A 57671-nucleotide genomic window follows, 5' to 3' on the forward strand; every position below is an offset into this window, starting at 1 on the left:
TAATCGAATTTGGTTAAATTTTTAGAAAACGGTTTAGCGAAGGCTATCGCTGAAAATGAGAAGACAATAAAAGAATAACCAAGAGAAAAAATAGCGCGTTTCATAAGTGTACTCACTATATAAACTAGATTTTTACCCTATCAAACTCACACATGAATTACTCTATGATCTAGCAGACGAATTCGATTACCCATCGCAATTTATCGCATTAAGTGACACTTTTGGCTTTTTGATGTTTTTTTTAAATTAGTATACACATCCTAACACTCGACCTGAGCAACGGATTTCGACTACCACCAGAAACACACATCTCGAATAACCTTTAAAAATAGGATAAAAACTCTATTTTAAAAAAACCATTATTTATAACCAAAATTTATACGCATTATTCGAATCAAAGGTTGACCTTACAGGCGTGGATGGGTACATTGTCGCTATCAACTGGTCGGCAAAGAAAATACGCAAATGATGCGCAATCGCTTTCTTCTAACTCTACTCCTTATGGCAGCAAGACTGCACGGGTAGATTGCGACCAGCGATTAATTACACAGAAACCCGTGCTTAGCACGGGTTTTTTTTTAACTTTTATAAACGAGAGAGCGTTATGACAAATCAAGTGAAAATCTTTGATACCACATTGCGAGACGGTGAGCAGGCCTTACCTGCAAGCCTAAGTGCCAAAGAAAAGCTGCAGATCGCTCTCGCTCTCGAACGTTTAGGCGTCGACATCATTGAAGCGGGCTTTCCTGTGTCATCTCCTGGTGATTTCCGCTCGGTTCAAATGATCGCAAAAGAAGTTAAGAATTCTGTAGTATGTGGTTTATCTCGTGCTTTGGCAGGCGATATTGATGCCTGCGGACAGGCACTTAGTGTGGCTGAGCAATTTAGAATTCACACCTTCATTGCTACTTCAGAAATTCACGTTGGCGCCAAGCTACGTAAATCTCACGATGAAGTAGTAGATATGGCAGTTGCGGCAGTTAAACATGCCCGCAAATACACTGACGACGTTGAATTCTCGTGTGAAGATGCCGGCCGTACTCACATAGACTATTTATGCCGCATGGTAGAAGCCGCCATCAATGCTGGCGCTACCACGGTTAATATTCCAGACACGGTTGGGTACACCACGCCGACAGAATTCGGCGGCATTATTCAGCAGTTGTTTAACCGCGTACCAAATATCGATAAAGCCATTATCTCTGTGCATTGCCACAACGACTTGGGTTTAGCAGTAGCTAACTCGTTAGCAGCGGTAGAACAAGGTGCTCGTCAAGTTGAATGTACCATTAACGGTATTGGTGAACGTGCAGGTAATGCGTCCCTTGAAGAAATTGCAATGATTTTGCAAACCCGTCAAGCCATGTTGGGTATTAACACCAACATCAATTCGCAAGAAATTTCGCGTACGTCTAAGTTGGTTAGCCAATTATGTAACATGCCTGTTCAAGCGAATAAGGCCATTGTGGGTGCGAATGCATTTAGTCACTCATCAGGCATTCACCAAGACGGTGTATTAAAAGCGCAAAACACCTATGAGATCATGACACCGGAAAGTGTAGGTATTAATAAAAACAACCTAAACTTAACCTCTCGTTCAGGGCGTCATGTGATTAAGCATCGCTTAACTGAATTGGGTTACAAGGTAGAAGATTACGACTTAGAAGCGGTTTACGACGCCTTCTTGAAGTTGGCTGATAAGAAAGGCCAAGTTTACGACTACGACTTAGAAGCTTTGTTGTTCTTCGATAAGCAAAAGCACGATCATGCTCACTATCAATTGATGAACCTTCAAGCGACTTCAGGAAGAGAAATTATTCCAAGCGCTACCGTAAAACTAAAAGTAGGCGAAGAAGAAATTATCCAATCTAGTATTGGTAATGGCCCTGTTGATGCTGCATACAATGCAATTAGAGCTATCTTGGGCCATGAAGATGTTGAAGTTGTAGACTTCAAATTAGATTCAAAAGGCGAAGGGGCCGATGCCCTAGCACAAGTGAGTGTAATCGCCACTTATAAAGGGCGTCGTTTCCACGGCATTGGTCTTGCCACCGATATTGTTGAAGCTGGTGTAAAAGCCCTTATTTTCGTACTAAACAACACTTATTTAGCTGATCAAATTGACCAGCAGAAAAATCAACAAGAACGCGTTGCAGGAGTTTAAATGAGCCAGTTCTCAATTGCCGTATTAGCCGGAGACGGTATAGGCCCAGAAGTAATGCAAGAGGCCAACAAGGTCTTAGATGCGGTAGAAAAGAAATTTAACGTAGCATTTAACCGTACTGCTTACCCTGTAGGCGGTTATGCTATTGATACTGAAGGTGAGGCCCTCCCCTCAAAAACCTTGTTAGGTTGTGAGCAAGCTGATGCCATTTTATTTGGCAGCATTGGCGGCCCCAAATGGGACACCTTACCGTTAGAACAGCGCCCAGAACGCGCTGCGTTACTAACATTGCGTAGCCATTTTGATTTATTCAGTAACTTACGCCCTGCTCGCATTTATCCTGGGTTAGAAGCCTTGTCTCCACTGCGTGAAGATATTGCAAAATCTGGCGTAGATGTGTTGGTGGTTCGTGAACTTACCAGCGGCATTTACTTTGGCCAGCCCAAAGGGCGCGAGGGTGAAGGCGAAGAAGAGTTTGCTTATGACACTATGCGTTACAGCAAACGTGAAATTCGTCGTATTGCGGTTGCCGCTTTTGAAGCTGCGCAGAAACGCCGCGGTAAAGTGACTTCAGTCGATAAAGCCAATGTATTACTGACCAGTCGCTTATGGCGTGAAGTCACTGAAGAAGTGGCAAAAGACTACCCAGACGTAGAACTTGACCATATCTATATTGATAACGCGACGATGCAAATCATGAAGAACCCGGCGCAGTTTGATGTAATGCTGTGTTCTAATTTATTCGGCGACATCGTTTCTGACGAATGTGCCATGATGACAGGCTCTATGGGCTTATTAGCTTCTGCTAGCATGAATGAAGACGGTTTTGGTTTGTACGAGCCAGCGGGTGGTTCTGCTCCAGATATCGCCGGGTTAGGTATTGCTAACCCTATTGCACAGGTACTTTCTGCTGCCATGATGCTACGTTTCAGCATGAACCTAACTGATGCTGCCGATGCTATTGAAAAAGCGGTTATTGCCACATTGGAAGCGGGGGTTCTTACAGGCGAACTCCTTCCTGATGATAAGCGAGATAACGCGTCTACCACCTCACAAGTAGGTGATGAAATAGTAAAACAATTAATGGCGCAGGAGTAATTAACACCATGGCCAAGACCTTATACGACAAAGTGTGGCAAGCACATATTATCGACCAATTAGGCGAAGACAGCTTAATTTACATCGACCGCCACCTTATTCACGAAGTAACCTCGCCGCAGGCTTTTGCTGGCTTAAATGAAAAAAGCCGTAAAGTACGTTGCCCTGAGCGCACTGTTGGTACCATGGATCACAGTATTTCTACTCGCTCGTTAGCGATTGATGCGTGCGGTCCACAAAACGCACTTCAACTTCACACCCTTGCGAATAACTGTGAGCAACACGGCATTCAACTTTTCCCTGTTGGCCACCAAAAGCAAGGTATCGTGCATGTTATGGGCCCTGAACTAGGCCTGATTCAACCGGGCATGACAGTAGTATGTGGCGATTCACACACTGCCACTCATGGCGCATTCGGTGCCCTAGCATTTGGTATTGGTACGTCTCAAGTTGAGCACGTATTAGCAACTCAAACCCTTAAGCAAAGCCGAGCGAAAAGCATGCTCATTAAGGTAAATGGTACGCTTCCTGTTGGTATTACTGCGAAAGACATCATTCTAGCCATCATTGGCAGAATTGGTCACGCAGGCGCAACGGGGCACGTTATTGAATATGCAGGTGAAGCTATTTCTGGTTTAACCATGGAAGAGCGCATGACCGTGTGCAACATGAGTATAGAAGCTGGCGCTAAAGCAGGCTTAATTGCTCCTGATGACACTACTTTTGAATACCTTAAAGGCCGTGAATACGCGCCAAAGGGCCAAGACTGGGAAGACGCTGTAGCCTATTGGAAAACCCTTTACACTGAAGAAGGCGCAAGCTTCGATACAGTAGTAGAACTTGAAGCGGCTGACATTGCACCTCAGGTTACTTGGGGCACAAACCCAGGCCAAGTTATTGGTGTTGATGCACCCGTGCCGGGCCCAGATGATTTCTCTGATCCTATCGAAAAAGAAAGCGCCAAAAAAGCCTTGGGCTATATGGGATTATCAGCAGGCGATAAGCTTGCAGATGTTGCCGTAAACCATGTGTTTATTGGTTCTTGTACTAATGGTCGTATTGAAGATTTACGTGCAGCTGCGCATATTGCTAAGAATGGCAAAGTAGTCGATTCAGTTACCGCCATTGTGGTTCCTGGTTCAGGTCATGTGAAAAAACAAGCTGAGGCTGAAGGGTTAGATAAAATCTTTACCGACGCTGGCTTTGAATGGCGTTTACCAGGTTGCTCTATGTGCTTGGGTATGAACGACGACAAACTTGTGGCTGGCGATCGTTGTGCATCAACCAGTAACCGAAACTTTGAAGGCCGTCAGGGTCGTGGTGCACGCACCCATTTGGTTAGCCCAGCGATGGCAGCTGCCGCCGCTATTACTGGCCGTTTCGCCGATGTTAGAGAATTTCAGGAGTAACCATGTCTAATTCAATACAAGGTTTTACCGCGCACACAGGTTCAGCAGTACCGCTAGACCAAGCCAACGTAGATACCGACCAAATTATTCCCAAGCAGTTTCTAACTGGTGTGACTCGCGCTGGCTATGGAAAGCACTTGTTTCACGATTGGCGTTATTTGGATTTAGAAGAAAAAGTACCTAACCCAGAGTTCTCATTGAACAAACCTGAGTTTGCCGGTGCAAGTATATTACTTACTCGAGAAAATTTTGGTTGTGGATCTAGCCGTGAACATGCGCCATGGTCGCTGAACGATTTTGGTTTTAAAACCATTATTGCCACCAGCTATGCTGATATTTTTTATGGCAACTGTATTAATAACCAATTGTTACCGGTTGCGCTTGCCAGCAGCGAAATGGACGCATTGTTTGCAGCAGTTGAAGCTAATCCAGCGCTAGAAATTACGGTTAACTTACCAGAGCAAACTGTATCTTTTGGTGAGACTAGCTTCAGCTTCGACATTGCGGATCACCATAAAACTAACTTGCTAAAAGGGTTAGATGCGATTGGCCAAACGCTTGAGCTTACTGACAAAATTTCGGCTTACGAAGCGAAGCAACCTGTTTGGGTTTAATTACTGGCTGTAAAATACTAGCTGTAAAATACAAGCTCTTAAACGCTAGGTTTAAACTTTAGTATCGTTCAGTGGAATTTTGCTCCGTAGTGATGGCGAAGTACTCGTACTTCGCCTAACTTTAGTAAGTAATTAACATCGCAGAAAAAATTGAATGGAGTCTTTATGCTGAAAGCAGTACCTATTGATGATCTCAAACCAGGGATGTACATCAACCAAGTACTTAAACAAACCGGCAGTTTACGGATGCGTTCAAAGGGCCTTGTAAAACATCAAACGGTCATCAACACCTTAAAATCTCGCGGGATATTGACTGTTCAAGTAGACTTCGAGAAGTCTGTTATTCACGAACCAGCAACCGACTCAGCTCCCCTTCCCACATCAGAAACAATCACTCAAGCGCCTACTGATGTAAAAGAAGAGCAGTCGCCAGCGCCTAATAGCCTTACAAGAAACGCAATGAAAGAAGCTAATGGGCTTTACTTTGATGCGATAAATATACAAAACGGTTTTTTATCTGCACTTAACCGTGGTGCGGTAAACGACTTAAAATTAGTGAAAGACCTAGCGCAGAGCCTTATCGATAGTGTATTTGATAACAAAGACGCCCTGTCCTGCTTAACTCTGATAAAAAACAACAACGCTTACCTGCTAGAACACTCTATCAACTGCAGTATTTTAATGGGCATGTTTACCCAGTTTCTAGGGTATGACAGAGATACCATAGATCAAGCGAGTTTAGGTGCTTTGTTGATGGACGTTGGCATGTCGTCGTTACCTATGGATGTTCACAACAATGTTGACGATTTGTCAGCGGCAGATTGGGAAATGATGAAAACCCATGTTGATATTGGTGTTGAGCTTGTGGAGCAGTGTGGTGATATTTCGGATTTAGTGTTATCGATTATTGCGCAACATCACGAACGCATAGACGGCAGTGGCTACCCTAAAGCACTCAAAGACATGGCAATTTCAGAATTTGCGCGCATTGCAGGTATTATTGATACCTACGATGCCATGGTGTCCAATCGTCCCCACAAAGAAAGTATTAGCCCCACCCAGGCCCTCAAACGACTAACGGAAGATAAGAGCCTCGATCAAGCCTTGGTTAGCCAATTTGTCACATGCATGGGAGTGCACCCTGTAGGCTCAATTGTTAGGCTAAAAAGTGGGAAACTTGCCATTGTCAGCCAACAAAACCCACTTAGTACGATGAGCCCCATTGTGATGACATTTTATAGCGTTCCATCGCAGCAATATGACGATATTACTCGGCTAGATTTAAGTGCAAATGATGACGAAATTGTCTCAGGTGTACGGCCCGATGATTTTAACGTTAACTTGTCGACTTTCTTTCAAGACGTATTTGTCAGTCAAGCGCCAGACTAATGAGCAATGGGCATTAAAATGCACTTCAATACCTCATTGCTTAGCGCTTTTATTACCAATCCGTAAGCGCCGCCATGGTGAAGAGTTCTTCTTCAAAACCTAACACCACTTGCTGCGCTTCAATATTGACAATTTGCACCTTATCGTCAATCCAATCGCCCTCACTCATTTGTTTGCCGTTCACTCGCACCCAGCGATCATCGGGTCGTGATGCGTACATATGCGCACTGAAGTTCATAGAGGGCAATCTCGTTAATAGCCGCACAGGTAACTGATCAACACGCTGAATGTTGTCTCGAACCGTTACTTTCGTTTCCGGCTCAAAATCATTATTCTCAGCTTGGGTATCGAGTGCGGCCACCGCTTGATTAAAACGCGCTAACAGTTCTGGCGATACTTCAATCTTGTTGTCATCTTGGTTGCCTTGAGAATTAAGCACGCGCCCTTCTTCCTCAGCCACGGCTAAGTCGAACGTATCATCAGCATCACTTCGATTCTCCGTCAGAGCTTGATTTCCCGTAGAGTTTTGGCTTGGCAGAGATTGTGAATTTGGGCTGTTATTAGCGCGAGAGGCTTGCGATATATCATCTGAACCAACTTCTTGCGAAGCGATGCCTTCAGAAGGTGGATTACCGCTAGTGGTTGATACTTGTTCAGATGCATTGGGCACCATTAACGGCGTATCTATTGGCGCAGCTGTTTGTTCTGCCCCTTGCACACTGCCTTGGCCGCTAACTTGTGCAGTTAGCTGTGAAGATGTCTGTGCAAGCTCTTGTGTCGGCGCTTGTTTAAGCGCTTCAGAACCCAATTCCGAGGTAGCGGCCGTGGTTGAGGTTTCAGGTTGAATAGTTTCCACAACCGATGCTGTAACCGCAGGCCACCATTCACCTCGCGTGGCAACCAAAAAACCTAAGCAAAAACCACCTGCAACAATGGTCGAATAAGTCGCAAGTTCTTTGCCATATACCTTCCACATGGAAGGTAGTCCTTGCACGGTAGGCAAAAACAAACTGCGATTAAATTGATCAGATAGCGTTTTGTCGAACTTAGCGCTGGTATCATGCTGGCCACGCAGTAGTGCTTGGGTCTGTGTGCGATGGCCACTTCCCGCTGTAGTAGCAGGCGCAATTTCTACTGTTTGATCAGGATCTATTTCTATTTCCTGAACACCCATTTCGGCTAAGCCTTCCACCATAGCATCGCTAGACACCAAGCCCGATTTTCGAATTTTAACCGGCCCATTCTGTTGCGTAATTCTAACAATCACCATGCCGGGCTTCAGGTCACTAATACTAAGAATATTAGACATATAAACTCCCTAGGCCATAACCACAGAACACAGCTACAACAAATGCGGTTGCAAGCCACCACTTTCGATTACCTTGTATACGTTGGCTTACCACATCTTCACCAAGAATTTGCTGTGCTGCAGCAAGGAAAATAGGTTTTTGCACTACAGCATGTTGTTTGGTAAAAGAAAGGGTTAACGCCCTATCGCAAAGCAAGTTTATCACTCTTGGAATACCACCGGTTATTTGATGCACTGCCCGCAAGGTAGATTTGCTAAAAATACTCACATCACCATGCGCGACACTAAGCCTATGCGCTATGTAAGCACTAACTTCTGGGGCGGTAAGTGGCAGCAAATGATACCGTGCAGTAATACGCTGAGCGAGTTGTCTTAGCTCGTTGCGCTTCAATAGTTGCTGTAATTCAGGCTGGCCGATTAATACCACTTTTAATAGCTTTTCGCGGTTGGTTTCAAGGTTCGTTAATAACCGCAATTGTTCCAACACTTCTGGCAATAAGTGCTGCGCTTCATCAACCATCAACACCGTGTTCATACCCTGTTGGTGATTTTCTGCCAACTTAGATAAAATCAAATCGGTAAAGTATTTTAAGCTGGCTTTCTCTTCTTGGTAGTGTAAACCAAGTTCATCGCATACCGTGGCGAGTAACTCCAGCGCAGAAAGCGTTGGGTTTAGTATCATCGCGACTTGGGTGTTATCGGGCAGTTGCTGCAATAACTTACGAGAAACCGTGGTTTTCCCTGTCCCTACCTCGCCGGTAAGCATAACAAAACCGCCACTTTCACTTAGCCCAAAAGTAAGGTGAGCTAACGCCTCTTTGTGCCGCGGGCTCATATAGAGGTAATCGGGGTTTGGCGCGATTGAAAACGGATTATCACTTAACCCAAAGTAATTCAAATACATGGTATTCGCTGTTGAAGTTGAAAACGCGATTTAAACTACCAGAGCGTGAACAGAAGTCAAAGTGTGCTTATACAAACTGCTTCTGTAATAATACGCATTGGCTTAGTTAAATTTTAATATAGAGGTTACATGCAAGTTTATTTAGTTGGCGGCGCGGTACGCGACACCCTTTTGGGAAGAACCGTTACCGAACGTGATTATGTTGTGGTAGGAGCAACACCTGCGCAAATGCTAGCTAAAGGCTTCACTCAAGTCGGTAAAGACTTCCCTGTATTCTTACACCCCAAAACCTCAGAAGAATACGCACTTGCCCGTACCGAACGAAAAACAAGCAACGGCTATACAGGCTTTGAGTGCGACGCGTCTACGTCGGTCACGTTGGAAGAGGATTTAAAACGCCGAGATTTAACTGTAAATGCCATTGCCCGAGATCAAGACGGCGAACTTATCGACCCCTATCATGGCCAGCAAGATTTAGCGCAAAAAGTTCTTCGTCATGTTTCTGAAGCCTTTAGTGAAGACCCTCTACGGGTATTTCGCGTAGCCCGTTTTGCCACCCGCTATGCCTATTTAGGATTTACCATTGCAGAAGAAACCTTAAGCTTAATGACCGACATGGCCAAGTCTGGTGAGTTAACCAGCCTAAGTGCAGAAAGAGTATGGCAAGAAACCAAGCGAAGTTTGCTGGAAGCTACTCCCGAGGTATTTTTCAAAACCTTAAAAGCGTGCCATGGCTTAGACGACTGGTTTGCAGAACTTAGTCAGTCTGAAAGCGCTTTTATTACTGGTATTCAGACACTCAAACAAATTCAAAAGCAATCACACACTCAACCACAGGAACAAAACGCCAGTCAGACTGCGCCAATAGAAATTCGTTTCGCAGCGCTTTGTTCAGGCTTATCACTCAATGAAGTTCAGCAACTGTGTAAACGATTAAAAGTGCAAAATACAGTGAGCGAAATTGCCGAAATGGTGAGTGCGCATAAAACATCACTTCTTAATAGCGACAAACTAGATGCCGAGACTCTGTTATCTGTGTTTAATAAAACCGATGCATGGCGACGACCTGAACGCTTTAGTCTTTTTCTCAATGCCTTGCAGCCTATTGCAAGGCAACTCGCTGATTCAGAACGACCGGAAACTGTAGATGCATTAAATTGGGCGAGACGCGAAGCGTTGATAACTAAAGCTTTAGCAACAGCCAATGCAGTGGATGTTCAGCACATTATTGCCCAAGGATTTAAAGGCCCAGAAATTCGTGAAGCACTAAACAATGCTAAATTGGAAAAAATAAGCGCACTACTTTGATAAGGCGCCCTGATAAACCAAGTTAATCAGGCGCTTTCATCACTTAATTTCGTAAGGTGCTATCAAAGGGGTTGTGATGTGCTTGCACAAAACGATTCGGTAAATTATCTATTACGTGTTTTTTTTCTACGTTTTGTACCATAAATGCTACAATACGCCCCATTCAATATGAGCGTTTTTATACTATGACTTTCGAAGATCTCGAATTAGACGAAGAACTCTGCCACGCGGTGGCAGATATGGGCTACGAGAGCCCCACCAGCGTACAATCTTTGGTTATCCCTCATGCAATGGACGGGCGCGACATTTTGGCTTCTGCGCCTACAGGCACGGGAAAAACCGCTGCGTTCTTGTTGCCAGTTTGTCAGTTTTTACTCGACTACCCGCGTAAGCAACCAGGTTCGACTCGCATTCTTATTCTTACCCCTACCCGCGAACTCGCGCTTCAGGTGTATGAACAAGCCGTTGAGTTAACCAGACACACTGATATTGTTAGCGGTGTGATCACCGGTGGCATTAACTACGGTACCGACAGAGAAACCCTTAGCCAAAGTATCGATATTTTGGTGGCTACTCCAGGGCGTTTGTTCGAACACATTCAAAATGAAATGGCCGATTGTCGTGACATCGAGTGCCTGATACTTGATGAAGCCGATCGCATGCTAGACATGGGTTTCCGCACTATTGTGAACCAGATTGCTAGTGAAGCACGCTGGCGCAAACAGAACATGCTATTTTCTGCCACATTGGAAGGCGGCGGTGTCAGTCAGTTTGCCAAAGACATTCTGCAAAACCCTGAAGTGATTGAAGCGTTTCCATCACGCAAAGAAAAGAACAAAATTCACCAGTGGTATCACTTAGCTGATGACTTAAACCATAAAAAGGCATTGCTCGTTCATATATTAAAAGAACAAGCGACTACCACGGTTGTATTCGTTAAAACCCGCGAACGCCTGCAAATGCTTAAAGACTATTTAGCATCGCAAGATATTATGGTGTGCTGGTTACAAGGCGAAATGCCACAAGATAAACGTATGGCTGCCTTAACCCGCTTTAAAAGTGGCGAAGTGCCGGTACTCCTAGCCACCGACGTAGCCGCGCGAGGCATTGATGTACCTGAAGTTAGCCATGTCATTAACTTCGATATGCCACGTAAAGCCGACGTTTATGTTCACCGAATTGGCCGTACCGGGCGCGCTGGCGCCAAAGGCACTGCGATTTCATTGATAGAAGCCCACGACTTTGAATTTATTTCCAAAGCGGCACGCTACACCGAAGAGCCAATTAAAGCCCGCGTTATTGCAGAACTTCGTCCGCAAAACAAAACACCTAAAATTGGCCCAAGAAAGAAAAAGCTAACGGCGAAAGACAAAGCGAAAGCCAAGGCGAAAGCGAAGCCAAAAATTAAGAATCGCACGAAGAAGCGCTAACGCGATGAGCTGATCTGGGGATAAGTGATGCGGCCCTTTGCGTGCTAGTTGATGACGAGGTTGGCGATGGCACGGTTAGCGCGGCCAATCAGGTGTGTTGGCTGCGCAAGCTTTCTCCCAATTCAGGGCAATCTGCGAAACCGGCAGGTATAAACCACCTTTAGCCATTCAAAGTTTTTTAAAAACGGTGTCTTATTAAGTTGCTCTTAATCTGCTACACAAGCTATTAAATAAACCGCGATTAAAACTGCAATATTTGCGACACAGGCTAGCAAGTAGGAGAACTAACTGCACAGTAACCCCTCTGCCGCATGGATGCGGCAGCGGAGCGTACAGGGATGTATTCACCGCGTGGTTACGGGGTAGTTAGGTCTCCTGCTTAGCTTAGCCAGCGCCAGCTAAAACTGAATTAAATTTGTTAAGGTATTTTTATGACTTTTCCTCAAAAGATAGTGCTTGCGTCTGGTAATCAGGGCAAGGTGCGTGAATTCACCAGCTTGTTTGCTGAGTACGGTGTAGATGTTATTGCGCAAAAAGACTTGGGCGTAGAAGACGTACCTGAAACAGGCACTACCTTTGTTGAGAATGCCATTATTAAAGCGCGACATGCTGCCAAGGTAACCGGTTTACCGGCTATTGCTGACGATTCCGGCTTAGTGGTTGATGCCCTTGGCGGCGCACCTGGTATTTATTCAGCACGCTTTGCTGGCGAGGATGCTACCGACAGCGACAATATCGACAAGCTTTTAAGTGAGCTATCAGGCACTGATAACCGCAAAGCGCATTTCTTTTGCACATTGGTTTTTATGCGCCACGCAGGTGACCCTGTGCCACTCGTTAGTCAAGGTAAGTGGGAAGGTGAAATTCTTAAATCTCGTGAAGGTGACGGCGGCTTTGGATACGACCCAGTATTCAACGTGCCATCGCACAACTGCACCGCAGCGCAGTTAGATAAAGCTGAAAAGAACCGTATTAGTCACCGCGGAAACGCACTGGCTATATTATTAGCATCAATGAGAAACACCTTTGCGTAATCCTCCACTAAGTTTGTATGTGCATATTCCATGGTGCGTACAAAAATGCCCATATTGCGATTTTAATTCACACGGCTTAAAGTCAGCATTGCCCGAAAAAGAGTATGTAGCTCACTTGCTCGATGACTTAGCCATAGATGCTAAGCGCATTGGCGATAGAACCGTTGAAACTATTTTCATAGGCGGGGGCACTCCAAGTTTATTTTCAGCCGAGGCGATTAGCGACTTAATTAAGGGTATTCGCATACGGGTAAACTTAGCGGATGATGCTGAGATCACCATGGAAGCTAACCCTGGTACGGTGGAAAGTGGTCGTTTCGCTGGCTTTTATCAAGCCGGTATAAACCGTATATCAGTAGGTATACAAAGCTTTCAGCCTGCCCACCTAAAAGTGCTTGGCCGCATTCATAATGATACCCAAGCCATAGAAGCGATTAATCAGGCACATAGTGCTGGGCTACCTACATTTAACTTAGATTTAATGCATGGTCTACCCGAACAAAGTGTAGAAAACGCCATGTCTGATGTGAATAAAGCCTTGGCGTTGTCGCCCTATCATTTGTCGTGGTATCAGTTAACGATTGAACCTAATACGCCCTTTTATTCACGTCCGCCTGAATTACCCGATGATGATATTTTGTGGGACATTCAAGAACAAGGCCATGCACGATTAAAGGCCGCTGGTTACGAGCAATATGAGATTTCTGCTTATGCAAAAGCGGGGCATCAGTGCCAGCATAACCTTAACTATTGGCGTTTTGGTGATTACTTGGGAATAGGCTGCGGCGCGCACGGCAAGGTTACGGATATCGCCACGGGAACGATTACGCGTACAGTTAAAATTAAGCACCCTCGTGGCTACATGGAAATAAGCCGCCCTTATTTAGACACAGAAACACGGGTACCTGCTGAAGACTTACCGTTTGAATTCTTCATGAACCGCTTTAGATTGGTAGAGCCCTGCCCTATTGAGGACTACACCGCACTAACCGGTGTTGAATTAACGAAAGAATATCAAGACGCTTTAGACGATGCTCAGGCACAAGGGCTGCTCGATATTACCGATACCCACTGGCAGGTAACCGCAAAAGGCAGACGTTACCTGAACACTTTACTGTCTTGTTTTGTATAGATTGGAAGTAGGCAGGATTGGCCTCGCTAAGTGCGAGGCTATCTGCTATTCCGTTTCCTCTGGGGAATGGGAAATAATGAGATTATACGGTTGCAGTGCGGGTATTGAAGCGCGAAGCTTTTCTTCAGCAACATCTAATCGTTTTAGTTTGTTACAAATCCACTCTGCTTTATTTCGTAGGCTGGTTGCTTTGCTGTTCATATCTCTTTCAAGCTGCTCGCCTACCGTGCCTAATTGACGGGTAATTTCAGCGACTTTGTCACTGTTCACTTCATCACTATTGGTATTGATTCCGCTAATAGCCGACAAAATACCGCCTACCGAGGTAGAAATAGCCTCTTCCAATTGGGCTTCAATTTCACTATCAACAAAATCATCGACACTTTCTAACGATCCTGGGCCGATGAAGTAATGATTACTCGCATGTCTGAACTTGTCTTTAACCCTTACTTTTACCCGCTTCATAGCGCTATTTAAGCGCTCGTAGCTATCGTGGTCGCTTCCTACTAAACCTAGGTACACACTCTCAATAGTATCTACTGCTAAATCAACGCCCTCGGTAGCCAACACTATCATTTTGGGCACCACATAATGTAGGCCATGCGCATACTCACCTAACCACTCGCTTTGTTCAGCGGTAAGGGTTTGCCAACGCCCATCAATAAAAAGTTGAGTTTGATCGTTAATTTGCACCCGCGTGCGAGACTTTTCCATAACGCGAAGTTGAGTTTCATTTACCGCTAAGCCATAAGCAAAATCAATGTTGCACGAAATTTCTGCCGAGGCTGGTTTAATCCATCCAGCAAATAGCACTGTGCTTACCATGCCTAGTAAAAGGCGTTCAAAATATTTCATGAGAGTATTGTGGCTAGCTTACACGCAAATAGGAAGGTGACATGAGTCTAAACTGCGAAAAATCAGGGTGAAGTATCAAGGTAAACATGGATGCCTGCTAACAATAAGAAATACGCGCATTATAAGTGCGCGCCTTCATATTTCCTACCGCACAACCTTCTCATTGGTCTAAAGTATAAATCAAAGGTTTGTGCATCTTCACTAATCGTTTGTGTACGTTCGCACCAATCTTACGTAAATAAAGCGATCTTTCTCTTTGATTGAATGGCTAGCATTAAAGAAAGCCACTACCCATGCCCTATCGGGATCATCAACCGAAGGGGTAGAAGTCCAAAAGTCATCTGGCGGCGTTTCTGGGAACATGGTGCTATTTACCGCTGGTCGTACACAGTCACGCTCAACAATAGTGGCAAGTTCTTTAACATTGGGAAGTCGCCACCCCAGCAAATCTTCATCACTGGCCGCATGCGCTAACTTTAATGCTTGCTGCCATGTGTACTTCACGGCTTCGCCATCACAGGTAGACCCATCCCAGGTTTGGCCTTCTGCACAGCGCTCCCACACCAAGTCGGTAGGCGCGTGTAACACCGTACTACTAGTAATGGTAGTAAAGTCTTCATCAGGTGTGGTTTCAAGCCCGTCTGACAAACACGTTTGTGCCGATAAGCCAGTTGAAACTAGCATAAGCGATGCTGCTAGTGGTGCTAATACAGATGATAATTTAGGTGTTAAAAAAGGCACTACGTTTTTCATAATTATCTCCCCGCTCTTACTAAGCGTACTTTTGCCGCCGAGGATTTATTTAAAAAATTATCTACCCCAGAATCGAAATCCAGCGCCCATGCATTTTGGGCATCGTCGCTGTTTACACCGTCTGCGCTAGGTACAGAAGTCCAGTACCACACTGGGTTTGCTGAAAGCACACCTGTATAAGGAAAGTAATCCTCATCAATGGTCATGCTATCAGAGATACCTAAATGCATAAGCGAAAAAAGTTCTTGGTGCGTGGGCATACGCCAGTCGTAAAAACCACATAACCCTTGAGCGTTTAATGCTGTCACATAAGCTTGCGTGTTGCAGTTAGTCAGTGAACAAACCGTATCGTTGCCGCTTAAATCACCTTCATAACCACCATTAACATCGTCGCTATACCATGAATAAGTGTAGTCTTTATCTTGCAGTGTACCGTCGTCGGTTTTTACTTCCCACACTAAGCCCGTTACGTTGTCGCGTACGCATGACCACGCATCTGCACTGGCATCTTGTTCATCGCCATTGGCATTTAAGCGGGTATAATCGAAGCCCGCTTTGCCTCTTCCTGCTTTCTCAATTAATCCATTATTCTCAACAACATCAGCGCCTCGTTGACCATCTTGACCTGGCCACTCGTTTTGTTGCGCTTCAGTAAGTGCATTATCAGTTGCTTGCTGCAACACGCCAGTATCATTCATTAAGGGAGTCGGCATAGGGCGTACGCCCACATTAATTGTATCTTCTACTTGATTACCGTTGGCATCGGTCACGGTTAATGTGTAAGCCACTACGGTATATTCAGTTACCGCAGGCGCGATAGCAAAAGTAGATAAGCCATCTTCATCATCTATTGCTTGTATGTCTACGTTTTGGCTTAAGATAGATGCATCAGCTGCATTAGCAGGTAACGCTGTTGAAGATACATTATTACTGCGCTCCCAATCATAAGTAAGCGGTAACGCACTTGGAATACTGGTACTGGCATCGCCATCTAGCAAAATAGTTTCACCACTAAAAACACCCTGAGAAGAACCAGCGTCAACCTCAGGCAACGTATCTGACTCTGACTGCACAAAAATAGCCACTGATTCAGTGTCGGTAGTGCCTTCGCTGTCGGTTACTGTCAATTCGAAACTTAGGGTTTGTGCATCATTTGCGATAGGCGTCACTATGGTAAGCGTTGATAAATTGGTTTCTTCACCCGTAATCACGTTAGTGCCGTCGGTTTGCGTCCAGCTGTAATCAGAGATGGATGCGCTCTCGTCTGCAGCATCGGCATCGGTGCTGCTACTACCATCAAAAATAACTTCTACACCACCGGGGAAATTATTTGCATCTAAACCATCCCACTCGGGCACATCAATAATCGCTTCTGGAGCAATATTAATTGGCACCACGGTTATAATGGTTAAATCACTGGCTTCGTTGCCCCCCGTGTCGTTAACCGTTACGGTAATAGTGTATTCTGTGGCACTTGATACGCTTGGCGCTTCAAAGCTAGCAGCAGAATCGCTAGTGTCTTCATGGGTGATAGTCAGTGAAGGCGATGCCGACCAACGGTAGGTATATTCTTCATTCCCACCACTCACTACCGCACTCAATGAATAACTTGCGCCCTCGGTAACCGTTGCATCGTCACCGGCGTTAATCACTAAGTCACTGTTGCTAGAGCCACTGCCGCCATCTGAATCACCGCCGCCACCGCCACACGCAGCTAACACAAACACCATTGCAACAAGAATAAAACATTTAGTCGAAAGGGTAGTTTTTGCCTTCGCCTCTAATAGCAAAAACAAGGGTGAGAATAGAAACTGGAAAAACGTTCGCATAGTGACTCCGGCAACACGTAGAACTGCGGCCTCGTGTCGATTAACTCGAATAAAAAATGGGGGGTGGTTCGCAAGTTACTTGTGGCGATAAAAGTGAATACTAGCGGGCGAGCTGATTACGCTCTTGTGCTTCCGTCATATGCACCTGTATGGCTTCAAGTTGCTTTTTACCAACCGCAACATCTGTCATGTCGTAAATCATCATACTGATGTATTCAACATTTCCTGTAGCCGATATTAATGGCGACAGTGTGATGTTTTGATACATAAATGACTCACTACCTGTAATCGGCCGGTAGTTAGGAAACTTAAATAAATAAGGGCGCTGTTCCCAGGTCATAAATGCTCTGGTTTTTAGCTCGAATACGGGTTTAGATTTTTGCTTAAACCAGTCTTCTTTAATGGAGGGGAATAATTCAAAAAGCGACTTATCACGAACGTCACTGGGTAACATACCACTATGGCTTTCCATGAAGCCGTTCCAGACTTGAATTTTAAACTGTCGATTTAGCACAACAATGCCAACGTCAACCGTTTGAAGCATATCCATCATCCAATGGAATTCGAGTATATCATCCAATTGCTGGCTCATTAGAAGTCCTCCAACAGGTGGGCAAGTTTCGAATTCATCATTTTCATCGACTCTTCGGTAAATAACAAAATCAAATCACATTGAACATTGTAACCTTCTAAGCCATAGCTTAGCTCGATGGCGAGGGTTCGTTTCCATCTAATCTGATTCATACTGATAATTTCAGTAATGGCTCGGTGCTGCCCTAAAACAATAGGATGACCTTGGCTGAAGTTAACATCCATTTGCACTGCTAGGCCAGTAAGGCAAGTGCCGATAAGAATACTGGCAGCATCCATTAATAGCTCGAGCTGAAGCTGGTCATCTACTTCGCCTTCCACATTGAGAATTTTTGCCACATCTTCAAAGCTCGAATCACTTAAAATACAAATGGCCTCGCCACTGATGCCCGGCCCTATAAAGCCCTGGCAAACGGCGGTAACTTGTTCATGACTTTCGATATCTGAAAGCATCATGTGTAATTCAGAAACTTCAATGAGGTTTACATTGGGGATAGGAAGTCGAACGAAAACGTTCATGATGCGAGCTAAATGATCACCGGCTTGACCCATGGCGATATTCGTTATTTCTTGGTAGCAATCACGGATATCAGGGTCTAAAGGCGCAGCTTCCACAACAGGCTCTGGCTCGCTGCGCAATATGTCAAATTTATCGAGCACTTCAGCAAGGGTTTGAGGCGATACGGGCTTACGAATGAAATCCAATGCCCCCAAAGCCGTTACTCTATCGTAAGCTTCAGGTTGAATATCTCCTGAAATAACAATGACCTTAGTCGACAAGCCTTCTGCTTTAATTGCTTCTAACGTGCCATAGCCATCGAGTATGGGCATGTTCAAATCAAGCAGCAGTAAATCTCCTTTACCTTCTTTAAGCGCGACGAGTGCTTCCTGGCCATTCTTTGCAAAATGTACAGAAACATCCCAGTCCTGAGGTAAACATTTGGCAACTTGTTTTCGAGCGACTAACGAGTCGTCACAGACGAGTACAGAAAACATTGAATAATCTTACCACCTAGCTTTTTGATAACAGTGAAAATTACAATGCGTTGTAATCAACACTGTATCGGCGTTAATACTTCGAACTGAAGCGATAAATTTTGACGGTTCATATATTGACGTGACACGTCGAAACTCACAATAGCACTTTCGAATGAATTGCTTTAATCCATTGTAGTCAAAATTAAAGCGATGGTGAGAGAAAACTAAATATTAATGGCAAAATAATAGCGGTAAATATGCCATTTACGCATAAACCTAGTGTTGCCATGGCTGCCACATCATCACCCATATGTAACGATTTTGCGGTTCCGACTGCGTGTGCAACCGTACCTAGTGCAACGCCTTGAGATTGAGTATCGGTTACCTTAAAAACACGAAAAATACTCGTAGCGGCAATGGCGCCTACAACACCGGTAGTAATAACAAACACGGCTGCAAGAGCAGGAATTCCCCCTATTTGAGCCGATGCTTCCATGGCGAGGGGCGTGGTAATAGATTTGGCTAACATAGTGAGTTGAATGCTAATTGGCGAGTTGAAAACCCAAAGTGCTGCCCATGCCAAAATTGGCGCAACAATTCCTCCTGCCATTATGCTCACCACCAAAGGTAAACCATAGTGACGCAAACGTTGCCATTGTCGGTAAATTGGCAGTGCCAACGCAACCGTTACAGGGCCTAACAACCAATGTAACAAGCCAGCAGATTGCTGGTAATGGGCCATAGCAGTATTGGAAAAATACACAACCAATCCCACACTTAGCGCCGTAAAAATAAGGGGGTGAGAAATCGGGTAACGGTAGTATTTGCGATTTATAGCTAACCCAACCCAATAAAAAAGTAGCGTGATGGCAAGCCAAACCACACCCGAAAGCGTAGCGGCATTTTTAATAGCCTCAATCATTGTCACTTCCCTTTTTTACTTCCCGTTGCTCGGTGACTTGTTCGGCTGCATCTTTCTTAGCAGGTACTTGCGAAAGGTGTGCATGGCGTGAGGACAGTAGTTTTTCTGCTATTTTAGCGCTAATCCCCAAGCTTATGCAGGTAGTGATAATTATCGCGATACCAATGGCCCACCCGTTTTGTGCTATTTCACTCCAATATGCACTAACGCCAAGAACCGCAGGTACAAATAGTACCGACATATGACGTAGTAAGGGGGAAGCGGCACGTGCCACAAGAGGTTCGGCCGTCGGAACGATAAAAAGTACGGCCAGAAGAATGAGCAAGCCAGTAAGTGCACCTGGCAGTGGTAAACCTGTTGAGGAAGACAGCCACGTACCGAGGTAATAACACCCAAGTACTAATGTCGCGCCAGTTATCCAATTTCGCGTTCCAGCCATCACACTTCTTGTTCTCCCGAAAACACAGTAAGTTAGTAGAAAAAGCACTTACTTCTTAGCGAAAACAGTCTATCGGCTGAACGAATATGACGCTAGTAAGACATTGGTCTTTATCGAAGTTTTTCTTTCCAAGCAGAATTAGGCAGAAGAAGACAGAAACAGGCAGACTCATGCGTAAGCGGTTCATGCTAGGAGGTTGGTGCGTAAAGGAATAAGCGTGTATTTGATGATTTGTGCTCCCCCTTTAAATAAAAAAAGAGCTGCTGAAAAGCAGCAGCTCCAAATCCAGGGATATAAAATTCGGTCAAACAGTCTAATTTTCTTGCCGTTAACGTTTTGCCGTTAAGACAGATTTATCAGCGTTCACTCTGCGAGCAAGATAGTCGCCTGTTGACGTCGCGTTATGCGACTGAGCGAAAGAAAGCATATCTTCGCCATTACACACTAATCCTTTGTGCAAATTTCTATAACTAATACGACTGCGTTTAACTGCTTTATGCAATGCTAAGCGATTATCTTCTTTTATCGCTTCACAAACTGCTACAAGGTCTTGTTCAGTACTTTCAGGATACCCATTTGCATTGGCTAGGCTTGCAGATAATGCAAGTGTAATTCCAAGACCAAACAAAGCAGGTAATCTAACGTGGCGTGACATATCCATATCAAGTTCCTCAAATGAGATTAGTTAAATGATGCGTCGACAACTACTTTTGTCTTCGCGAGCATAAACTAGTGAAAAAATATGACATTCGCGCTATAAAAAGGTTAAAGCTCTGTTACGTGAGACCAAGCGATAAACCGACGATAAAAGCCGATAACTAACCACGCTAAAACGCTTACTGGTCGCGGGTTATACACACTTTGATACAAGTTATTCAGTCATTTGACACGGAGGTAATCATGTTAGAACAGCAAAAGTACCATCATATTAGAGAACAAATGCGCCCAGGCGATATTATCGCTTTTGGCGGAAACAGCCTTTTTTCTCGCTGGACAAAGTTAACCACCCGCTCAGCGGTTACTCACATTGCTATTGTTATGCAAACCAAAATGCGTGACGAAGCGTCGGGCCGATACTTTAATCAAGTTATGGAAGCCACCGTTTATGGCGGTAAAAAAGGCGTCATGACTAACCGCTTAAGTGAACGGGTGCATACCTACGACGGCGACATGTGGTGGCTGCCGTTAGGTGAATCCGCTCGCAGTATGTTCGAGCAAAACAAACGGGACTTTTTTAATTTTATGTTTGCTCAAGAAGGGAAGGCCTATGACGTACTACAACTTTTTGGTTCAGCTGTAGACGCGCTAGATAGTCACCCTATTTTAGGAAGCATTAGCTACAACCAAGAAGACTTCAGTAGTTGGTTTTGTTCCGAGTTAATTGCCGAAGGGCTGGAAACCGCAGGTGTTATCAATAGCGTTAACGCATCAGAAGTCACGCCAGTAGATATTTGTCGATTTTCAATATTTGAACAGCGGTATGTGCAACTTAAAGGAGAAGCACGGCCAATAGCGGGGTTTAATACACAGCTAGCAGATAACTGGGGTCAGGTTTGCTGACCCCACGTTATTTCTTATAACTAGAAAATGCTATCTTGATGGATTTTGATGAACATACTGGTACCGATTTTTGTGTAATCGATTTTATATTCTTTTCCATTTAGGGTTTGAATAAACACTAAGGTTTTTTCATCGCCGAACACGTCGCTTGTCGTAATATCAACAAGTTCCATATCCATCATTTTAGCATCACGCTTATTTTCAGGGATTTTCCCTTCATATTGCTTGATGCCTTTATAAGTAACGATAATGGGCGGATGTTCGTCGCCGTTCGTTACTAACAAATCTAACTTTCGAATTTTATGGATAATGGTATTTCTACCGCTTATCAGGAAGGCCTTCTCTGTCATTCTTATCTCCGCGCCAGTTCGCCTTGTTCAGGAATCATTTATTTTTCTTAAGATAGCAAATTTTGACACTATGTGCACAGCATAACCTATTGGCGATAGGTTATTATCTCTGCTTAAAGTATAAGCATAAATTCACGTTCACGCGTATAAAAGCATCTATCATTGATTAAAAATATACTATTTAGCATGGCTGATACTTACGTCATCCATACGCTGGCATCATTATGACCCGCGAACCTCTGCCTCTCTAGTATCCGAAAGTCTATAATAAACCGTTAGTGCGCGTTTAATCCCACTTTATCCATGGTCTATTCAGCAAGTTACGTAACAATTGCTTGCATGGTTGTGTTTCAGGGTTCCCGAATTCACAGCTATCTGCCTCTAAAAGGTCGACCTGAGCCAAAATGTTGGATACTGAGATCTCAAGTGTCAGTTCGCTGTCGAGCTGTGTCATCGGTAAAATGAATTCTACCCTGTTAGTATAAGCACAAGATGCTTCAGGCGCTGCATCGACAGATTCAGACACACAATTAGCACTGCCCAAATGATATTGCCACTGTTTATCATTTGCCCCCGCGTGAGATAAATCTAAGCGCAAGAAACGATGCCCCGACTGTTTGTTTAAAAACATGCTGGTATCACTTAACGGTGATGCTTGAGCTAGAGGGTCGGTATGGTTTACATCAAAGGGAAGCCCCATTGTGAACCTAAGGTTAGTCGCCAGTTTTAATAGACCTTCCGATACATCTAGAACGATTTTATTATTTGCATTTTGTGGCGCGCTACACAACGTATGAAACTTTAATAAGGCAGTAGATTGGGTTTGCCACTGCGTTTGCTTAAATGATACTCGCTGCCATTTACCGTCAATACGCACTTCAGGTTTGGTTAAGTAGAAGCCAAAGTAATCTAGTTGCCATTTTGTAGGCCCTACTTTTACCATTAATGGGCATGCGCCATTTTCGATGCCCGTGAGCGTAAATGGGATTTCGCCCACTTCTCGTTCACTCAATCCCAGCTTGTCGCAGCCCGACAACCCTAAAATAATCGCTAATATGACACCTAAACGCCCGTGCATTTTCATTTCTATCTGTACTTCCTGTTTGAATTTAATCTGCGAGGGCCTTCGCCCAGTGGCGTTAATAAATAAACGACCCATTGCTAAGGATCCCCGTTGCTAAGGATCATAGTGCGGCTAATAAGGCTGGCTCGTCAAGGATTGAGGTTGCCGTGCAAGGTAAAGAAGGCGATAAGAATGCAAATTAGTCACAAATGTAGGTAAAGCTGAACAAAAATAAAGCAAACTGTTCACAAAGCCTAACCCTAGGCGTGACAAGGCAAATAAAACTGCTTATACTTGCGCTCGCTTTTCATTGATACGTTTCACGTTTTCAACCAAGCGATTTCAAATATGGCCCCATAGCTCAGTTGGTTAGAGCATCCGACTCATAATCGGCAGGTCCCCTGTTCAAGTCAGGGTGGGGCCACCATTTTTCTATATACACCTTCACCACCGTGTGCATAACCAAACACGATGTAAATCTGATTATCATTTACTAATAACGAACAACCTCACGTTTATTTCAAAGCGCTGGTGCTATCTCTAATGATGATTTCATAGGGAAGAATATATTCGGAAAAGCTGGGCTGTCTCCCTTCAATTATGCGAAACAAAAGTTCGGCGGCTTTTTCTCCCATCTCAACTGCGGGTTGCCTTATTGTAGTCAACGACGGATCGCAATAACTCGACACATCAAGATCGTCAAATCCTGTTATTGATATATCCTCAGGTATTCTAAGACCTTGCTCTTTAATCCCCTTCATTGCGCCTATCGCCATTTGATCATTTGCGCAAAAAATAGCTGTTGGCCTATCTTCCATTTTAAGAATATGGCGCACCGCATTTAACCCAGACCAATACTTAAAATCGCCTTCTACTACTAAGTTTTCTTCGTAGCTTAGGCCTGCTTTTTCTAGCGCTTGGCGATATCCTTGAACCCTTTCCTTCGAATGAGCGTTATCTCGAAGCCCCGAAATCACGCCTATTCGTTTATGGCCTAGATTAATGAGGTATTGCACCATTTTTTGCGCCGCATCAATATTATCGATACGAACAGATAAATAGGGCGTGCCCTCGCAGCCAGCAGCATTTATCGCTTTAACGTCTTTCATAGGCAGCAACGCATTTTTAGAATGTGGCGTAAGTTGAATAAGCCCATCAGCTTGTCGGGTTTCCACTAACCGAATAAACTCTTCTTCTCGGTTCATGTTGTCTCGAGTATCCCCCAACAGCACATTATAGCCATGCTTGGCAGCAGTATCTTCAACACCGCTTATAAGCGTCGCAAAAAATAGATTGGCGATATCAGGCACCAACACCACTATGGTATTGGTTCGCTGCAAGCGGAACTTCTGTGCCGATAAATTAGGTCGATATTGAAGTTTCTCTATAGCCTTATTGACTCGTAAAAGGCTTTGTTTTGAAACCATCTCAGGGTTACTTATTGCGCGCGAAACTGTCGCTATTGATAAACCAGATTCCCTAGAAACGTCTCGGATGGTCGCCATAGTATTTTGATACTTATTGTTATTAACATGGAGGTGATTAAAAGAGTGCTACGGTGTGAAATATCAGATACCTGAAAATCATACTAACTTTCCCTTTCTGCCAAGTGTAATTCATGGGGAGTACAAAACGTACCCCCCAACAATGATTAGCTAAATTAGAACTTGGCGCGAACGCCTACTATGTATCTTGTTTCATAGTAATTTTGAAAGGCATACTGATCTTCCCATTGCAGGTAATAATCTTCGTATTCCCCAGTAATATTAGAGCCCTGCGCATAGACAGACATGTTCTCTGTAATGTCGTAGCTGGCAGAAATATCTACGTATGAGGTCGGCGCTTGAAATAGGTTAAGTGCTCCCCACCCGCCTTGGCCAGCTAGTCTTTCACTACGATAATTATAAGCAATACGCGCTTCGAACCTGTCTCCCTGATACCAACCAATAACGTTGAACTGACGTTCTGAGTTATCGGTGAACATGTTCTCTTCACCATAAATATCGGTACCTGCACCTTCGCTAGGCGAGTAAGTGAAGTTCGTGTCTATACCAAAACTAGCGAGTAATGAATCAGGTTCAACTATATCGCTAAATGCTACTTTAGCGCCAAGTTCGAAGCCTTCAAGTGTTCCACCATCTCCCTGCACCAAGGTAGTTATAGGCACGCTTCTTCTTACAATGCCATCAGCATCTGGCATTTCCATATCTACCGTTTCATTCACAGTAAAACTGTCTATATCAACACGGAAAACAGCGGCACTCACCATACTCGCCTGACCGACGTACCATTCTAGTGACAAATCGTAGTTGGTAGAGCGCCATGGATCGAGTTGAGGATTACCCGCAAGACTTCCACCGGTAACAATGAACTGACCTTGCGTAGGGCTGCCTTCAACTGAATCAAGTGCATTGCTAAGTGCTAAACCTTCACCGTACTGGTTTAGATTTAATGGCGTCATATTTTCAGAGTAAGCAAATCGGGCAATTACGTTGTCAGTAATGCGGTAGGCCAAATTCAATGAGGGTAAAACATCGGTATATTCATTGTCTGAAAGCACATCGCCTACATCAATGGCTGTGGCGCTATACGGTAAATTATCACCGGCAATATTTTGCTTAACAGACAAGTCTGTTTCGATAACTCGTACGCCTACATTACCTGTTAATAAACCATCTAAGCCTTCAAAGTTAGCTTGTAGAAAATAACTCAGCTCTGCCACATCTGCATTGAAGCTGGAACCTGGCACAATTTCTCGGGTTGATTGGCCAAATACGCGATTGTGAAAAGCTTCTGGATCATCATAGTCAGCGGGGTCTACTGCCCATACGGTAGGTATGCCCGACACTGGCCCAAAGTCTGAGACTTGAATAACGTTGTTGTTCTGATCTAACGGAATATTTTCTAACGCGGCATAAGGCATAAATTGACCATCAACAACTTCACCGTCTGAACACGATGGAGCATTTGCACCAAGCAATACATCGGTCGCTTTCCACTGGGCTAAGCAACCTGCAGTTTGCACCGGTGAAAATAGATGATAGCGCTCATAATCGGCACTTCGCTTCCCATAACGGATCCCCGCTTCAATACTAGTAACGAAACCACTTTCAAAGAGATACTTACCTTTCATACTGAAGGCATTAATGTCGCCGTTTGCGTTTTCATTATTCTCAGAGCTATACGCGCCCACATTGTAGCTTCCCAGATTCCCCATATAATCGGCTATTGTCGCGCCATCGCCTAACCCACCAGCAAGAGAACGGTCGAAGCCACTCCATACAGGATGTTCACCGGTTGTATCGTAGGTAAGGTGCGGGTTTTCACTGTAACCTAACGCATTAATCGCTTGTAGGCAGCCGCCTTGATCGCCGACTACCTCATCCTCTGGTCTGCACTTATCCGCTGGCACTAGATTCGTCGTACGACCAAGCGTAGTTTGGCCGTTAGTCATATCACCTTCGTTATAACCGTGACGATGCTCCTGTGACGCTCTGCCTACGATTGCTCTAAACTGACCAGTAAATGCGCCACCATTATCGTAATCTAGCTGCAAATTTATATTCGTCGAGCTATTGTTATAAACGTCATTTTGCGTGAAAGACTTCATTCGCGAGGGGTAAAGCTCTGCTTGCTGCCAAGCGTACATTTCGCCACCATCAATCATTGCGCCCGTAGCTCGCTCTTCGGTTGGTTCAAACCAACCTCTAGGGCCCCACTTGTTGGTCGCGCTTAATCCTACTTTTCGGTTGTATTCTTCTTGCTCTGTGTAAAATACATCAGCGGTAAATATGAAACCTTCTCCTAAATCGACCTGGGTAGAGGAGTTTATCCCTATCCGTTCTCGTTCAGTACCTTGATTCCATGCAGAAAAGCCTTGTGCCCCAAGGATCACTCTTCCTTCTCGGCCTGCTACTCCGATATCATCGGCACTAGTTCGGTCAGTCCAACCAGCGTCGCCAGGGTTTGCTGTGTTTAAACCATTATAAGAATTCGCTAAATTCACATTGGCATAGGTACCGGAAAGCATGAAGCCAACTTTCCCGTTTTGCCAGTTATAAAGTGCTGATAAGTTCGGATCATTTGAGGTTGTTTCATCGCCTCGCTGAACCTCTGCTGCACCACTGAATGTTGAACCTTCCTCGAAATCAAATGGACGATAAGTTTTAAGATTCACCGTGCCGGTGATACCCGCATTTCCAAGGTTCGCAGTTGCATTTTTAAATACATCGGCACCACGAAATAAGGGAGAAGGAATATCACTGAAGTTAGGTTGAGTAGATACTACTGAGTTTGCGCCAAGGTACTGCTCACCATTTAGCTGAGTGACAACTTGAGGTAAACCGCGAATGTTAAGCGAACCTCCCTCACCAGCTGTGCGTCGAATTTGAACGCCTGAAATACGTTGCAGTGAATCAGTAATGGTGACATCCGGTAATTTACCGATATCTGTCGCGGCGATAGAGTCGACCACCGTTGCAGCATGCCGTTTGGCAAAAATGGAAGCCTCTTGAGAACCTCTAATACCGCTAACATTAATGACTTCTATATCGTCAAGTTCATCAGATGTCTCAGTTTCCTGGGCTGATGCCGTATAACTTTGTGTTGCAGCTAGAACGCACAATGCTAGTGCGGTTCGTTTGAATCCGTGATGGTGTTTTAAACTGTCTCTCATCTTTCATCCCTTTTAGCGTGATGGCAATATTTCATGAGTCAATGACGTCTAGCGCCACCACAAATGAAACCGTTTTCAGTGATGAAAATGTAAATCAGTAAAAGACACTTTTCAACAACAATTCATTTACATGGATTTGTTTAATTATTTTCTTAAAACCCTCAAAAATATTACAATAATTGTTAATATTCAGATAGATAAAATTAAAACACCTAAAAAATTACAATTATAAAAAGTTCATCTATTACGATAAAACGCACATAAACAACGACAAGCAACTTTACATTTATGTTACACAAATATCATCAAAGCAATTCACCCAGAATAAAAATAACACATAAATATCAATAGCTTAAAATATAATTACAATGTAACAACCTTAAAATCTTGAAACCGGTTACATCAGGATGTAAATTAACAAATAAATCCAAATGAATTTACAGCATTTGAAAGTATCCAATACCTCTCAATTAAATATGTGAGACTAAGATGAACCGTAGAGACTTGATCAAAAACCTTGCAACGATATGCGGTGTAGCGGCTGCCAACTCAATGGTCAGTATGCCTGCACTTGCATCTGCCAAAGCATTTGGTGAAAAGCAAAGTGGAAAATCGCCAACGCTTTTCAGCGGAGATAACCTCGCGATACTTCGCCAAATTTGTGCGCTAACCATTCCTGCAACGGACACCCCAGGAGCAGCAGAAGTAAATTGTCACCTCTTTATCGACCATCAGCTAAGCACTGTGTACTCGTCTGAACAACAGCAATCTGCAATTAACGTCATGTCAGCGATTGATTTGGCAAGCGAAGAAATAAACAAACAATCGTTCGTTAACGCAGATAAAACGTCACAGTTGGCGTTGCTTTCTATGTTGGAAGCCAGCAAGGCACCATTTAGTGAAACGCTAAGGTCTGATTTCAAAACCATCAAGGGCTTAATCGTTTTTGGGTACTACACATCTCAAATAGGCGCAACTAAAGAGCTGACCTATCTCGCCGTTCCCGGCGGGTTCAAAGGCTCAGTGCCCTTAACTGCTGTGGGCAGTGCGTTCAGTTCGAAAGCCTACTATTAAGATACGGAAGTCTCAATTATGAATAAAGAAACCTATATTGAAGAATCATCAGAAACCTACGATGCCATTGTTATTGGCTCTGGAATTACCGGTGGGTGGGCAGCTAAAGAGCTCACTGAGAAAGGATTTAAGACGCTTATTATCGAGCGAGGTCGTATTGTAGAGCATCGTAAAGATTACATTAGCGAAGGTAAGCCGCCGTGGGAATATGCTAACCGAACAAAAGTGGATAAGGAACTTGTTGACGAGCAGTTCGCTATTCAAAAGCAATGTTACGCTTTTCACGATGGTACAAAGCAATTTTTTGGCAATGATAAAGACTATCCCTACACCACCAAAACAGGCACTGAATTTAGCTGGATAAGAGCCAATCAGCTAGGCGGAAAGTCACTGCTTTGGCATCGCCAATCTTATCGTATGAGCCCTTTCGACTTTGAGGCGAATAAACTGGACGGACATGGTAACGATTGGCCAATCAGATATAATGATCTGGCGCCTTGGTATGAGTACGTTGAAAAGTTTGTAGGCATCAGCGGAACATCAGAAAATCTTCCACAGCTGCCAGATAGTGTGTTTCAGCCGCCGTTTGAAATGACTAAGCCAGAGAAAGATTTCGCCGCAAAAATGGCAGACGCTGAACCTGACAAGCCGGTTATCATCAGTCGATGCGCACACTTAACCAAGCCTGAGAAAGTTCATGTCGACTTGGGAAGAATGCAATGCATGGCAAGAAACGAATGCCAAAAAGGCTGTTCGTTTGGCGCCTATTTTTCTACTCAAAGCGCGACGCTACCCGCCGCCGCTAAAACAGGTAACCTATTTATTGCCCCGAACAGCGTTGTAGAAAGCCTTATCTACGACGACACCACAAATCGGGTAAAGGGTGTTCGTGTAATAGATAACGACACACTCAAACAACGAGAGTATTTCGGCAAGATTGTCTTCCTATGTGCATCAACACTAGGTTCTACTCAAATCATGTTGAACAGTACCTCAAAAACATTTCCAAAAGGCATTGCCAATAGCTCTGGTGTATTGGGGCAGTATTTGATGGATCATAATTACAATGCCCTTGTTACAGCCAGTATTGATGGGTACGAACAAGAGTATTACACCGGAAGGCGGCCAGCCTCTTTATACGTTCCCAACTTTCACTATGAACCCAGCCGCTACCATGAAAAGTTCAAACGGGGCTTTGCATTGGCGGGATCAGCATCTCGTGAAGACTGGCAATCTATGGGAACCAGAGACGGCTTTGGCGCAAGTTTCAAAAATATGCTTCACAACCCAGGTAAATGGGGAATTGGCCTGCAAGCCCAAGGTGAAATGCTTCCGCGCCAAGATAACCAAGTTACCCTCCACTCGTCGAAGAAGGACAAGTGGGGTATTCCTCAACTGCATATTAACTGTCAGTGGTCGGAAAACGAAAACCTTATGATGCAAAGTGCATTAGAAGTAGCGTCTTCCATGATGGAAAAAGCAGGGTTTCACAATATTCAAAAACGTATCTTGGGGCAACCGCCAGGGCTAGCGATTCACGAAGTGGGAACGGCTAGAATGGGGCGCGACCCAAAAGATTCGGTTTTAAACGGGTTCAATCAATCTCACGATGTACCCAACCTATTTGTAACCGATGGGGCCAGCTTCTGCTCAACTGGCGTAGGAAATCCATCACTTACCTTTATGGCCATGACAGCACGAGCAGTCGACTATGCTGTTAAAGAAGTTAAATCAGGACGACTCTAATGATATTAAGAAAAAAATACATTTCTTCCATCATGATGCCCTTCGTACTTTGTGCTACTGCCATGATGGCTGGGTGCAACAACGACAGCACTATGAATACTAAAACCGAGAATACTGGACAGCAGATGGAGAGCAAACAGCTAAACGCCACCCTCAATGCGCCCCAAATTAGTGTACAGCTTTGGTCTGTGAAAGATGCGCTGAAACAAGACTTTAAAGGTACACTCGAACAAGTGGCAGATTTAGGGTTTGATGGAGTGGAATTTGCGGGCGATTTTGGCCCCTATGACAACGATCCAGCCGCTTTAAAAAACTACCTTTCATCCATTGGGCTAGCGCCAAGTGGTGCGCATGTGTCTGCCGAACTACTTAATAATAATTTTGATGAAATCGTTCAATTTTATACAGCGCTGGGCGTTACCGATCTCATTATTCCTTGGGATGATCGTGCATTTAATGACGATGATGTAACAGAATTCGTTAGTGAGTTGTCGCGCTTGTCAGAAAAATTAGCCCCTAAAGGAATGAGAGTTGGGTTTCATAATCACGCCGAAGAATGGGCCTCGTATGAAGACACCACGTTTTTTGATTTTATTGCGAATAACACACCTAAGTCGGTGATTCTTCAGCAAGATGTAGGTTGGACAATTCACGCAGACAAAGACCCTATCGCTTTTGTAAAGAGGTACCCAGGCAGAACGATTACCACGCATTTTAAATCTGACGTAGAAGAGGGCAGTAATTTACGCCCAATCATCGGTGAAGATGGTATTAGCTGGTCTGCAATTTACAAAGCGACGGTGGTTAGCGGCGGTGCAAAATGGATTGTTATTGAACAAGAAGAATATCCTGACAACCTATCGCCAATGGAAGCACTTTCTAAATCAAAATCTGGGTTTGATAAGGTTATTTCAGAGTAATCTTAGTCACAATATCGATGCAGTGCTTCAGCCGTTTGGAAGCCGAGTTTTGGTATAGGATTTAAGAATAAAGAAAACCACTAAAGCGACAAAGCCAGTCACCCCTGGCTTTGTTTCTCTTAAAACGTCCCATAGTCTCTTTCAAATTTTTATCACACTTTTAAGGCTAATGCGCCAGCTGAAACCCCGGCCTGTTACTTTCGCCATTCAAGCAAGACTATCAGTTAAATGTATTGATGGGTGACGAACACTTAAACAGATGTAAAGTATGCCACGTGGCATATCGAGCTAATAGAACGTAGTTGTTTTACACTAATTATTGCTTGGCATGATAAGCGTTAGAAACTGCAAAGCTGTCTTCAAACCAGTTCCAGCTCTTTACTTTCCCATCTTCAACGTGAACGCGTACCGCCCAGCTGAATTTGCCTGTATCCACACCAGATTCATTCGCTATTGCACTCATGGTGCCCATAAATACCGCTTGGTCACCATTTACAAAGCTAAAATCCGTAGTCCAACTAGTTACTTTTAAACCTGCGCCGAAACGAGGAAGAAAGGTATTTAATACTTTATCTTTTGAGTCCCACTTGCCAATCCAAGGAATACTCCCGTCACCTTCGTTGTGCCAAACAAAGTCATCTGCCATCAGTGCCTGAAGCTTTTCCATGTCACCCGAACCTGCAGCCCAAAGAAATGCTTGCGCAGTTTCTAACGTCTTAGCAGAATCAACTGACTGTGTTTCTTGTGCCGAAGCAGAGGTTAGCTGGAAAAAAGCTAGCAAGCTTACGAGACCAATTAATAGACTTTTCTTAAACATTTTTTGCTCCTGATTATCAGTTTTAAAGTTCGATGTGTTGGTGAGATAACTATACCTGTGCTAAATTTTCGGTAAATTCGCTAATTAAACACATTTGGTATGCAAAAATGCACAGCATAAGATGGGGTGATCTGCAGTATGTATTAGCCGTGGCTAATGAAGGGTCGCTGTCGGCTGCCGCTCGCTCGCTTGGGGTGAACCACAGTACCGTATTGCGAAGGCTTGACGCGTTTGAATACCGCCATAAGTTACAGGTCTTTCATAAACTTTCTACCGGATACAAATTAACTGTTGAAGGCCAGAAGTTGCTTGAATCGGCGCTTGCTGTTCAAAACACCGTGAAAGAATTAGAGCATAAGATTTTCGGGCAGGAAATGAAGCTGGAAGGCACACTCAGATTAACTACAACCGATGCCTTATCTCGCTTAATTTTAGGTAAGCATCTTGCTACTTTTCATCAACGTTATCCGAAAATTCAATTAGAACTTAGTCTGACATCTCGTCAATTAGACATTTCACACTTAGATGCAGATGTTGCAATTCGCCCTGCTGTTGAACTGCCTGAAGACTTGGTTGGCACCAAGTTGTGCAAACTCGCATTTGGGGTTTATGGAGCCCCTGATTATATTGATAGCCTCCAAGGTAAACATCCTCTTGAATCTGCATCCTGGCTCGTGATGCATCAAGGCAATGCATCTAGTCAAATTTCAGAACTCATCTCAAAAGAAAAGATAGTCATGAAAGCCGACTCTTTTGAGCCTTTGTTGATAGCAGCTGAAAACAAGTTGGGGCTTGCCTATCTCCCCTGTTTCATGGGGGAAGGAACGGGAAAATTACAAAAAGTAAACATAGAAATAAATCACCAAAGTACTGATCTTTGGATGATGACCCATAAAGATCTAGAAAACGCTGCTAGGGTAAAAGCGCTTTTCAACTTTATACAAGAAGCCATGAGGTCGGATTTCAACCGATTAGCCGACTTTACTAACTAGCACGTATTTCCTCTCATGTATTGTAGGTTTAACGCACTTCAACGTAGCCATTGAGTAAATATGTGTAAAGCACGTAAAAACACGTAAAAGCCATTGACCAAAACTCCCTCAAGAAGCTCAAATAATCTTTTATTTCATATAGTTATGTAAAGGCAGATTTACACAAATGAAATAAAGATGAAATAAAAATAGCCAACAATTGCGCTACCTCAGGCAACCGCAATACGACATGCTCAAATAAGCATGCGTGGCTAGCTGAGCACTTAAACCAAACTTTACTTAGAACGGGAAATACATGAACAATAAAACTCAGTTCAATCGCATCGCGATGGCTGTGGCGTTGTCTATTGGCGTTGCAACAACAGCCGTTGCAGCCACTGGTCAATCATCAGCTATGCGCGGCACCATATTAGGTCCTCAAGGTAATCCCGCAGCAGGTAGTTCAATTACCATTATTCATCAACCTTCAGGAACGATAAAAGAGACCACCGTAAATGAAGAAGGCGCATTCTCAGCACGAGGTTTACGTGTTGGTGGCCCTTATATGATTATCGTAGAGTCACAAAAGTTCCAAAGCCGTGTCATCGAAGATGTATATTTAGAACTGAACGACACATTCGAGCTTGATACTGCCCTTGAATCTGCCTCTGATATGGAGCGTGTAACAGTAACGGGTACCCGCGACTTTTTCTCAAACAACGGTTCAAATTCAGTATTTGGTGAATCGGCTATTGAGAACATGCCTACCTTTAACCGAGATATAAAAGATATTGTTCGTTCAAACCCGTTAGCGGTGGTAAGTGCCGATGGTGAAGAATTAAGTATTGCCGGCTCTAACCCGAAATATAATACTTTCACCGTTGATGGCGTAGGCGTTAACGACACCTTCGGCCTACAAAGTAACGGTTACCCTACGTCACGCCCCCCAGTGTCTTTAGATGCTATTGGCCAAGTGTCTGTTGAGTTTACGCCCTTTACCGCCCGCGCAGGTAAATTTGGCGGTGGTAACGTGAACGTGGTGACCAAATCAGGTACCAATGAATTTCACGGTACGGCATTCTATGAAGAAGTGCCTTTCTCTGGCACCGCAAAAGACACCAAACTTTACAACACGGAATATGACGTAGATAACGAAGAATCGTCCTACGGCTTTACGTTAGGCGGCCCGTTAATTGAAGATAAACTTTTCTTCTTTGGTTCTTATGAAAAGTGGGAAGAAGAAGTTGACACTGGCTTTAATTCTTCTGCATACCCTACAGATCTCTTAAGCGCGGCAGAAGACGTGATTACTGCCCTCAGCGATACCTACGGCCTTGAAGATTCAATAGCGGGCGCGCCTGATGCAGACGAAGATGAAAAATACCTCATTAAATTAGACTGGAACATCAATAACGATCACCGCGCAGACTTTACTTATAGCTATCAGGAAAATACCGCGGCACAAAACTACAACGATGATTCAGAAACTATTCGCCTAACTTCAAACACTTGGACATTGGCGCAGAAAAATACTTACTATACTGCCCATGTCTATTCCGATTGGACAAATAACCTTCAAACAGAAGTCAGCCTTTCATATAAAGAGTTTGAGCAAGCATCTGTTACCGCTTCTGATTGGGGTGAAATCAACATAGATACTGCCACGGGTACAGATAGTGGCTACAGCGTAGTGGCTGGGGTTGATGAAAACCGCCATGCAAATGTGCTTGAAAACGAAGTGTGGAACTTTGCATTGCATGCTACTTACTTAGCTGGCGATATCGAATATAAGTTTGGTACTGAAATAGAAAACACGTGGAACTACAACCTGTATGGTCGTGATTCTTTAGGCACCTGGTATTTTGACGATACTGAGGCATTCGCTAATCAGGAAATCTCTTATTTCGAATATGCCAACGCGTATACAAATGATGTTCAAGACCTTGCCTATGACGTTGAAAGTACGGTTTACTCACTTTACGGTGATGCTACTTATGAAGTGTTTGACGACTTTACGGTAACCGCAGGCCTTCGCTACGAGTACCTTACCGTTGAAGACTCACCACAACTAAACAGCAACTTCGCTAGCACCTATGGCTTCACAAATACTGAAAATCTAGATGGCTTTGATATTTTCCTTCCACGCGTAAGCTTTAATTGGGATATCAACGACGACTTAACCCTTCGTGGTGGTGCTGGCCGCTTCTACGGTGGTATGCCACTGGTTTGGATATCTAACGCTTACACCACCGATGGTGTAACCAACGACTCAGTAACCTTTTCTAGCCTTGACGCAAGCTCGGTAGACTTCACATCAGTTCCTACAGAAGCCCAAAGTGCGTTAATGCAAGGTGCGGGAAGCACGAACTCAATCGATCCAGATTTTGAACTGCCCTCTGACTGGCGCTATCAAATTGCGGCCGACTACACGTTCGACATCCCTACCCTTGGCGACAACTTCGCGTGGACAACTGAGTTAACCTACGTTGACCGCGAAAATGCGGCTTATTGGGAAGACTTATCGCGTATCGATAATGGTAACAGTACCCCAGATGGCCGTATTATTTGGGACAATGTTTATGACGGCACTGAATATGAAGACAACTATGATATTCAATTAACCAACTCGGATGACGGCGGCCGTAGCATTCTGTTTACCACTGCGTTAGCTAAACAATGGGATAACGGCATAAGCCTAAATACATCCTATACCCACCAAGATATTACTGAGGTTAACCCAGGTACAAGCTCAACGGCTGAGTCGAACTACCAGTATGAAGTAACGGTTAATCGTAACGACCCTACCGTGGGCACCGCTTACTATGAAACCAAACACCGTTTTTTGGTGAACCTTGGTTACACTCATGAGTATTTTGAGGGTTATAGCACTAACTTCAACTTATTCTTTGAACGTCGCTCTGGTCAGCCTTTTTCTTGGGTACTAGGTTCATATCAAAGCGGCGGTTTAGGCGATCAAACTGCGTTTGATGATTCAGATGTGTATCTTCCTTATATTCCATCAGGCGCCAACGATGCTGCCGTTGATTTCGACAATGGCCTTAGCTACGACGAAATTATGGCGATTGCTGAGCAAGCAGGTGTCGCTGGAAGCGCTGGCGGATATGTTGGAAAGTACTCGTCAACTCAACCTTGGATCACCACAGTAGATTTAGCTATTTCGCAAGAAATTCCAGGATTTGTTGAAGGCCACAAAGGTCGTATTTATTTGAATATCGATAACTTTGCTAACCTGTTAAACAGTGACTGGGGTAAAGTGTATGAAATGACTTATCCTCAGCAAATACTGTTTGATTACGACATCAACGATGCGGGCCAATATGTTTATTCTGAGGCATACGGCGGCACAGACACCAGCAACTATGACTCGTTTGATGAAGAGCAATCTACATGGCGAATTAAGGTAGGCGTGAAGTATACCTTCTAATTTTTAAATAAGTATATTCATCAGGACAAAGCCAGCTGCATTTAGCTGGCTTTTTTATTTCAGTATTAATGACGCATTTAATATGCTGAGTTTAGCGTCAAAAAAAGTTGGCAAGCTATTTGTAAGTTCACGGGCAGGTATTGAATAAAAGAGTGCGTAACACGCACTGAACAACGAGATTTTGACACTATGCGCCTACCGACGAAACAACTAATCAGTAAAATTGAAACACTATCTAATGATTTGTCTCATGACCAGCTCTCCAACTTTCTTGATATCATTAACGCGATGACTGCACTAGTCGAAGAGGCTAGCGAGTTGAGCAGTAATGACGACGTACCCAAATCAATTAATCCCGCTGCTTACAGCTCAATCATGCATTAACTATGTCGTCGTACATAAAAGGAAATAGCGCACTATGTATTTAAAAAATAGTGAAATAGGTTTACCCTTCTAGGCATAACAATTAAGAGTAACCAACTTTTCTCAATATGCGCTTTTTCTCCTTTTCGGTCGCTTTCTTTCTCAGCCTATTTAATTCAGGGTTGGTTAATGGAGACGTTATTAACACATCATCAATAACGCTTCATACTGACGATCACAATTTAACGAGCAGAATTAATCAACCGCATTCCCCCTTTTCCGCAAGTGTGGATACGGCGCAATTATTGGTTGATGCCATAGGCTACGATAAGCCTATTTTAGAAGTCTCACTCAAACGTTCATTCCAACAGATAGAGAATGGCGAATCGGTTTGTGTTATCAACAAGATAAAATCAGCCGAGCGAGAAAAGAAGTACACCATTTCTTTGCCACTTAACTTCTTTCAAACGCAACAACTATATCAGCTTTCCTCACTGCCGCCTTTGGCTCCAGAGCTACTAAACGAGAATGGCGAAATAGTCAGCATTCATAGAGTACTAGAGGCGTTTAAAGCCTCAGCCATTGTGCTACCAGAAACTTATTCTTATGGTGAGCGGGTAGATGATGACTTAAGTAAAATAGACGACAAACAAATTATAACCTTAAGCAACCCTACATTTTTCTCGAGTTTCACGAAGATTATTGCTGCTGGCAAAGCTGATTTCGCCCTTATATTCCCCGTGTCTTTGTATCAATCATTCGGCGACACTAAGCTTATTAAGATGAGAAGTTACGCTATTGCGAACAACCCAAAATTCGTTTCTGGGCACGTTATCTGCGGTAAGACACCTGAGGCGCTTGCCTTTATTGAGAAAGTAAACGCGGCGATAAAAAGTATTTACGCCAACCCAATTTTTATCGAAGTGCATACGAAATATCTCCCTGCAAATACGAGACAGATAGTCGAGCAAGCAATACACCAACAGGTAGCTAACATTCTGTAGGTTTTTTCCTATCACACCGATTCATTCTTTCAATTTTCGGCACTTTAATGTTGACCGTATACTTGGCTAAATCAACCTAACAGATTTAATCAGGTAACCGAAATGAATTCCTCTGCTGCGCCCACGTCCTTTCCTCTTTATGCCACCAAGCGCCCTAAACTTGCGCTTATCGCTGAAGGTGGTGGGCAGCGAGGGATCTTTACAGCAGGCGTATTAGATGCTTGGCTTGAAGCTGGTTACGACCCTTTCGATATGTTTATTGGTACATCAGCTGGTTCACAAAATTTGACCAGTTTTCTGGCGCGGCAAAAAGGTTATGCGAAACGTTTAATTCGGGGCTTATCGCGGCATAAGCGATTCTTCCAATTAGGCCGTGGTTTAATGGGAAAGCATATTGTCGATTTGGATTGGTACTTTGAAAAAACGAAAGAAGCGAACCGCATTTTAGATTTCAAGGCCGCGAAAGAAAGCTTGGGGGAGAGAGAGTTATTAATTACCGCTACAAATTCTCGCGATCGTAAGCCTTATTTTTTAAGCCCCAAAGGCAGTGGTAATCAATGGCGAGAACTATTGAAAGCCTCTAGCGCTTTACCCTTTTTATACAAACAAGGTGTAAAGCTTACTACTGAATACAACGCGGTTTCGGTTAGCGAGAACAAAGCGAATACACTTCCTCAAGCACAACCTGAATCAGACTATTACCTTGATGGCGGCTTGGGTGCACCTTTACCAGTGCGAGAAGCTTACGAACGAGGAGCAAGAAAAATAGTCGTTATACGTACTGGCGATGTGAATTTTCAAGCTCAATCGGCATGGCTGCACAAATTAAAATCATTGGTGTGCGCAACGGGTCATTGTCCAAAAACAATTAACTACCTGGTACAGCATGAGCAAGCGTACCAGCAAGAGTTAGCGTTTATCGCAAACCCACCAGCGGATGTGGAAATTATTCAAATTTTTGCAGGCACTAAATTACACAGTAAATTACTGGGCAGTGCGGATAGCGATCTTCGTCACGATTATAAAGTAGGTGTAATGGCTGGAAGACTTTACTTAATGCAGCAATTAGCTCCCAAGCCTGCTCCGCTTAATGTCGATAAGAGAAATAACATACCTGATGTAGCCAGCGCACTTCATAGCGCATCCGCAATAGCTCAAAATGAACAACACAAGCTATCTGCGTAGTCAAAGATTTGTGATGTTTGCAATGAGTGTGGCACCATAAATCTGGTATTTAGGTAACTTATAGGTCGTCACAACAATGAAATATATGTGCAATACAATGTGTTAAATTATTTGTATATATACGTTATTTTGTGACGCTACCGCCAAATAAAACAGACTGGAAAATATTATCGACAGACGACGGCTTTGAACGCTATAACGCGTTAAGAGCGTTTATTCGTGGGCTTACCAACGATAATGCAGTTGCTGATGACGTGTTGCAAGAAACCCTACTTAGAACCAGCAAAAGCGCTCAATACTCAGAACTAGACAATCCGCTCGCCTATATGATTACGGTGGCGAAGTCAGTCCTCTACGATCATCAACGCAAAAAGCTCCCTCTCTCGGTAGATTGGCAATCCGAAGAGCTTGAAGCCGCAAATGACAGCCCTGAAAAGAGCTACCACAATGCGCAAAAGCTTGCCTTTATCGAAACCGTACTGTCTGATATGACACCGCTGCGTCGCGAGGTTTTTATACTACGTAGAGTAGATGGATTGAGCCGCGATGAGATAGCCAACACATTAAATTTAAGTGTAGAGGCTGTCAAAAAACATCTCACCCGCGCCATGGTAGAGCTTACGTTAAAATTGGAAGCGTCAGGTTGGGTAGAAAAAAATCACTAAACCCACTCATTAGTGTCCCCACTTTAGGCGACAAACACTCTACTAATAGGTAGACGGGTAACAGAGGCATAGATGGAACAACAAAAGCATTTAGACCAGGCTGCTGATTGGTTTGATCGCTTCGACGAGTTAGACGAAAAAGGCAAAATCGCCTTATCAGCTTGGTTAAGTGAAGAGCAACATCAAATTGCATTTCAACGTATCGCACAAGCATTTGGGCAGCCGGAGGTTGCAATGGCAGCCATCAACGTTGCGGCTAACCGTTGTGATGATACTAGCTTGAAGAACGATAACGCAGCGAACAAAAAGCCTCGCCCCACCTATGTTAGCTATTGGGCTATGGCGGCAAGCTTTGTTACTGTTGCCGTTCTTGTCGCGTATTTAAGACTAAGCCAACCAACGCCTTCACCCGAAATCGTTGACAATGCCGTGCCATTATCAACACAAAACATGCAGCTAGCCTCCTCAAAAGCTCAGCGTATATCTCAGGTACTCAACGACGGCTCTGCGGTGCATTTAAATGGCGACTCACAATTAAGCGTTAACCATAATGCCACCTTCAGAGAAGTGAATTTACGTAAAGGGCAGGCCTATTTTGATGTGGCTCACGAGCCATCTAGGCCATTTATAGTTAACGTCGATAAAGTGAAAGTACACGTAGTCGGCACCGCTTTTGATATAGATAAACTTTCTGACAAAACGGTGATCCGTGTATACGACGGTATTGTGAAGATTATTGCAGACAAAACCCATACTCTCATCAAAGGTGAAGGTATTGTTTTAGAGAATAACCTTTGGAGCCAGACCTTTAGATTGACGGATGATCAACTACCAGCATGGCGAAGTGGCTGGTTAGATATTTACAATGAACCACTTTATCTGGCGGTAGAGCGCTTCTCTCGTTATTTGCAAAAGCCTGTAGAAATTAACGTTGATAAAGATGCTTTACTAACAGGACGATTCAACTTATCCGAACCTGAAGCAGCATTACAACTGTTAGCCAGCGCACAAGGTCTAACGTTAGAAGAGCATCAAGATCGCTTTGTTTTAACCGATACTGCTCGCTGATGTTATGCAGATAAACGATGCGAGCGAATAACGCTTCAACAGCATACTTTAAATTATCTCGGGCACCTGTTGCATGCTGGTGCATCTGTCTGTTAACGCTTTTCAACACAAGCTTTACCGTGCAAGCAGCACCAGGCGCTAACGAAACAAAACCGGTATTTTTAGAACCTCAACCCCTAGTATTAAGCCTTCAAGCTATTGCTACACAGTTCAATCTTCCCTTTGCGGTAAATCAACAACACATTGCTAATATTGAAGCACCAAAGCTAGAAGGCAACTTCACACTCGCTGAATCATTAACTCAATTGCTGAAAAACACGGGCTATTCGTACCTTATTCAGCCACACGGATTCACGCTTGTTCAAGCGCCTGCAACACACACTAACGACAGCGCTATGGAAGAAGTCTCTGTTACGGGCATACGCGCCTCGTTAAATATATCTGGTAAGCGAAAACGTGAAAACCGAGTCATATCTGACATTATTGCGTCACACGACATTGCCACCTACCCCGATCGTAATTTAGCCGAGTCGATGCAGCGTATATCCGGTATTTCGATAACCAGAGAAGCCGGTGAAGGACGTCAAATAATGTTGCGGGGATTGAATCCTGATTTTACGTTAGTGACGTTAAATGGCATGCCTGTGTTAGCCAATAATGATTCCCCAATGGACAGTAGACAACAAAAACAACAAGATAGAACTTTTGATTTGAATTTGTTTTCTACCGATTTGTTTAGTGAGATACAGGTACTTAAAAGTTACTCGGCAGACCAAGCCTCTGGCGGCATGGCGGGCATTGCAGCGCTTGAAACCGCCCATCCATTTGACAATCCAGGGTTGCAATGGGGCATCACGCAACAAATTGGAAATAACCAATTTAGCGATCACTTATCAAAAAAACTGTCAGCAATGGTGTCTTCAACCAACGATAAGTGGGGTGCCCTTTTCTCAATAAGTTACGGGGCCCGTGAATCGCAGGAAATGGGTGCAAATACGTTCCGCTGGCGGGTAATTCCACCCGACGGCGCTGATACTTCAGAGCTCCCCCAAAAATTCACTGCGGCTTGGAACAATGGCGAATATCGTGTACCGCGGGGAAATCGTTATTCGGTGTGGCAAAGCGACATGAAACGGCTAGGCGTGGGCGCCTCGTTAGAATATAAAACTGCCCGTCACCATGCCACCTTCGACTGGCTCTACGGTAGATTAAGTGGCAACCGCTTTGAGTACCACCTTTACCCAAGGGGCTATCAGTCAACCCCTATTATAGAGGGCGAAACGGTTATTACCGCTGGCGAAGTCAATGAGAAGAATGAATTGGTCTATGCGGCGTACGAACAAGCTCAAGTAGGCACAGAAAGTCGTTTTCAACAGGTTTCCACCACGTATAACCAGTGGGTAATCAACTCACATCATGATATTGGCAGCACATGGAAAGGCCATTTGTTGCTTGGATGGGAAGGCGCATCTTACGATATTCCCACCAGCAACAAAGCCTATATGCAAGGTGTTACCGACGTAACCATTGATTATCGTCAAGATAGTCGTTTTGCTAATATCACCTATTCACATGATTTAACTCAACCTACGTTCTGGCGAATGAAAGAACTGGATAGTGAGCAGTACTTTACCTCTACCCAATTTATAAATGCCAAATATACGCTGAGTTTCGAGCCATCAATAACACGTTCATGGCAATGGGGAGTAGACGCGGTTAGATTCGAAAACGAGTCAGAGCTACTCAATATCCAGAATTTTTTAGACGAGGAATGGGCAGCTTATTTCAATGGTGTGCCAGAAGGAACAACTACTAGCAACGGCGTCACTAGCGTAAATAGCGCAGTTCCAGCAATACATAGTACAACACTTACCACTCACCCAAAGCTACATTGGTTAACCCTTGATACCAACAACGTATTTCGATATTTCAATTTGCCAACCAATACCCAGGCACTTCAAAATATAAACCGTGTTACCCACGAACTTCCTTCACACTATCAAAGCAAAGTCACCGAATCTCGCGTTGCCTTATTTACGCAATGGCAACGTGAAATTGGCCGTTTTCATATTAACAGCGGCTTACGCGTTGAATACGAAAATACCGAAGTGAATAATATAAGATCTTTGGTCAGCAACGTGCCTAACATTCACTATACCAACTGGCTACCATCATTGAATATTACCTATGAATTACAGCCAGATACGCTATACCGCCTAGCGTTAAGTCGCAGTATAGGTCGCCCGCAATTAAATGATATTACCCGCCCAGTGGAATACCTGCCCGAGACTAACTCGCTTTATGGTTTCAACCAAAATTTGCGCCCTTACTCCTCCTACAACCTAGATATTGCGTTTGAAAAATATACCAGCGGCGTCAATCAGTTTTCACTATCGGCATTTAGCAAATACTTAGATAACTATATTGTTTATACCTCTGAAACAGTGGCGTTTTCAGGCACACCTGAGTATGCAAACTGGACGGGCGACACCATAAATGCGAATACACTAGTGCAACGAGTGACCACAGCAAATACAGAGCGCGCGTGGTTATATGGACTAGAGGGAAGTTGCCAATTGGAAACATCATGGCCGTGGCATCCTGAATACAAAATAGGTGTTATTACCAATCTAAGCTACACCCATGGACAGGTACAATATTTTAGTGCTGTGACTGGCGAGAAGCTGCAATATACCTCACTCCCCTACTTATCGCCCTGGCTTGCTAACGTTACTGCGTATTGGGAAAGTTATGCATTGAGCGCTCGATTATCTGCAACCTACCGCGATAGTTATTTAGCGCGTATCGGCGATGAGACCATTATTGATGAAGACGAAACAGGGTTTGAAAAAAGCGTTTATTTAGATGCCGTTGTATCCTTTCACGTAGGCGAACATTGGGAGTTACGAGCCGAAGCCACTAATCTGACTAACGAACGAGAAGAGCAATATACTGACTCTGCACATCGCGCTTATAACACCACATTCAGTGGAAGAAACTTTTACCTTGGTGTTACTTTTCGCCATTAAGTCGTTTCTGCATTTCGAAATAGTAAAAAGGCACCCTAAGGTGCCGTCAATCTTTCACTACTTTCACATCAGTGTCGATATGGTATACGTTGCTGTTACATTGCGTAGGTAAAGCCTACGTAAAACGTTCTACCGCTTACCGTCGTGTTGTAAAGTCTGTCGTCTGAATCCGAATACTGTTCTTCTCGCTCGTTAGTCAGATTTACCCCTTCCACGCTCACTTTTAACGCATCATTGACGTTGTAAAATGCCGAGAAATCCCAGTAGGTAGAGCCATGAAACCCAGCTTCATCTTGATCGCTACTTGAGGTTTCAACCGTTACCAAATAATCATCGCGGTAAGCGGTAGAAACACGTGCGCCCCAAGTTTCAGTTTCAAAATAAAGGGTAAAGTTGTAAGTATGCTCAGATAGCCCATAGAAAGGACGAGATACTTGTACCGTTTCACCATCAACTAAAATGTTGTGAAGCGACTCGCCATCGGCATACGTGTAGTTTGCAATAGCACCAAAATTATCGAACGGCGCAGGTAGAAAATCAAAATCTCGTTGAACGCCAAATTCCCATCCCGAAAAGTCACTGTCGTCAAGGTTCTGCGGTTGAGAAAAGTTATACAAGGTGGCTGCCGTTTGAGGGTTACCATCTTCATCAACTGCACCTTCAATTAACGCCAGCGGGTAGCCTGTATCACCATAAGGAATGCTTACCGTGGTTGACGCTATAAAGTTCTCAATGTCTTTACGAAAGTGTGACATAGACACATAACCAACTTCATCAAAGTAGTACTCTACTCCCACTTCCATATTTAACGTTTCAAATGGCTCCAGCGCAGGGTTACCAGCACCAATATTCAAGCCACTTGAACCCGACAACGGATCCGTATTTACCGTACCACTTACCGACAAACTCCCCAGTGTAGGGCGTGTTAAGTTTTTACCTGCACTACCACGAACCACTAGATTGTCTGTGGCATACCACGCCACATTCATCGCCGGTAATACACCGTCGTACTCTCGGGTTACGGTAACGTACTCTGCACCATTAACCAATCCGCTAGAGTTAATCTCGGTGTTGTAATAACGCAGGCCAACGTTAGCGCGAAGCTCACTATCGCCCAGTAGCATATCTAACTCATACACTGCATAGGCCGCTTGGGTTTCTTCTTTTACTTTATCTGGGGTTGGCGACGTAGCTAAGTCTCGATTAACACTGAAGCTATCTAGTACGCCATCTACATCAACACTCAACCAACTTTGTTTTTCATGGTTATCATTAATAAACGTGTAGCTTGCATCCACAATGTCTGAAATCTCACCGCTTTGCCATTCGCTGCGCAGTACGTTTGCCGTTTGAACATCGCCACTTTCGTGTTCGAACTGCTTCATTGACACACCAAACTTCAGGCTACTTTGATCATTTAACGCGTAATCGGCATCTAACTTAGCCACATCAAAGCTGTTATTCACTTCATTTTCTGCAAGATCCACTTCGTGATAGCGAAATTCATTGATGTCTGTCGGATCATAATCACCAATATATGAGTTATTGCCGTAAAAACGGTCATCGCGATAATCAATGGTCATGTCAGCAAAAGACTCTAAATACACCTTAGCGCTATTACTGGTGTAATCACTGCTCATTGTGCCTATTAAACCAGAGAGCGATAAATCAGAACTCACCGTCCAATCGCCATTTAATACCACCTGAGTAATTTCAGTTTCAGCTATTTGACTGCGGCTTTCTGAATGCAAAGCTGCATTGGCCCACTGTGAGTAAATAACTTCATTGTTGCCGTTATATTCTAGGTCTACGAGTTCTGAACAAAAGTAGCGGCTCCCGTCATCATAGTCTGGTCCAGTACAGCCCAATGCGGTGGAACTCGAGCCACGACTTTGGAGATGGTACTCTTTTCTATCGCTGTCCAGCTTTCCGTAAAGCGCGTCAATACCGAAGGATAAGTCTTCGTTTGGACGATACTGCAACGCTACTGTTGCGCCTATGCGTGTTTGGTCGCTATTAAATTGTGAATAACGGCTGCCTCGAGAAAAGCGTAATTCCCCTCTTTCAACTGCGGCTTGGTCGGCCTCTGACAAGCTCGAGATATCTGAACCTTGGTCTGTTCTTGGGCGCCAACGATAGGTGTTATAACCTTGCTCACTCGTGTCACGATTACTGTAAGCGATAGAGAACAATGCACCGAATTTGTCCCACGTATTAGATACTAAAGCCGCTATCCGTGGACTTGTATCTTCGGTAAGTGAGTTTTGGCCAGCCTGTACACTCACTGCACCTTTAAAACCGTCGTAATCAAATGGTTTTGCGGTATGCAGCGCTACCGTACCACCAATGCCACCCTCGTCCATATCTGCAGAGTATGACTTTTTCACATCGATTTGATTAAACAACTCAGACGCAAAAATATTAAAATCAAACGAACGTGACGTGTTCGTGGTGCCGCGGCTGTCCATCGCTGATGAAGACGTACCCAATGCTTCCATACCGTTAAGCTGAACTTGCGTAAAATCAGCATTCAGGCCACGAAGTGAAATTTGACGCCCTTCACCGGCTTCACGGGTAATAGTCACCCCAGGAATACGCTGTAACGATTCGGCTAAGTTCAAATCGGGGAAGTCAGCAATATCTTCCGCCACAATAGAATCTTGTGAGCCAAGGGCATCGCGTTTAAGGTCTTTAGCCTTTATTAATGAGCTACGAAAACCGCTCACTACGATTTGCTCAATAACGTCATCTTCCGCTGTATTCGTTTGCGATACTTCTTGCGCAAAAGTAGGCAAAGATAGCGCGCCTACGCTACTTAGCACAGCAAGTGCTAGAGCATGCTTTTTGAACGTTGCGGGCTTTTTAAATACTGGATGCATTGTGTGTTCCTTTTAAAATATTGATATAGATCATGTTAATTTTTAGTCGCTAATTGAATTGGTGCGTATCAATCTGCCCTGCGCAAAGTGCACCGAGTAATTGCTGCGCTTTGCTTGGGGAGATTGTGGATAAAAGTCGGTAGATATCATTTGCGCACCGCTTCGAAATGCCGCGTCACGCTGCAGAACTTTTTGTTCATGAGAAGCTGATAAGTTGGCGTCTGCGCGGGTGCGCACCAAATATCCAGACTCCACCAATTGGCGAATGTCTTGATGTTGTTCAACAGGATTGTTGCGGATCATAATGGCCGCTGAAGGATGCCCAGGTTCAAATGACGCAAACATGGCTCTTCCCTTCAGATTATTTAGCCCTTGGGTGTACCTTTCGCGCTGGCTTTCATTGCCATCGAATAAAAATATGAATTTGCCACGTAAATCGTTAACGCTTGGCCAGCCTTTATTTGCAATAACGCTTTGCAACGATTGGGCATTGCCTCGAATGTCATCAGGGCTAACGAGTCGGTCTTGCAAAGTATTCTGTATTACTTCATCTAAGCTAGCGAAGGCAGCTTCATCAAACGGAGTGGGCTTTTTACTTTTCAAAAAATCGGGCTGGGTTTCTTTCGCATTCATCATGATGACGATAGGAAAATGTTCTGGGTGAGAGTCAGACCAAACCGTTAGCTGCTTCAAGCATGCTTGTAAGGTTATGCAATGGGTCATAACATCTACATGAGGGATATGCATCACCTTAAAACCAGGCTTCGCCAATTGCGCAGCCTCATGCACCGATAACCAGTCTTCATTTAAACGAGAAGCGAGCTCAACGTGGTGGTACTGATTTCCGTTAGGATCGTTTACCACATCAATTTCTAGCTGACGCAGGCCGAGTGATAACTGCTCATCAAGCGAAAGATGGGAATAGTTAAGTTGGTTAGCCTTATGTACGCTTTGCAAACGAAGAAACTGATACGCAGTATCGGGAAGCGCACGCTTGTAACTGTTGTGCGAGCCTATCCATTGATACTGATCCAGTGGCATGCTTTCATCAAAATCAGCAGCGCTAGCAAAACCTGCGGACAAACAAAGTAACAACCAAAAAAACATTTTTCTTCGCTCTTTAATTTCAATGTGAGGTAGAAGGAAATAAACGAAGAGCGGGGACAATAAAAATCGATAAACCATTAATTTTAATAAAAATGTCATACTACCGATGAAGTTTTTATGACATTTAACATTCACCTGTCCCCGTTTTTTTATGCGTTGCGTCTGTATCTAATTGATGTAGAAAAATGAGGTGAACATGAACCAATATTATCAAAAGCAGACAGGGCTATTTGGGGCAACTATCAATGCTACAAAATGCGTAGGGTTGATGCTGATGGTGTGTGCGCTTAATAATTGCGATGCAACAAACTCCCATCCCTCAGTAAGTGAAAGTACCTCGCAAAATTTGAATCAAAAATCTCAAGGTACGCAGATCGCCTTTCTTGCCGATGTTCACTTACACGACATTTATGCCGCACCAATATCAGGTGGTGGCGACACTGATTTACAAAGAGCTAATCTGGCAAATAGCTTCCCTAAAGCACCAGAAACTCAATCCCCGTTGCTTATGCGCAGCATGCAAGCACAATTAACCTCAACCCGATTATTCAATGAAAACTTCTTTGTATTTCGTGCAGCACTAGATGATATTGCTAAGCGCGGAATTAAACTGGTTGCGCTGCCTGGGGATTTTTCTGACGATGGGCAACCTGCAAATGTGAAAGCGCTTGCCCGTATTTTAGATGAATATAACACGCGCTACGGCATGCGTTTTTTCGCCATTACCGGTAACCACGACCCCGTTCGCCCTTTTGGACGGCCCGGTGGTAAGCCCAATTTTCTTGCTGCCGATGGTAAGGAAGTGGCTATTTATAGCCCAGACCATACTCGGTGTATAAGCAACCAAGCATGGTTTTGCATGAATGATATTCGGGAATGGGGTTATCACGACATTATGCAAACACTCAAAAGCCACGGTTTTTCAGGGCACGCACAGGACGTGTTGTACGAAACGCCCTTTAGTAGTGCTGAATTTGAGCAGCGTGGTTGGCAGTGGTGCGACAAAACGTCGTGTATTTTTATGCCAGACGCCAGTTACTTAGTAGAGCCTATTAAAGACGTGTGGTTATTGGCCATTGATGCCAATGTGTATGTTCCTAAGGGGAAATATGCTGAACGTAATTTTAAGGGCTCTGGTAACGCCGGCTACAACGCGCTGCTGACCTACAAGCCCCAGTTGCTGCAATGGATAAAAAGCGTGGTTGAGCGAGCAAAGGCTGAAAACAAAAGGCTTATCGCCTTTAGCCATTTCCCTATGGCCGACTTTTATGACAATACCCAACCACAATTGGAAAATCTTTTTGGCAAAACCTCAAATCAACTAAAACGAATGCCGCTTCCCTCAACCACCGACGCGCTTGACGCGACGGGGCTGAAACTACACATGGCAGGCCACATGCATTTATATGACATTGCCGTGCCCGCAAACCATAAAGGGCTAGTGAATATTCAGGTGCCTTCGCTAGCCGCTTATCAGCCCGGTTATAGCATTGTAACGCTCAATCCACACCATGAAGCCATCGTGGAAACCGTTCTTCAAAAGGAGGTCGCCCAGTTTGACATGCTATTTCCTATTTATTTTAAAGAGTGGCAACAACGTCAACGACATGGTCAGCCATTGTGGAATAAAAGCATTCTTGCCTCAGAAGACTATCTTGCGTTTACCGAAGCACATTTGAAAGAAGTGGTGCGACAGCGCTACGTAGGAAAGGAGTGGCCAAAGGTGCTGGCTACTTTTATAAAAAGCCATACTGTTGGTGAGGTCTTCAACGACGCTATGTGCTCCGTGGGGGCAAACACTATACCTGATGAAGTTGCATCGCTGCCTGCACTAGTACTTGCTTACGATTATTATAAATTAAGAAATGCAGGTGCATTTGCCAATATTGCAGGGCGCGAAAAATGGTATACCAGCAGCATTAATGAGGAAGGATTTAACGCCTGTAAAACACCTAATTCAACCGAACTGCAACACTTACTTGCGGATTTTCTATCGCTGCTTCATAACGCAGCCCTTGCTACCGACAGCACTGAAATTATCGTGAAAGGTGTGTAGAAGTGATTAATGGCAAATAAGCAGTTCACTACAAATTTGTGAAGATACGGCCAATAGCTCAAAATTTCCTCGACACAGCGGTCGTAATTCCTTATAGTGCGCGCCCAAAGCTTACTCGTACAAAACGCATTTTTTTGCGTTAACTACCAAGCTATCTTTTCTTCTGATTTACCCGCTGGATACCTGTTTTGATTACCACCGCCAATATCACCATGCAGTTTGGTTCTGCACCCTTGTTTGAAAATATCTCTGCCAAATTTGGTAACGGTAACCGCTATGGCCTTATCGGCGCAAACGGTTGCGGCAAGTCTACCTTCATGAAAATTTTGAGTGGTAAGTTAACGCCAAGTGCCGGTAACGTGTCTATGGCACCGGGTACCAAACTCGGTATCTTAAGCCAAGACCAATTCGCGTTCGAAGAATTCAGCGTAGTTGATGCCGTGATTATGGGCGACCGTGAATTGTGGGACGTCAAAAAAGAGCGTGACGAGATTTACAGCAAAGCTGATATGAGCGAAGAAGACGGTATGCGCGTTGCCGACTTAGAAACCCAATTTGCTGAAATGGATGGCTACACCGCAGAAGCCCGCGCTGGCGACATCTTGAACGCAGCAGGTATTGAAGAGCACTACCATTTTGGTTTAATGAAAGAAGTGGCGCCAGGTAAAAAAGTACGTGTTTTATTGGCACAAGCTTTGTTTGCCGACCCAGACATTTTGCTTCTTGACGAACCTACCAACAACTTGGATATTTACACCATTACGTGGTTAGCTGATGAACTAAACAAACGTAAATCCACCATGCTGATTATCTCGCATGACCGCCACTTCTTAAACTCAGTATGTACTCACATGGCTGATATCGATTACGGCGAGTTACGCGTTTATCCAGGCAACTACGATGCATTCATTGAAGCGTCAATGTTGGTTCAAGAGCAGTTACTTAATGAGAATGCAAAGAAATCTGCTGAAATTGAAGAACTTCAAGGCTTCGTAGCGCGTTTCTCTGCTAACGCCTCTAAAGCGAAGCAGGCGACCTCTCGGGCTAAGCGCTTAGAAAAAATTGAATTAGCTGAAGTTAAAGCATCTAGCCGTCGCAAGCCTTATATTGTGTTTGAACAACACAAAAAACTTCACCGCTTAGCCATTACGCTAGAAGATGTAGGTCATGGCTACCCTGATCTTCCGTTATTTAACAACGCTAACTTATTGTTAGAAGCAGGCTCTCGCCTTGCTATCATTGGTGAAAACGGCGCGGGTAAAACTACCCTCTTAAAATGTTTAGTTGATGAATTATCGCCTGAGCACGGTACAATAAAATGGGCTGAAAATGCCGCTATTGGTTATATTCCACAAGATAGCACCAAAGACTTCGATTGCGATTTAAGCTTGTTTGATTGGATGAGCCAGTGGCGCTTGCCAAAGCATGACGACTTACAAGTTCGTGGCATGTTAGGCCGCTTATTGTTTAGCTCAGACGACTTTAACAAGAAAGTTGCAGTATGTTCTGGTGGTGAGAAGAACCGCTTGTTATTCGGCAAGCTAATGCTACAAGACATCAACGTATTGGTGATGGACGAACCTACTAACCACTTAGATATGGAATCTATTGAAGCGCTGAACAATGGCCTTTATAAATTCGACGGCACGGTTATTTTTGTAAGTCACGACCGCGAGTTTGTGTCATCACTGGCCACGCAGATTATCGAAATAAAAGATAACAAGCTTAACCACTTTGAAGGTAAATACGAAGAGTTCTTAGCGCATAGCGAAGGCAAGTAACCCTTAAAGTAGTCAATGATATTGCTAAAGCCCCGCATGGTAAATTTACCTTGCTGGGCTTTTTAATATGGGGGGCTTTAAACTCTACAACACCAATACCTTTTTTACTGTTTTTCTAACAATAAAATTCCATGCGAAAAAACGGGCAATACTTGCTATACCTGCGTCTTTCGTAAATGCAAAAAAGCGCGCTTTAACTCGCTTGTACGCCAGCGCTCTATTTTCGTATTTCACATCAGCCATAGACGCATGATTTAAATGCGATGAATCTAAAAACTGCTGAATACTGTAATAATCACGCTTTTCGATGTTCAGCGGCAGTTGCTTTTGAATTACGCCTTCATCGCGCTGCTTATCTAAAATACCATTAATGGTCAGCATCGCATTTAATCTACCCCGTTCGTAATCATATTGGCGAAAGCGTTCATCAAAGAAGCCTAAAAATGCGCCTAGCAACTCACCACTAAGCTCGTCTTTTTTGGCTGTAATGGTATAAATGGTTTTTAAATTGGTTGGGCCTAACCCCGCGGCATGCTCTAACAACGCAATGGTGTCTACCCATAGCTTAAAGTGACTTGGTGGAAGTGGTTTTGTTTCCACATCAACGCGATATTGTGTAGCGAGTCGGGCAACATCGGCGGCATATTCAATAGTATTTCCACCATACACCACGGTGATCATTGAATCTATAATGGCTTGCTCTGCGAACACCTCATCGCTGGTAGCGCTGTACAATTTTTCACGTAAGGTGTCGGCTTGATGATCTAACCTAAGGACCTTTTCGTTATCTTGCTCTTGCAGTAACCACTCTTGAAACCCGCTTTGAAGGTACACGCTATTAAGCATTTGCTTGGCACTTTGTGCAAAGGATGCTGTAGTCGCATCAAATTCTGGATTGGCAGCACTCTCCCTAGGATTAGGAGAAATGTAAAAGTAAAACCGATTTTCATAATCGGTATAGTTTGTATCGTTTTGTTCAGCCAATGATACTGCCATCCCCAAAGGGTAATTATTAAACGCGCCTCCATCCATAAAGCTAAAGGTACTGTCTTCAAATTTTACAGCGCCGCGACCACTGTAATCGCCATGCAGCCAACTTCGGGTGAGTGACACAGGCGAGAACGCCACAGGGAAGGCGCCACATCCTCGTGCCGCGGAACTGATCTCGTTCCAAATAGCCTGGTTATCTGTTGTGTTGTCCAGTGTAGCGGTATACCTGTCTTGATGGCGCGTTTGGGTGAACTTTCCTTGCCCCAAGGTTTCCGTTAAATAGGCGAAGGTATCTACCTCGTAATCGACGCCATTGAGGTTAGACATGGCCAGCCCCAATCTGATAGAGGTCGCGCTGGCAACATGGGGCGTTTGAACTAGCGGTGTTTCTATTTGTGCTGGTGGAGAGTTAGGTGCTGGTGAAGCGTTATACGTTGGTGATTTTACGTATCGACTATTAATGAGCTTATCAGCAATGGTTTTTACAAAGCCATTCGAGAGCAATGAATTTTTGGCATTGTCCCCCGGCAAGGGCGTTAACAATCCATTGATATCAACCGACTTCACCCATGCTTCGTAACCAACATTGGTATTTTCGCCCGATAAGGCGTCGCCATCGTACAAAAGTTTCTGCGCTATCATTGCGGCGGTCATGCCACCAGCACTAGCGCCAGTAAGTACATCTATCTCAATTTTTGGATTGGCAGGGTTTTCGTTATGTTCTTTTAGCGCTTTGATAATTTCATAAAGCGTACCCGCTTCATAAGAGCCCAAAGAAACGGCGCCTGAAATGGCAATAGCAACGCGGTAGGTCATGTTACGCTCCAGAAAATTCAATAGTTTTGAATCACCGAGAAGACAGTCTCAGAACGCTGATCCACAGCACACTGGGGTAATATACGCTTGAAGCTTGGGTTATTGAAGCCTTCCTTTTACCCAAATCTTGGCTAACTTAATAGTGTCATCTACTAATAATACATTCGCATATTGCCCTGCTGCGATACTGCCTAGTGTTTTCTGCATACCCATAAAGGTTGCAGGCGTACTGCTGGCCATTGCACTTGCTTGGGGTAAGCTTACGCCTAAATCTTTACAGGTATTTACTACTGCCCCATGCATATCTAAGCATGAACCGGCCAATGTGCCATCAGGGGTGGTGAGTTTATTGCCACTGCGCCTAATTTCGGTATTAAAGAATGCAAGCGTGTTTAAATTGCTCCCCACATGCGCCATAGCATCGGTCACCAGCATTAATTTTTCTTTGCCTTTAACCTTTATGGCCAACTCAGCACTTTTAGGGTGAACATGATGATGATCCACAATTAACCCACAATAAGCGCTATCAAACAACAACGCTGCCCCCACCGCGCCTGGCGCGCGCGAAGTAAACGCTGACATTGCATTGTACAAATGGGTGAAACCACTCGCCCCAGCGTTAAGCGCATCGCTCACTTTTTCGAAGCTAGCATTGGTGTGCCCTAATGCAACCACTACTCCTTCTGCCACCATTTCTTTTATAAAACTAAGGCTCACACTTTCAGGCGCCACCGTTAACAGTACCTTACCAATATCCTTTCGGCACAAAGTCGCCAGCTCACTATCATGTGGCGTACGAATAAAGCTTTCTTCATGCACCCCTTTTTTCGCGGTGCTTAAAAATGGTCCTTCATAATGAATACCATCAATATTAGGATGATTGTTGGCAATGGCTTCACTTACCGCATCAGCGGCCTTAGCCATAGTCGTCGCATTATCGGTAATAAGCGTAGGCAACATACTGGTAGTGCCGAACTGCAAATGCGCATTCGCCATGGTTTTTAGTGCATCGTACGTAGGCGTATGATTAAACAGTATTCCCCCGCCACCATTCACCTGTGTATCGATGTACCCAGGAATAAGCGTACCTGCGTACTTTTCTGCAAGCTCTTCCTTTGTGGCATCTCGAATGTTTTGAATCACGCCCTGTTCTATACACAGCGTTTTATTTAACTGAATGCCTGCGTTGGTCAGTACTTTGTGTGCTGTAATTGTTTGCATTAAGCCAGTGCTGCCTTTTGTTTTGCGTATTGAATAACCCCGACTTCGGGTGACGATTTGGGCGTAATTAATTTTGATTGAATATCAGCACTTAACAACGGCTGATATACATGGCTTAGCCCACCCACTAAACAGATGGGCAAATCTTGATTATTGGTGAATGCTTTTTTATTAGATGCCTTCTCGTTAGGTGTCTTCCCATTAGATGTCTTGCAGGTGAGTGTTTGACCAACAGCGTTGAGGTAGCTAGCACCTTGTTGAATAAGTACCCCGGCTGCCAAGCAACCTCTTTCATAAGCCTTCACCACACTAGGGGCTAGTGCACCGAACTCTTTACCTCTAAAGTCCGCCACTTTTGTTACCAGCTGGTGTGCGTTTGACACGGATAAATTGTCGCAGACAGATGCAAACAAGAGGCTTTGAGGAATAAGTTCATCAAACACCAAAAAGCTGTGTTTAACCGCCTCATGGCCTAACCAACCGCCACTGGCATTGTCGCTAATTGGCAGCCCATAACCGCCCTTGTCTTTAAAATCGTGCGCTTGAGTACTGGTACCAGCGCCAGTAAAAACCGTAGCCGCCGACCCAGTGCCGCAAATAATTAATGCACCGGCATAGCCGTTATGAGCACCAAGACAGGCTGCATGCAAATCACTAATGACCGTTACCGCTTTGAAGGGGTGCGCTAAACTGAGAAACTGTTTTAATGCGCTGGGAATATTTGCGCCAGCAAGCCCTGCGGCAAGGTGTATTTGATTGAGCTTGATTGCTGAGTTTGTAGGCTCACTCGCAGCGCTAATGGCTTTTTCACTAGCATCGATAATTGACTGCATTGCGACAACAGGATTGGTCATGATATTGGCGGAACCGGATTCGGCGCAGCTCAATACGTTACCTTGCTCATCCTCTAACTGCACTCTGCAGTGAGTACCGCCGCCATCCACACCAATATAAAAACTCTGATCTACCATTTAATTTTACGTTCCATTTTCATGCTACTATCAGTGGCAATAAGGAGTGCTAAGTAAAGCCATTTATCAGCTTGCACTTGGCGCCGCCGTTAGTTTATCAACGCTTCACTTAACCGCATTTTATCATAGCTTTACTCTCTACCAACAAAAAGCAAAAGCCATCCGATCTCGTCATTTTGTGTCGTTTATTCCGTCTTTTGATCCATCTTTTTCACCACCTTTTGACCCACCTCTTATTTCAACTTTTACTCCAACTTTTTTCCCAATTAGGTATGGCTCAGACATCCATCTAGTTGTCAAAATTAACCGCCAGACTGTATTGATACCTAAAATCAGCTTCAACAAGGAATTTATCCGGTGCTACTTTCTCATAATAAACAGTTTCTCTTTGTACATATTGCCAAAACAGGGGGCACGAGTATTCGAGAGGCACTTTCACAGTATCGCTGGGGACACCGCTACGCCATAGCACAATTTATCAGTAATAAAGTGAGTCAGTTTTGTGGTCACAAGATTGGTAGCCGCTTTCCCCGCCATTCTCGCATTATTGCGGCAAAAGAAATGCTACCTGAAGAATACTTTCATGGATTGTATAAGTTTTCAGTGGTGAGAAACCCTTGGGACTTGCAAGTAAGCTCCTACCATCATATTAAACGCGAACGGCCTCAAGTGATGAAAGGTCATGATACCTTCGAGCGCTTTATGCGATGGAAATTTAATCCTGAGCGTCCATATCAATACCACATAGACACATCACTACAATTGCAAAGCGATTATCTTGTCGATTTACAAGGCAATTTGTTAACTGATTTTATCGGACACTACGAAAATTTACAGGAAGACTTTGATGCTATCTGTTCGCACTTGTCCATTCCCACATCGATACTTCCCCATAAACGTAAAGCAACAGACAGAAGCCGCTATCAAGGGTATTACACGGATGATCTAAAGCGCTTAGTGGATAACCACTTCGCAAAAGACATTCAATTATTAGGTTACCGCTTTTGATGTTAGTGAGAATGCTTAAAGGTATATAAGCCTAATGTGAAACACCATTGTATTATTTGAAGAGGCCAGTTCAATAAGCCAGTGCTCATTAAGTTAGCGCCCTCTTGATATTGGATAGTGTTAGATGGGCTGTGATACTTTAGTGTGGTGCGCTTTCTTTTGTTCATACATTAGGCGGTCAGCCTCTTGAAGCAAGGCATCTAAGTTCTTGCACGACGTATCAGTTATCACTCCGCCTACACTCGCCGTAACGGGAATTTGAGCATTAGGCGTTTGAATAGTTAGGTTACTTAAGCGCGCTTTAATTCGCCCCACCAACCGTTCAGACTGACTACGGCTGTGGCAATAACTTAACACCACAAACTCATCGCCGCCTAACCTACCTACCACATCTCGTTCGCGACATTGGCGTTTGAGAATTTTAGCCAAAATACGCAGTACATCATCGCCTGATTGATGCCCAAATGAGTCATTAATTCGCTTGAAATTGTCCACATCAATAAACATTAAGGTGATGTAACCACCGTGTCGATTAAAGTCATCCAAGAGTACTTTTGCCGCCCCTTGCCACCCGTCGCGATTGAGAATATGGCACAGCGGATCCGTAGCGGCACGCTTAAATGCTGCCATCCTGTCATTATCAAGCTTTTTCACTTTTTGCGCTGCAGCGAAAGCAAAAATTAACGCTTCTATTGTTACTGCTATGATAAGCCCATAGCGCTGAAGGAACGGACTGAAGTCTTTCAAAT

At 44.1% G+C, this 57671-nt stretch carries 46 protein-coding genes and 1 tRNA gene (2 of these 47 cut by a window edge); 25 read left to right on the top strand and 22 right to left on the bottom strand.

Annotated elements, in window-relative coordinates; translation table 11 throughout:
* On the bottom strand, positions 1 to 104 hold the 5' portion of the coding sequence (locus tag JKP82_RS05245; RefSeq protein WP_159529100.1) for an alpha/beta fold hydrolase. The gene continues 886 nt to the left of window position 1, outside the view; the window shows 104 of its 990 coding nt (coding positions 1–104); it begins with the start codon at positions 102 to 104; its stop codon lies off the left edge, out of view.
* A 500-nt stretch (positions 105 to 604) separates the two neighbouring features.
* Between JKP82_RS05245 and leuA the strand changes: the two genes are divergently transcribed.
* The 5 genes from leuA to JKP82_RS05270 all read left to right on the top strand — a co-directional run bounded on the left by leuA (position 605) and on the right by JKP82_RS05270 (position 6674).
* Positions 605 to 2164 (top strand): 2-isopropylmalate synthase, encoded by a 1560-nt coding sequence (leuA, locus tag JKP82_RS05250; protein WP_013785248.1) that lies wholly within the window; start codon positions 605 to 607, stop codon positions 2162 to 2164.
* On the top strand, positions 2165 to 3262 hold the full coding sequence (gene leuB, locus JKP82_RS05255) for a 3-isopropylmalate dehydrogenase (RefSeq protein WP_159529098.1): 1098 nt from the start codon (positions 2165 to 2167) through the stop codon (positions 3260 to 3262).
* An 8-nt stretch (positions 3263 to 3270) separates the two neighbouring features.
* A complete protein-coding gene (gene leuC, locus JKP82_RS05260; protein ID WP_159529096.1) occupies positions 3271 to 4671 on the top strand; it encodes a 3-isopropylmalate dehydratase large subunit in 1401 nt (466 codons plus the stop codon).
* Positions 4672 to 4673: 2 nt separating this feature from the next.
* A complete protein-coding gene (gene leuD / locus JKP82_RS05265; protein WP_159529094.1) occupies positions 4674 to 5285 on the top strand; it encodes a 3-isopropylmalate dehydratase small subunit in 612 nt (203 codons plus the stop codon).
* Positions 5286 to 5450: 165 nt separating this feature from the next.
* On the top strand, positions 5451 to 6674 hold the full coding sequence (locus tag JKP82_RS05270) for a cyclic di-GMP phosphodiesterase (RefSeq protein ID WP_159529093.1): 1224 nt from the start codon (positions 5451 to 5453) through the stop codon (positions 6672 to 6674).
* Positions 6675 to 6726: 52 nt separating this feature from the next.
* On the opposite strand, the gene JKP82_RS05275 is transcribed toward JKP82_RS05270, so the two are convergent.
* Both JKP82_RS05275 and JKP82_RS05280 read right to left on the bottom strand, forming a co-directional pair.
* The gene (locus JKP82_RS05275; RefSeq protein ID WP_159529091.1) at positions 6727 to 7983 is read right to left on the bottom strand and encodes a general secretion pathway protein GspB; all 1257 of its coding nucleotides are present in this window, start codon (positions 7981 to 7983) and stop codon (positions 6727 to 6729) included.
* On the bottom strand, positions 7976 to 8887 hold the full coding sequence (locus JKP82_RS05280; protein WP_218396114.1) for an ExeA family protein: 912 nt from the start codon (positions 8885 to 8887) through the stop codon (positions 7976 to 7978). Before JKP82_RS05280 ends, JKP82_RS05275 begins: the two co-directional genes overlap by 8 nt.
* 129 nt (positions 8888 to 9016) lie before the next feature.
* Here JKP82_RS05280 and JKP82_RS05285 point away from each other — a divergent pair, with 129 nt between their 5' ends.
* The 4 genes from JKP82_RS05285 (at position 9017) to hemW (ending at position 13791) form a co-directional block, all read left to right on the top strand.
* Positions 9017 to 10195, top strand: coding sequence for a multifunctional CCA addition/repair protein (locus tag JKP82_RS05285; RefSeq protein WP_218396116.1), 1179 nt, complete (start codon positions 9017 to 9019; stop codon positions 10193 to 10195).
* A 185-nt stretch (positions 10196 to 10380) separates the two neighbouring features.
* Positions 10381 to 11625: an ATP-dependent RNA helicase SrmB gene (gene srmB / locus JKP82_RS05290; protein ID WP_159529086.1), complete on the top strand. Its 1245-nt coding sequence runs from the start codon at positions 10381 to 10383 to the stop codon at positions 11623 to 11625.
* 431 nt (positions 11626 to 12056) lie between these two features.
* Complete coding sequence (locus tag JKP82_RS05295; RefSeq protein WP_218396118.1) at positions 12057 to 12659, top strand: XTP/dITP diphosphatase; 603 nt, start codon at positions 12057 to 12059, stop codon at positions 12657 to 12659.
* Entirely contained in the window at positions 12652 to 13791 is a 1140-nt protein-coding gene (gene hemW, locus JKP82_RS05300) for a radical SAM family heme chaperone HemW (protein ID WP_159529082.1), read from the top strand. Before JKP82_RS05295 ends, hemW begins: the two co-directional genes overlap by 8 nt.
* Before the next feature lie 45 nt (positions 13792 to 13836).
* Here hemW and JKP82_RS05305 read toward each other — a convergent pair whose 3' ends face one another.
* The 8 genes from JKP82_RS05305 to JKP82_RS05340 form a co-directional block, all read right to left on the bottom strand.
* Complete coding sequence (locus JKP82_RS05305; protein ID WP_159529080.1) at positions 13837 to 14646, bottom strand: YggN family protein; 810 nt, start codon at positions 14644 to 14646, stop codon at positions 13837 to 13839.
* 201 nt (positions 14647 to 14847) lie between these two features.
* A complete protein-coding gene (locus tag JKP82_RS05310) occupies positions 14848 to 15399 on the bottom strand; it encodes an Lcl C-terminal domain-containing protein (RefSeq protein WP_159529078.1) in 552 nt (183 codons plus the stop codon).
* A 2-nt stretch (positions 15400 to 15401) separates the two neighbouring features.
* A complete protein-coding gene (locus JKP82_RS05315) occupies positions 15402 to 17129 on the bottom strand; it encodes an Lcl C-terminal domain-containing protein (RefSeq protein ID WP_232370715.1) in 1728 nt (575 codons plus the stop codon).
* A gap of 199 nt (positions 17130 to 17328) precedes the next feature.
* A complete protein-coding gene (locus JKP82_RS05320) occupies positions 17329 to 17820 on the bottom strand; it encodes a PAS domain-containing protein (protein WP_159529074.1) in 492 nt (163 codons plus the stop codon).
* A complete protein-coding gene (locus tag JKP82_RS05325; protein WP_159529072.1) occupies positions 17820 to 18815 on the bottom strand; it encodes a response regulator in 996 nt (331 codons plus the stop codon). The genes JKP82_RS05320 and JKP82_RS05325 overlap by 1 nt, the downstream gene beginning before the upstream one ends.
* A 184-nt stretch (positions 18816 to 18999) precedes the next feature.
* On the bottom strand, positions 19000 to 19719 hold the full coding sequence (locus JKP82_RS05330) for an LrgB family protein (protein WP_159529070.1): 720 nt from the start codon (positions 19717 to 19719) through the stop codon (positions 19000 to 19002).
* Positions 19712 to 20158, bottom strand: a complete 447-nt coding sequence (locus tag JKP82_RS05335; protein WP_218396280.1) for a CidA/LrgA family protein — start codon at positions 20156 to 20158, stop codon at positions 19712 to 19714. Before JKP82_RS05335 ends, JKP82_RS05330 begins: the two co-directional genes overlap by 8 nt.
* 328 nt (positions 20159 to 20486) lie before the next feature.
* A complete protein-coding gene (locus JKP82_RS05340; RefSeq protein ID WP_159529068.1) occupies positions 20487 to 20819 on the bottom strand; it encodes a DUF3718 domain-containing protein in 333 nt (110 codons plus the stop codon).
* A gap of 239 nt (positions 20820 to 21058) precedes the next feature.
* Between JKP82_RS05340 and JKP82_RS05345 the strand changes: the two genes are divergently transcribed.
* Positions 21059 to 21718, top strand: a complete 660-nt coding sequence (locus JKP82_RS05345) for a hypothetical protein (RefSeq protein ID WP_159529066.1) — start codon at positions 21059 to 21061, stop codon at positions 21716 to 21718.
* Positions 21719 to 21738: 20 nt separating this feature from the next.
* Here the strand turns inward: JKP82_RS05345 and JKP82_RS05350 are convergent, their stop codons facing one another.
* Together JKP82_RS05350 and JKP82_RS05355 are read right to left on the bottom strand one after the other, a co-directional pair.
* Complete coding sequence (locus JKP82_RS05350; RefSeq protein WP_159529064.1) at positions 21739 to 22068, bottom strand: hypothetical protein; 330 nt, start codon at positions 22066 to 22068, stop codon at positions 21739 to 21741.
* Positions 22069 to 22354: 286 nt separating this feature from the next.
* A complete protein-coding gene (locus JKP82_RS05355) occupies positions 22355 to 23227 on the bottom strand; it encodes an MbnP family protein (protein WP_232370579.1) in 873 nt (290 codons plus the stop codon).
* A 254-nt stretch (positions 23228 to 23481) separates the two neighbouring features.
* Between JKP82_RS05355 and JKP82_RS05360 the strand changes: the two genes are divergently transcribed.
* Positions 23482 to 23558: transfer RNA gene (locus JKP82_RS05360), tRNA-Ile, on the top strand.
* 88 nt (positions 23559 to 23646) lie between these two features.
* Here the strand turns inward: JKP82_RS05360 and JKP82_RS05365 are convergent.
* Positions 23647 to 24636, bottom strand: a complete 990-nt coding sequence (locus JKP82_RS05365) for a LacI family DNA-binding transcriptional regulator (protein WP_159529036.1) — start codon at positions 24634 to 24636, stop codon at positions 23647 to 23649.
* A 155-nt stretch (positions 24637 to 24791) separates the two neighbouring features.
* Positions 24792 to 27806 carry a TonB-dependent receptor gene (locus JKP82_RS05370; RefSeq protein WP_218396119.1) on the bottom strand — a complete coding sequence of 1005 codons (3015 nt, stop codon included), beginning with the start codon at positions 27804 to 27806 and terminating at the stop codon, positions 24792 to 24794.
* Positions 27807 to 28295: 489 nt separating this feature from the next.
* Here JKP82_RS05370 and JKP82_RS05375 point away from each other — a divergent pair, with 489 nt between their 5' ends.
* The 3 genes from JKP82_RS05375 to JKP82_RS05385 are packed head-to-tail and all read left to right on the top strand — an operon-like array spanning position 28296 to position 31546.
* Complete coding sequence (locus JKP82_RS05375) at positions 28296 to 28880, top strand: gluconate 2-dehydrogenase subunit 3 family protein (protein WP_159529032.1); 585 nt, start codon at positions 28296 to 28298, stop codon at positions 28878 to 28880.
* An 18-nt stretch (positions 28881 to 28898) separates the two neighbouring features.
* A complete protein-coding gene (locus tag JKP82_RS05380; RefSeq protein ID WP_159529030.1) occupies positions 28899 to 30626 on the top strand; it encodes a GMC oxidoreductase in 1728 nt (575 codons plus the stop codon).
* Entirely contained in the window at positions 30626 to 31546 is a 921-nt protein-coding gene (locus JKP82_RS05385) for a sugar phosphate isomerase/epimerase family protein (RefSeq protein ID WP_246604260.1), read from the top strand. Before JKP82_RS05380 ends, JKP82_RS05385 begins: the two co-directional genes overlap by 1 nt.
* 316 nt (positions 31547 to 31862) lie before the next feature.
* Here the strand turns inward: JKP82_RS05385 and JKP82_RS05390 are convergent, their stop codons facing one another.
* On the bottom strand, positions 31863 to 32363 hold the full coding sequence (locus JKP82_RS05390; RefSeq protein WP_218396121.1) for a nuclear transport factor 2 family protein: 501 nt from the start codon (positions 32361 to 32363) through the stop codon (positions 31863 to 31865).
* Between the two features lie 107 nt (positions 32364 to 32470).
* On the opposite strand from JKP82_RS05390, the gene JKP82_RS05395 reads away from it, so the two are divergent.
* From JKP82_RS05395 to JKP82_RS05430, 8 genes are all read left to right on the top strand, one after another.
* A complete protein-coding gene (locus JKP82_RS05395; RefSeq protein WP_218396123.1) occupies positions 32471 to 33355 on the top strand; it encodes a LysR family transcriptional regulator in 885 nt (294 codons plus the stop codon).
* A gap of 295 nt (positions 33356 to 33650) precedes the next feature.
* On the top strand, positions 33651 to 36779 hold the full coding sequence (locus JKP82_RS05400; protein ID WP_218396125.1) for a TonB-dependent receptor: 3129 nt from the start codon (positions 33651 to 33653) through the stop codon (positions 36777 to 36779).
* Positions 36780 to 36968: 189 nt separating this feature from the next.
* On the top strand, positions 36969 to 37163 hold the full coding sequence (locus JKP82_RS05405) for a hypothetical protein (RefSeq protein WP_159529022.1): 195 nt from the start codon (positions 36969 to 36971) through the stop codon (positions 37161 to 37163).
* Between the two features lie 107 nt (positions 37164 to 37270).
* On the top strand, positions 37271 to 38146 hold the full coding sequence (locus JKP82_RS05410; RefSeq protein WP_218396127.1) for a transporter substrate-binding domain-containing protein: 876 nt from the start codon (positions 37271 to 37273) through the stop codon (positions 38144 to 38146).
* 102 nt (positions 38147 to 38248) lie between these two features.
* The gene (locus JKP82_RS05415; protein ID WP_218396129.1) at positions 38249 to 39331 is read left to right on the top strand and encodes a patatin-like phospholipase family protein; all 1083 of its coding nucleotides are present in this window, start codon (positions 38249 to 38251) and stop codon (positions 39329 to 39331) included.
* Positions 39332 to 39462: 131 nt separating this feature from the next.
* Complete coding sequence (locus JKP82_RS05420) at positions 39463 to 39996, top strand: RNA polymerase sigma factor (protein WP_159529016.1); 534 nt, start codon at positions 39463 to 39465, stop codon at positions 39994 to 39996.
* Between the two features lie 72 nt (positions 39997 to 40068).
* Positions 40069 to 41064 carry a FecR family protein gene (locus JKP82_RS05425; protein WP_218396131.1) on the top strand — a complete coding sequence of 332 codons (996 nt, stop codon included), beginning with the start codon at positions 40069 to 40071 and terminating at the stop codon, positions 41062 to 41064.
* A gap of 119 nt (positions 41065 to 41183) precedes the next feature.
* Positions 41184 to 44093, top strand: coding sequence for a TonB-dependent receptor (locus tag JKP82_RS05430; protein WP_218396133.1), 2910 nt, complete (start codon positions 41184 to 41186; stop codon positions 44091 to 44093).
* A gap of 95 nt (positions 44094 to 44188) precedes the next feature.
* On the opposite strand, the gene JKP82_RS05435 is transcribed toward JKP82_RS05430, so the two are convergent.
* Entirely contained in the window at positions 44189 to 46972 is a 2784-nt protein-coding gene (locus JKP82_RS05435) for a TonB-dependent receptor (protein ID WP_218396135.1), read from the bottom strand.
* A gap of 42 nt (positions 46973 to 47014) precedes the next feature.
* Positions 47015 to 48079, bottom strand: coding sequence for a Ca2+-dependent phosphoinositide-specific phospholipase C (locus JKP82_RS05440; protein WP_218396137.1), 1065 nt, complete (start codon positions 48077 to 48079; stop codon positions 47015 to 47017).
* Positions 48080 to 48275: 196 nt separating this feature from the next.
* Here JKP82_RS05440 and JKP82_RS05445 point away from each other — a divergent pair, with 196 nt between their 5' ends.
* Together JKP82_RS05445 and JKP82_RS05450 are read left to right on the top strand one after the other, a co-directional pair.
* Positions 48276 to 50135 carry a metallophosphoesterase family protein gene (locus tag JKP82_RS05445; RefSeq protein WP_218396138.1) on the top strand — a complete coding sequence of 620 codons (1860 nt, stop codon included), beginning with the start codon at positions 48276 to 48278 and terminating at the stop codon, positions 50133 to 50135.
* Between the two features lie 188 nt (positions 50136 to 50323).
* On the top strand, positions 50324 to 51916 hold the full coding sequence (locus JKP82_RS05450; protein ID WP_218396140.1) for an ABC-F family ATPase: 1593 nt from the start codon (positions 50324 to 50326) through the stop codon (positions 51914 to 51916).
* An 84-nt stretch (positions 51917 to 52000) separates the two neighbouring features.
* On the opposite strand, the gene JKP82_RS05455 is transcribed toward JKP82_RS05450, so the two are convergent.
* The 3 genes from JKP82_RS05455 to JKP82_RS05465 all read right to left on the bottom strand — a co-directional run bounded on the left by JKP82_RS05455 (position 52001) and on the right by JKP82_RS05465 (position 55914).
* Positions 52001 to 53722: a patatin-like phospholipase family protein gene (locus JKP82_RS05455; protein ID WP_218396142.1), complete on the bottom strand. Its 1722-nt coding sequence runs from the start codon at positions 53720 to 53722 to the stop codon at positions 52001 to 52003.
* Between the two features lie 99 nt (positions 53723 to 53821).
* The gene (nagA, locus tag JKP82_RS05460; RefSeq protein ID WP_159529000.1) at positions 53822 to 54943 is read right to left on the bottom strand and encodes an N-acetylglucosamine-6-phosphate deacetylase; all 1122 of its coding nucleotides are present in this window, start codon (positions 54941 to 54943) and stop codon (positions 53822 to 53824) included.
* Positions 54943 to 55914 (bottom strand): glucosamine kinase nucleotide-binding domain-containing protein, encoded by a 972-nt coding sequence (locus JKP82_RS05465; RefSeq protein WP_218396143.1) that lies wholly within the window; start codon positions 55912 to 55914, stop codon positions 54943 to 54945. Before JKP82_RS05465 ends, nagA begins: the two co-directional genes overlap by 1 nt.
* 357 nt (positions 55915 to 56271) lie before the next feature.
* Here JKP82_RS05465 and JKP82_RS05470 point away from each other — a divergent pair, with 357 nt between their 5' ends.
* The gene (locus JKP82_RS05470; protein ID WP_159528996.1) at positions 56272 to 56922 is read left to right on the top strand and encodes a sulfotransferase family 2 domain-containing protein; all 651 of its coding nucleotides are present in this window, start codon (positions 56272 to 56274) and stop codon (positions 56920 to 56922) included.
* A gap of 120 nt (positions 56923 to 57042) precedes the next feature.
* Here the strand turns inward: JKP82_RS05470 and JKP82_RS05475 are convergent, their stop codons facing one another.
* Positions 57043 to 57671 carry the final stretch of a sensor domain-containing diguanylate cyclase gene (locus JKP82_RS05475; RefSeq protein WP_159528994.1) on the bottom strand. It continues 931 nt past the right edge of the window, so only the last 629 of its 1560 coding nucleotides appear in the window; its start codon lies off the right edge, out of view; it ends in the stop codon at positions 57043 to 57045.

Origin of the sequence: Alteromonas lipotrueae (assembly GCF_019249215.1) — a bacterium.
Lineage (GTDB): Bacteria > Pseudomonadota > Gammaproteobacteria > Enterobacterales > Alteromonadaceae > Alteromonas > Alteromonas lipotrueae.

Bases quoted from the DNA above. Each gene is read 5' to 3' on its own strand.
- JKP82_RS05325 (WP_159529072.1), bottom strand. From the start codon at position 18,815: ATGTTTTCTGTACTCGTCTGTGACGACTCGTTAGTCGCTCGAAAACAA.
- JKP82_RS05355 (WP_232370579.1), bottom strand. From the start codon at position 23,227: ATGGGTCGTTTATTTATTAACGCCACTGGGCGAAGGCCCTCGCAGATT.
- leuD (WP_159529094.1), top strand. From the start codon at position 4,674: ATGTCTAATTCAATACAAGGTTTTACCGCGCACACAGGTTCAGCAGTA.
- leuA (WP_013785248.1), top strand. From the start codon at position 605: ATGACAAATCAAGTGAAAATCTTTGATACCACATTGCGAGACGGTGAG.
- JKP82_RS05425 (WP_218396131.1), top strand. From the start codon at position 40,069: ATGGAACAACAAAAGCATTTAGACCAGGCTGCTGATTGGTTTGATCGC.
- JKP82_RS05435 (WP_218396135.1), bottom strand. From the start codon at position 46,972: ATGCATCCAGTATTTAAAAAGCCCGCAACGTTCAAAAAGCATGCTCTA.
- JKP82_RS05440 (WP_218396137.1), bottom strand. From the start codon at position 48,079: ATGTTTTTTTGGTTGTTACTTTGTTTGTCCGCAGGTTTTGCTAGCGCT.
- JKP82_RS05375 (WP_159529032.1), top strand. From the start codon at position 28,296: ATGAACCGTAGAGACTTGATCAAAAACCTTGCAACGATATGCGGTGTA.
- leuC (WP_159529096.1), top strand. From the start codon at position 3,271: ATGGCCAAGACCTTATACGACAAAGTGTGGCAAGCACATATTATCGAC.
- JKP82_RS05455 (WP_218396142.1), bottom strand. From the start codon at position 53,722: ATGACCTACCGCGTTGCTATTGCCATTTCAGGCGCCGTTTCTTTGGGC.
- JKP82_RS05345 (WP_159529066.1), top strand. From the start codon at position 21,059: ATGTTAGAACAGCAAAAGTACCATCATATTAGAGAACAAATGCGCCCA.
- JKP82_RS05340 (WP_159529068.1), bottom strand. From the start codon at position 20,819: ATGGATATGTCACGCCACGTTAGATTACCTGCTTTGTTTGGTCTTGGA.
- JKP82_RS05330 (WP_159529070.1), bottom strand. From the start codon at position 19,719: ATGATTGAGGCTATTAAAAATGCCGCTACGCTTTCGGGTGTGGTTTGG.
- JKP82_RS05280 (WP_218396114.1), bottom strand. From the start codon at position 8,887: ATGTATTTGAATTACTTTGGGTTAAGTGATAATCCGTTTTCAATCGCG.
- JKP82_RS05445 (WP_218396138.1), top strand. From the start codon at position 48,276: ATGAACCAATATTATCAAAAGCAGACAGGGCTATTTGGGGCAACTATC.
- JKP82_RS05385 (WP_246604260.1), top strand. From the start codon at position 30,626: ATGATATTAAGAAAAAAATACATTTCTTCCATCATGATGCCCTTCGTA.
- JKP82_RS05395 (WP_218396123.1), top strand. From the start codon at position 32,471: ATGCACAGCATAAGATGGGGTGATCTGCAGTATGTATTAGCCGTGGCT.
- JKP82_RS05405 (WP_159529022.1), top strand. From the start codon at position 36,969: ATGCGCCTACCGACGAAACAACTAATCAGTAAAATTGAAACACTATCT.
- JKP82_RS05365 (WP_159529036.1), bottom strand. From the start codon at position 24,636: ATGGCGACCATCCGAGACGTTTCTAGGGAATCTGGTTTATCAATAGCG.
- JKP82_RS05390 (WP_218396121.1), bottom strand. From the start codon at position 32,363: ATGTTTAAGAAAAGTCTATTAATTGGTCTCGTAAGCTTGCTAGCTTTT.
- JKP82_RS05370 (WP_218396119.1), bottom strand. From the start codon at position 27,806: ATGAGAGACAGTTTAAAACACCATCACGGATTCAAACGAACCGCACTA.
- JKP82_RS05295 (WP_218396118.1), top strand. From the start codon at position 12,057: ATGACTTTTCCTCAAAAGATAGTGCTTGCGTCTGGTAATCAGGGCAAG.
- JKP82_RS05285 (WP_218396116.1), top strand. From the start codon at position 9,017: ATGCAAGTTTATTTAGTTGGCGGCGCGGTACGCGACACCCTTTTGGGA.
- JKP82_RS05380 (WP_159529030.1), top strand. From the start codon at position 28,899: ATGAATAAAGAAACCTATATTGAAGAATCATCAGAAACCTACGATGCC.
- JKP82_RS05465 (WP_218396143.1), bottom strand. From the start codon at position 55,914: ATGGTAGATCAGAGTTTTTATATTGGTGTGGATGGCGGCGGTACTCAC.
- srmB (WP_159529086.1), top strand. From the start codon at position 10,381: ATGACTTTCGAAGATCTCGAATTAGACGAAGAACTCTGCCACGCGGTG.
- nagA (WP_159529000.1), bottom strand. From the start codon at position 54,943: ATGCAAACAATTACAGCACACAAAGTACTGACCAACGCAGGCATTCAG.
- JKP82_RS05350 (WP_159529064.1), bottom strand. From the start codon at position 22,068: ATGACAGAGAAGGCCTTCCTGATAAGCGGTAGAAATACCATTATCCAT.
- JKP82_RS05335 (WP_218396280.1), bottom strand. From the start codon at position 20,158: ATGGCTGGAACGCGAAATTGGATAACTGGCGCGACATTAGTACTTGGG.
- JKP82_RS05270 (WP_159529093.1), top strand. From the start codon at position 5,451: ATGCTGAAAGCAGTACCTATTGATGATCTCAAACCAGGGATGTACATC.
- leuB (WP_159529098.1), top strand. From the start codon at position 2,165: ATGAGCCAGTTCTCAATTGCCGTATTAGCCGGAGACGGTATAGGCCCA.
- JKP82_RS05410 (WP_218396127.1), top strand. From the start codon at position 37,271: ATGCGCTTTTTCTCCTTTTCGGTCGCTTTCTTTCTCAGCCTATTTAAT.
- JKP82_RS05305 (WP_159529080.1), bottom strand. From the start codon at position 14,646: ATGAAATATTTTGAACGCCTTTTACTAGGCATGGTAAGCACAGTGCTA.
- JKP82_RS05320 (WP_159529074.1), bottom strand. From the start codon at position 17,820: ATGAGCCAGCAATTGGATGATATACTCGAATTCCATTGGATGATGGAT.
- JKP82_RS05400 (WP_218396125.1), top strand. From the start codon at position 33,651: ATGAACAATAAAACTCAGTTCAATCGCATCGCGATGGCTGTGGCGTTG.
- JKP82_RS05315 (WP_232370715.1), bottom strand. From the start codon at position 17,129: ATGGTGTTTGTGTTAGCTGCGTGTGGCGGTGGCGGCGGTGATTCAGAT.
- JKP82_RS05275 (WP_159529091.1), bottom strand. From the start codon at position 7,983: ATGTCTAATATTCTTAGTATTAGTGACCTGAAGCCCGGCATGGTGATT.
- JKP82_RS05415 (WP_218396129.1), top strand. From the start codon at position 38,249: ATGAATTCCTCTGCTGCGCCCACGTCCTTTCCTCTTTATGCCACCAAG.
- JKP82_RS05310 (WP_159529078.1), bottom strand. From the start codon at position 15,399: ATGAAAAACGTAGTGCCTTTTTTAACACCTAAATTATCATCTGTATTA.